The 57,671-nt window shown below is 43.3% G+C and carries 39 protein-coding genes (1 of these 39 only partly in view); 30 read left to right on the top strand and 9 right to left on the bottom strand.

Features of this window, described 5'->3' with window-relative positions; genetic code table 11:
* The 11 genes from AC59IL_RS35455 to AC59IL_RS35405 form a co-directional block, all read left to right on the top strand.
* Nucleotides 1-1,497: the 3' portion of a RagB/SusD family nutrient uptake outer membrane protein gene (locus tag AC59IL_RS35455; RefSeq protein WP_496556996.1), read on the top strand. The gene continues 273 nt to the left of window position 1, outside the view; 1,497 of the gene's 1,770 nt are visible here — the last part of the coding sequence; the start codon falls outside the window, past its left edge; it ends in the stop codon at nt 1,495-1,497.
* 30 nt (nt 1,498-1,527) lie between these two features.
* Entirely contained in the window at nt 1,528-2,013 is a 486-nt protein-coding gene (locus tag AC59IL_RS35450) for a CHRD domain-containing protein (RefSeq protein ID WP_496556995.1), read from the top strand.
* A 25-nt stretch (nt 2,014-2,038) separates the two neighbouring features.
* Nucleotides 2,039-3,448: a glycosyl hydrolase family 28 protein gene (locus tag AC59IL_RS35445; RefSeq protein ID WP_496556994.1), complete on the top strand. Its 1,410-nt coding sequence runs from the start codon at nt 2,039-2,041 to the stop codon at nt 3,446-3,448.
* Entirely contained in the window at nt 3,445-6,174 is a 2,730-nt protein-coding gene (locus AC59IL_RS35440) for an RICIN domain-containing protein (protein WP_496556993.1), read from the top strand. The genes AC59IL_RS35445 and AC59IL_RS35440 overlap by 4 nt, the downstream gene beginning before the upstream one ends.
* Before the next feature lie 33 nt (nt 6,175-6,207).
* A complete protein-coding gene (locus AC59IL_RS35435; protein ID WP_496556992.1) occupies nt 6,208-13,917 on the top strand; it encodes a LamG-like jellyroll fold domain-containing protein in 7,710 nt (2,569 codons plus the stop codon).
* 22 nt (nt 13,918-13,939) lie between these two features.
* Complete coding sequence (locus AC59IL_RS35430) at nt 13,940-15,601, top strand: alpha-L-fucosidase (RefSeq protein WP_496556991.1); 1,662 nt, start codon at nt 13,940-13,942, stop codon at nt 15,599-15,601.
* 36 nt (nt 15,602-15,637) lie between these two features.
* On the top strand, nt 15,638-17,026 hold the full coding sequence (locus tag AC59IL_RS35425) for a family 43 glycosylhydrolase (RefSeq protein ID WP_496556990.1): 1,389 nt from the start codon (nt 15,638-15,640) through the stop codon (nt 17,024-17,026).
* 91 nt (nt 17,027-17,117) lie between these two features.
* Entirely contained in the window at nt 17,118-18,665 is a 1,548-nt protein-coding gene (locus AC59IL_RS35420; protein WP_496556989.1) for a glycoside hydrolase family 43 protein, read from the top strand.
* 105 nt (nt 18,666-18,770) lie between these two features.
* Nucleotides 18,771-21,200 (top strand): glycoside hydrolase family 31 protein, encoded by a 2,430-nt coding sequence (locus tag AC59IL_RS35415; RefSeq protein ID WP_496556988.1) that lies wholly within the window; start codon nt 18,771-18,773, stop codon nt 21,198-21,200.
* 26 nt (nt 21,201-21,226) lie between these two features.
* Nucleotides 21,227-23,158, top strand: coding sequence for a glycoside hydrolase family 97 protein (locus tag AC59IL_RS35410; RefSeq protein WP_496556987.1), 1,932 nt, complete (start codon nt 21,227-21,229; stop codon nt 23,156-23,158).
* Nucleotides 23,159-23,168: 10 nt separating this feature from the next.
* Entirely contained in the window at nt 23,169-25,637 is a 2,469-nt protein-coding gene (locus AC59IL_RS35405; protein WP_496556986.1) for a glycoside hydrolase family 95 protein, read from the top strand.
* A 63-nt stretch (nt 25,638-25,700) separates the two neighbouring features.
* On the opposite strand, the gene AC59IL_RS35400 is transcribed toward AC59IL_RS35405, so the two are convergent.
* Nucleotides 25,701-27,011, bottom strand: a complete 1,311-nt coding sequence (locus tag AC59IL_RS35400) for an alpha-L-fucosidase (RefSeq protein WP_496556985.1) — start codon at nt 27,009-27,011, stop codon at nt 25,701-25,703.
* A 210-nt stretch (nt 27,012-27,221) separates the two neighbouring features.
* Here AC59IL_RS35400 and AC59IL_RS35395 point away from each other — a divergent pair, with 210 nt between their 5' ends.
* The 13 genes from AC59IL_RS35395 (at nt 27,222) to cysQ (ending at nt 46,689) form a co-directional block, all read left to right on the top strand.
* Nucleotides 27,222-31,376: a two-component regulator propeller domain-containing protein gene (locus AC59IL_RS35395; RefSeq protein WP_496556984.1), complete on the top strand. Its 4,155-nt coding sequence runs from the start codon at nt 27,222-27,224 to the stop codon at nt 31,374-31,376.
* A gap of 65 nt (nt 31,377-31,441) precedes the next feature.
* Complete coding sequence (locus AC59IL_RS35390) at nt 31,442-31,843, top strand: hypothetical protein (protein ID WP_496556983.1); 402 nt, start codon at nt 31,442-31,444, stop codon at nt 31,841-31,843.
* Between the two features lie 44 nt (nt 31,844-31,887).
* Entirely contained in the window at nt 31,888-32,382 is a 495-nt protein-coding gene (locus tag AC59IL_RS35385; protein ID WP_496556982.1) for a hypothetical protein, read from the top strand.
* Between the two features lie 207 nt (nt 32,383-32,589).
* Nucleotides 32,590-34,068: a cellulase family glycosylhydrolase gene (locus AC59IL_RS35380; RefSeq protein ID WP_496556981.1), complete on the top strand. Its 1,479-nt coding sequence runs from the start codon at nt 32,590-32,592 to the stop codon at nt 34,066-34,068.
* A 35-nt stretch (nt 34,069-34,103) separates the two neighbouring features.
* Nucleotides 34,104-37,310, top strand: coding sequence for a T9SS type A sorting domain-containing protein (locus tag AC59IL_RS35375; RefSeq protein ID WP_496556980.1), 3,207 nt, complete (start codon nt 34,104-34,106; stop codon nt 37,308-37,310).
* Nucleotides 37,311-37,383: 73 nt separating this feature from the next.
* On the top strand, nt 37,384-39,327 hold the full coding sequence (locus AC59IL_RS35370; RefSeq protein ID WP_496556979.1) for a glycoside hydrolase family 97 protein: 1,944 nt from the start codon (nt 37,384-37,386) through the stop codon (nt 39,325-39,327).
* A 162-nt stretch (nt 39,328-39,489) separates the two neighbouring features.
* On the top strand, nt 39,490-41,340 hold the full coding sequence (locus AC59IL_RS35365) for a sialate O-acetylesterase (RefSeq protein ID WP_496556978.1): 1,851 nt from the start codon (nt 39,490-39,492) through the stop codon (nt 41,338-41,340).
* 780 nt (nt 41,341-42,120) lie between these two features.
* Nucleotides 42,121-42,942: a hypothetical protein gene (locus AC59IL_RS35360; RefSeq protein ID WP_496556977.1), complete on the top strand. Its 822-nt coding sequence runs from the start codon at nt 42,121-42,123 to the stop codon at nt 42,940-42,942.
* A gap of 10 nt (nt 42,943-42,952) precedes the next feature.
* Complete coding sequence (locus AC59IL_RS35355) at nt 42,953-43,795, top strand: universal stress protein (protein WP_496556976.1); 843 nt, start codon at nt 42,953-42,955, stop codon at nt 43,793-43,795.
* A gap of 41 nt (nt 43,796-43,836) precedes the next feature.
* Nucleotides 43,837-44,427, top strand: a complete 591-nt coding sequence (locus tag AC59IL_RS35350) for a GyrI-like domain-containing protein (protein WP_496556975.1) — start codon at nt 43,837-43,839, stop codon at nt 44,425-44,427.
* Nucleotides 44,428-44,492: 65 nt separating this feature from the next.
* Nucleotides 44,493-45,677 carry a DUF8173 domain-containing protein gene (locus AC59IL_RS35345; protein ID WP_496556974.1) on the top strand — a complete coding sequence of 395 codons (1,185 nt, stop codon included), beginning with the start codon at nt 44,493-44,495 and terminating at the stop codon, nt 45,675-45,677.
* A 9-nt stretch (nt 45,678-45,686) separates the two neighbouring features.
* Entirely contained in the window at nt 45,687-45,860 is a 174-nt protein-coding gene (locus tag AC59IL_RS35340) for a universal stress protein (protein ID WP_496556973.1), read from the top strand.
* Nucleotides 45,861-45,903: 43 nt separating this feature from the next.
* Nucleotides 45,904-46,689, top strand: coding sequence for a 3'(2'),5'-bisphosphate nucleotidase CysQ (gene cysQ / locus AC59IL_RS35335; protein WP_496556972.1), 786 nt, complete (start codon nt 45,904-45,906; stop codon nt 46,687-46,689).
* 11 nt (nt 46,690-46,700) lie between these two features.
* On the opposite strand, the gene AC59IL_RS35330 is transcribed toward cysQ, so the two are convergent.
* The 4 genes from AC59IL_RS35330 to AC59IL_RS35315 form a co-directional block, all read right to left on the bottom strand.
* Nucleotides 46,701-47,720 (bottom strand): hypothetical protein, encoded by a 1,020-nt coding sequence (locus AC59IL_RS35330; RefSeq protein WP_496556971.1) that lies wholly within the window; start codon nt 47,718-47,720, stop codon nt 46,701-46,703.
* On the bottom strand, nt 47,701-48,210 hold the full coding sequence (locus AC59IL_RS35325; RefSeq protein ID WP_496556970.1) for a P-loop nucleotide/nucleoside kinase family protein: 510 nt from the start codon (nt 48,208-48,210) through the stop codon (nt 47,701-47,703). The genes AC59IL_RS35330 and AC59IL_RS35325 overlap by 20 nt, the downstream gene beginning before the upstream one ends.
* A gap of 61 nt (nt 48,211-48,271) precedes the next feature.
* Nucleotides 48,272-48,571 (bottom strand): thioredoxin family protein, encoded by a 300-nt coding sequence (locus AC59IL_RS35320; RefSeq protein WP_496556969.1) that lies wholly within the window; start codon nt 48,569-48,571, stop codon nt 48,272-48,274.
* Nucleotides 48,572-48,586: 15 nt separating this feature from the next.
* Nucleotides 48,587-48,757 (bottom strand): hypothetical protein, encoded by a 171-nt coding sequence (locus AC59IL_RS35315; protein ID WP_496556968.1) that lies wholly within the window; start codon nt 48,755-48,757, stop codon nt 48,587-48,589.
* A 330-nt stretch (nt 48,758-49,087) separates the two neighbouring features.
* Here AC59IL_RS35315 and AC59IL_RS35310 point away from each other — a divergent pair, with 330 nt between their 5' ends.
* Nucleotides 49,088-49,276 carry a phosphatidate cytidylyltransferase gene (locus AC59IL_RS35310; RefSeq protein ID WP_496556967.1) on the top strand — a complete coding sequence of 63 codons (189 nt, stop codon included), beginning with the start codon at nt 49,088-49,090 and terminating at the stop codon, nt 49,274-49,276.
* A complete protein-coding gene (locus AC59IL_RS35305) occupies nt 49,276-49,860 on the top strand; it encodes a CDP-alcohol phosphatidyltransferase family protein (protein ID WP_496556966.1) in 585 nt (194 codons plus the stop codon). Before AC59IL_RS35310 ends, AC59IL_RS35305 begins: the two co-directional genes overlap by 1 nt.
* 25 nt (nt 49,861-49,885) lie before the next feature.
* Here AC59IL_RS35305 and AC59IL_RS35300 read toward each other — a convergent pair whose 3' ends face one another.
* On the bottom strand, nt 49,886-50,320 hold the full coding sequence (locus AC59IL_RS35300) for a hypothetical protein (RefSeq protein WP_496556965.1): 435 nt from the start codon (nt 50,318-50,320) through the stop codon (nt 49,886-49,888).
* A gap of 312 nt (nt 50,321-50,632) precedes the next feature.
* Between AC59IL_RS35300 and AC59IL_RS35295 the strand changes: the two genes are divergently transcribed.
* Both AC59IL_RS35295 and AC59IL_RS35290 read left to right on the top strand, forming a co-directional pair.
* Complete coding sequence (locus AC59IL_RS35295; protein ID WP_496556964.1) at nt 50,633-51,607, top strand: ribose-phosphate diphosphokinase; 975 nt, start codon at nt 50,633-50,635, stop codon at nt 51,605-51,607.
* A gap of 10 nt (nt 51,608-51,617) precedes the next feature.
* Nucleotides 51,618-52,685: a hypothetical protein gene (locus tag AC59IL_RS35290; protein ID WP_496556963.1), complete on the top strand. Its 1,068-nt coding sequence runs from the start codon at nt 51,618-51,620 to the stop codon at nt 52,683-52,685.
* Between the two features lie 41 nt (nt 52,686-52,726).
* Here the strand turns inward: AC59IL_RS35290 and AC59IL_RS35285 are convergent, their stop codons facing one another.
* The 3 genes from AC59IL_RS35285 to AC59IL_RS35275 are packed head-to-tail and all read right to left on the bottom strand — an operon-like array spanning nt 52,727 to nt 55,430.
* Nucleotides 52,727-53,374: a phosphoribosyltransferase gene (locus tag AC59IL_RS35285; protein ID WP_496556962.1), complete on the bottom strand. Its 648-nt coding sequence runs from the start codon at nt 53,372-53,374 to the stop codon at nt 52,727-52,729.
* A gap of 41 nt (nt 53,375-53,415) precedes the next feature.
* Entirely contained in the window at nt 53,416-54,549 is a 1,134-nt protein-coding gene (locus AC59IL_RS35280) for a baeRF3 domain-containing protein (protein WP_496556961.1), read from the bottom strand.
* A gap of 23 nt (nt 54,550-54,572) precedes the next feature.
* On the bottom strand, nt 54,573-55,430 hold the full coding sequence (locus tag AC59IL_RS35275) for a universal stress protein (RefSeq protein WP_496556960.1): 858 nt from the start codon (nt 55,428-55,430) through the stop codon (nt 54,573-54,575).
* A 503-nt stretch (nt 55,431-55,933) separates the two neighbouring features.
* On the opposite strand from AC59IL_RS35275, the gene AC59IL_RS35270 reads away from it, so the two are divergent.
* Together AC59IL_RS35270 and AC59IL_RS35265 are read left to right on the top strand one after the other, a co-directional pair.
* Complete coding sequence (locus tag AC59IL_RS35270; RefSeq protein WP_496556959.1) at nt 55,934-56,695, top strand: SDR family oxidoreductase; 762 nt, start codon at nt 55,934-55,936, stop codon at nt 56,693-56,695.
* Nucleotides 56,696-56,823: 128 nt separating this feature from the next.
* Nucleotides 56,824-57,609: a polysaccharide lyase family 20 protein gene (locus AC59IL_RS35265; protein WP_496556958.1), complete on the top strand. Its 786-nt coding sequence runs from the start codon at nt 56,824-56,826 to the stop codon at nt 57,607-57,609.
* Nucleotides 57,610-57,671: the final 62 nt, after the last annotated feature.

Raw genomic sequence — 57,671 nt, 5'->3', positions numbered from 1 at the left:
ACGTATAAGATCTCAAGTGGCGGCATTAACCCGAATAATGCCGACAAAAGTCTGTGGTCGACCACCTTCGGGATGGTTCGGGCCGCGAATATCTTTTTGAAAAATAAAGACAGCATTCCTGTATCAAATGCAACGAGAGATTACTGGACGGGGCAGGTACGGTTTTTTAGGGCATGGTATCTCTTCACGCTCTTAAAACATTATGGCGGCATACCATTGATCGGCGACCAGGTATTTGCCGATAATGAAAAAATAAACGTGCCACGAAGCTCATTTGAAACCTGTATAAAATATTTAACCGATGAACTGGATGCGGCCGCTGCAACACTTCCGGCATCTTACCGTTCGGGGGATGCAAACCAGTTGAGAGTGACGAAGGGATCAGCTCTAGCAGTAAAAGCACGGATGCTTTTATACGCAGCCAGTCCGCTGTTCAATAGCGGGCCAAGAGCAGATGATCCTGAACATTTACTCACCTTTCCCGGTGCAGATCCCGAACGTTGGAAGCAGGCTTCAGATGCTGCAAAAGCGGTGATTAACCTGGGTGTTTACAGCTTATATACAGCATCTTCAACACCTCTTTATACGCTTTTTTTGCAAAACACGCCTCAACCGGAGCATATTCTCGTGTATTGGCAGCCTGCAGTTACTTCCAATAATTTTTATATTGAAGCCAGCGCCAATCCTACTTCAAGAGGAGGCATGAATGGCTGGCAGGGCGTAAAGTATTTTCCAACGCAGGAGTTGGTAGATGAATTTGAAATGATCAACGGGCTACGGATAACGGATCCTGCTTCCGGTTATCCCGGCGTTGGCAATAATATGTATAAGAACAGGGATCCCCGGCTCACTTATACAGTTAATTATAATGGTTCCATTCGCAACCTGGGCTCATTTGGCGACCAGCCGGTAAATACCTACACAGGCGTAATTCCAACAGGGAATGCAGCGGCAACCAGCGCCAGTCTTGACGGCATTTATACCCCTGCAGGAACGTTAACAGGTTATTTCAGGTACAAGATGTGTAATGGCGCTGTGGGCGAACTGTACCGCCCCTGGGTAGTGATGCGTTATGCAGAAGTGTTGTTGAATGCAGCCGAGGCAACGAATGAATACTTCGGTGCAACCACAGAAGTATATGACTGGTTAAAGATGATCCGCAGCCGTGCAGGGATCAATCCCGGTGCAAACGGATTGTATGGTTTGAAGGCAGGTATGACGAAAGAAGAAATGCGGGAAGTCATTTGGCATGAGCGCCGGGTAGAGCTGGCCTTTGAAGAGCACCGCTTCTGGGATGTACGCCGCTGGAAGATCGCTCCGCAAACGGAGAATAAGGAAACACACGGAATGGAGATCACAAGAGCCGCGAATGGAAGTTTTTCGTACCGGGTGATCGTTATAAGAAAGCATGTGTTTACCGACGCCATGTATTTCTGGCCTATACCGCAAAGTGAACTCACGAAATCCCCAGCTTTACAACAAAACCCCGGGTATTGAGTGATCCATCCATCAACTTAAAAAACATTTATGAAAATACGGGCAACTATAATTATTGTAACCTTTATGGTCATTGGCTGTACAAAGGGAGGAAAGCTGGATAGGATCAGCGGCGACCAATATACGATCACTTCAACCGCGAACAGCAAGCAATTGGTGCCGGCGATCGATACTACATCCACCGGAACATTCACCGGTTTTTATGATGCGCAATCGAACATATTCACCTTCACCATAACGTGGAATGATCTGTGGCGAACGACCAGCAAAGACACCATTACTTCGGTAAGCATTTATGGCCCTGCCAGTACAACAGCAAACGGCGCCCTGGTGCGTTTGCTTCCCTTTGTAAGCACCAACAACGCAGCGAGCGCCAATTTAGGCCTGGCAGGTATCAATGGCTTTACAATGAGTGAAAACAAAGACTTCCTGGAAGGAGCCTACTATTTTACCATCAATACAAAAAAGTATCCCAACGGTATCGTGAGAGGACAGTTGGCAGCAACAAAACAATAAACCTATTCATTTGATTCGTGTACTTATGCAAAAGTTTCTATCCCTGATCTTTTTTCTTTGTTTTTATGCTTTAAAAACAAATGCACAACAATTGATCACTTATCCTGTACCGCAGGCAGTTGTTTACTCCATGCACAACGATGACTATACGGTGAAAGTGCGCAAGCCGGGCGGCGAATGGCAGGACCTGTATGAATACAATGTAAAAGTCGATCTCGATAAACCGCAGGATGCTTCAATGGTTTACTTTGATTTTTCAGGAGCAGTGGAAGTATTTGTTCAAAAGAATAATGGCAATGTGCAGTCTGTGAAGATCCGTCCAGCTTCTTATGAAATAAAACCGGTCCTGAATGGTAATAGTATCACTTTCACTTTAACCGGGCCCAGGAAAATTTCAATAGAGTTCGATGGCGATAAATTGCACAACCTGCATGTATTTGCCAATCCCATTGAAACGTTCCCCAATCCCGGCGATACCAATATTGTGTATTTCGGCCCGGGTGTTCACCTGCCGAAAGACCTGCCCGGTGATGCGTTCAATATTCCCTCGGGTAAAACGGTTTACATAGCCGGAGGCGCTATTGTGAGAGGGAAATTACTGTGTGATAAAGTGGAAAATGTGCGCATCATTGGGCGGGGAATTTTAGACCAGCCGCAAAGAGGCGTAGAGATCAGGCACTCGAGCAATGTTACGGTAGATGGGATCATTGTAGTGGATCCAAAACACTATACCATTTTTGCCGGGGGATCGGATCATATTACCATCCGCAATTTGAAATCGTTCAGTGCCAATCCCTGGAGCGACGGGCTCGATTTTATGAGTTGCAGCGATGTTGCCATTGACGACGTGTTCATGCGCAACTCTGATGATTGTATCGCCGTGTACGGGCATCGCTGGGAGTTTTATGGCGATGCTAAAAATTATTCGGTTACCAATTCTACTCTTTGGGCCGATGTAGCACATACCATCAACATCGGCGTTCACGGGAACACAGAAAAAACAGGGGATGTAATCGAGAATTTATTGTTTAAGAACATCGAGATCCTCGAGCTCGATGAAGATGATCCGTCTGCCGAGGGATGCATGGCCATTCAGGCAGCCGACAAGAACCTGGTTCGCAACGTTCGCTTTGAAGATATCCGGGTGGATAATTTCCAGGAGGGGAAGTTGCTGCAATTAACAGTTGCGTTCTTCGATAAATACAATTCGGCGCCGGGCAGGGGCGTGGAAAATATTTATTTCAAGAACATAAGTTATAATGGCTTTAATAATTCTCCGTCTATCATCAATGGTTTAGACAAAGATCACCTTGTACAGGAGGTGACGTTCGAAAACCTTCGAATCAACGGAAAACTGATCAACAGCGTTGAAGAGGCGAATATTAAAGCAGGCGAGTTTGCAAAAAATATAACGTTCAAAAACTCAATCAAATGAAACACCTGTTATTTTTCCTGTTGCTGTTTTACAGTATTACGGCAACAGCACAATCATTTGTTCATCCCGGCGGTTTGCACACGCAAACCGATCTGGACCGGATGAGAACACAAGTGGCTGCAGGGGCGCATCCCTGGATCGATAGCTGGAACGCATTGATTGTTCACCCAAAAGCACAGAATACGTACACGGCAGCGGCGCAGGCCAACATGGGCGTCAGCCGTCAACGGGCCTCTGCCGATGCAGTAGCCGCCTATCTCAATGCATTGCATTGGTACATCTCCGGCGATACTTCTTATGCAGCATGCTCCCGGAAAATATTAAACGCATGGGCCTATGCTGTGAACCAGGTGCCGAGTGGTCAGGATATTCCCGGGTTAATGGGTATAGCGGTCTATGAATTTGCAGTGGCGGCGGAAGTACTACGTCTTTATCCTAACTGGTCATCAGCAGACCTCAATCAATTCAAAAGCATGATGACCACTTATCTGTATCCCAACTGCCATGATTTTTTAACCCGTCACAACAATACCTGTATCAGTCACTACTGGGCTAATTGGGATATCTGTAATATGACCGCTATCCTGGGCATTGGTGTTTTGTGCGACGACACAACAAAGTTCAACGAAGCGATTACTTATTTTAAATCCGGGGCAGGCAACGGTAATATTGCTAACGCAATTCCTTTTATACATCCGGGCGGTTTGGGTCAGTGGCAGGAAACAGGCCGCGATCAGGAGCATGCGCTGTTGGGCGTGGGTATGCTCGCCAGCTTTTGCCAGATAGCCTGGAACCAGGGACAGGATATGTACGGTTATGACAATAACCGCCTGTTGGCAGGAGCTGAATATACAGCCAAATACAATCTTTGGAAAGATGTTCCTTATACTACCTACAACAACTGTGATAATGTGCAGAACTATTGGGCTTCTGAGCAGAATTCTTTTGGCAGAGGAAGATTACAACGTCCCATTTGGGAAATGATCTACAACCACTACGTGGTACTCAAAGGCCTGAGCGCCCCCAATGTAAAAGCCATGGCCGAAGTGAACCGGCCGGAAGGATTTGAGCATGATGATAATCTTGGATTCGGTACGCTCTGTTATACCCTCAATGCAGCTGCATCGCCATATCCCGCATCGCCTGCGCCAACTGCACCTTCTGGATTAAAAGCAACAGGCAGTGTGCGACGGGTGTGGTTAAGATGGCTTCCTGTTGCTACAGCAAATGGCTATAATGTAGGGCGTTCAACAACAAGCGGCGGGTCATATACTACGATCGCCACTTACAAGGGGACTAACCCTTTATATAAAGATACAAGTGTAACCAATGGCATCAAATATTACTATGTCGTATCTGCCATCAATCAGGCGGGAACGAGTAGTAATTCTTTAGAAGTAAATGCAACTCCAACTGCTACAGGTGCATTGCCCGCTGGCTGGGCCTGGCAGGACATTGGAACGGTTGCTACTCCCGGCTCCGCCGGTTATGCGAATGTGAGCAATGGAACTTTTGTAGTGAGCGGTTCCGGCGCCGGAATTGGTGGCACCGCCGATGGGTTAAGTTATGTGTATAAAACGGTGACTGGTGATGCAACGATCACTGCGCGTGTTGCAGCAAATACATGGGTTGGCGGTGGTGCACAAAAAACGGGCATCATGATCCGCGAATCGCTTTCTTCCAATGCCATCGCGTTCAGTATGACTGCAGGAGACGGAGGCGTTCGTGAGGCAAGGTTTGGAAGCCGCATCGCTGCAGGTGGTTCAATGGGTTTTCAAACAGGTAATGCGTACACCCGTGCCCCTGGCTGGTTTCGCCTTCAAAGAGCAGGTAATACGATAACTGCTTATCAATCTACAGACGGAAGAACATGGTTCACAGTAGGTGCTCCTGTTACGGTATCGATGGCCGGCACTTATTACGTTGGATTGGCCGTTTCATCAAACAGCTCCGGTTTAAACACGGCCACCTATGATAGTGTAACCATAACAAGCGGCGCTATCCCAAACGGCACTTACCGCATCATCAACCGTAATAGTGGTAAGGTATTGGATGTAGCCAATAAATCAACAGCCAATGGCGCAAATGTTCATCAATGGACCTGGCTTAATGGCACCAATCAGCAATGGAATGTAATTGACATTGGCAGTGGCCAGTACAACATGGTGGGAGTGCAAAGTGGAAAATACCTGGATGTTGCCAGTGGTTCTACTGCCGATGACGCAAATGTTCAGATCTGGCAATATACCGGTGGCAACAATCAGAAGCTCACATTTACGGTCACTGACAGCAACTACTTTCGCATAACGGCAGTACACAGTGGTAAAGTGTTGGAAGTAGCCAGCGGTTCTACAGCAGATGGCGCTAATGTGCAACAATGGACATGGAATGGTGCCTACAACAAACAATGGAAGCTGGTACCGGTAAGCAATGAATCTGCTGCAAGGAAAACAGAAAGCATTGCTGAATCCCAAACGCCTTTATCAACCAAAGATTTACTGCTGTATCCCAACCCGGTCACCAATCAGTTAATGCTTCAATTGCAAAATGGTTTTGCCAGTGGAGCTACACTTAAATTATGTGATGTTTCGGGCAAAACGATCTACAAAGTGAAAATAACAGGCAATCAATACAAGCTTGCCATGAATAAATTGCCTGCTGGCGTATACCTGCTGGAGGTGAGTAATGGGATCAAAACTGTAACTGAAAAGATCATTAAAAAATGAACAGCAATACAGGTCTAACAAATTAACTGCTTTATGAAAAAACATTATTTTTTTATTCTTCTTTTGTCGATGGTCACTGCTTGCACGGCAGTGCGGTCGCAAACCTTTACACATCCCGGTATTCCTCTTTCCGGTTCGGACCTGAGTATTTTGAAAGCGCATGTGCAGGCCGGTGATTACCCGTGGAAACAGGCTTACGATATCCTGGCCGCAGATGGCAAGTCTCAATTGACCTACCAAATGCAGGGGCCTTTTGATTCGATTGCCCGGAATATCAATTATAACCTTTACCAGTGGAGAAACGATATGTCCGCTTCATTTAACCTGTCTCTGATGTGGTATTTTACAGGTAATGAGGCCTACGCTGTAAAGGCAAGGGATATTTTAGTGGCATGGGCAAATAAGCAGACTGGATTTGGGGGGCAGGAAGCAAACCTGGACCTTGGTGATTATGCCTATGCCTGGGGCGGTGCTGCTTCCATCCTTCGTGGAACATGGAATGGTTGGACATCTGCCAATACCGCAGATGTACAAAAGCTTTTTAATAACGTATACTGGAAGGCTTCTGGTTGCGCCGGTTATGCTTTAGGCCCCGCCAATAAAGGCACATTGAGTATAGCGGCAGGAGCTGCAGTCGCCGCCTTTTCCGATGATCCGGCAAAAGTGGCACATGTAATTGAGCTGATGAGGTATATTGGCTCCACCGGATTTAAAAATACCCTGCCCAGCGGTGAACATGGTGAAAGTGGAAGAGATCAGGGCCATTCTCATGGCATGTGGAGCTCCATAGCTTTTGCCGCAGAAGTGTTCTGGAAGCAAGGCCTGGACCTGTATTCCGAACTGGATAACCGGCTGCTTGCTTTGGGAGAATATTTTGCCAGAAGAAACTCAGGTGAGTCCATCGGGTTCATACCTTATGGTACTACCGATGCGTATTATTTAACCGATCCACCCGGGACCTGGGATGGCGGCAGATGGGGCCTGACCCTGTTACATGGAGCCTATATAGTTCGGAAAAAGTTAAATTCCGCTTACATATCAAAGCGACTTACAGACATACCAAGACGATTAGATCCTGTATATACCTGGTTTTACAAGTCAGAGGACAATTCTACGGCTGTTGTTCCGGCGCAAACCCAAATTGTTCCTGAGCCTGGAAAAGTGGGCACAGGCGGCTTGACCGATCTGGACGTTGGCACCGCTTCTCCGGCAGGAAGCAGTTCCTACAGCAATAATGTATGGACAGTAACCGGAGGCGGGACCGAAATTTTGACACATGCAGCCGATGGTTTTCATTTCGTTTACAAGGAAGTGACCGGAAACTTTTCTATCATCGCAAAAGTGGAGTCGGTTGGCGGCACTGCGTTCAATGCAAGGGCAGGACTAATGATCCGTTCAGATCTGACAGCTACATCAGCACAACGGGCATGGATCGCCATTAAATCAGGAAAGCGGGCACAAAGTTTTATGCATGGATGGACGGAGATGAGGGGCGGCTCTAACTGGGAGAAACCTGAAAGGACGATCCCTCAGGATTCTTATTGGGTTAAAATTGACAGGGTGGGAGATGTGATCGCGACGTACTACTCGCCAGATGGCGTAAGCTGGGCTACGGAAGTTCAGGGACGGTATGAGGGCTTTACCGGCAAAACCTATATTGGCTTAGCTGTTTGCTCCAACGCCGACGGCACTCCAATGACGGCTACCTTAAGCAATGTAAGCGTTACGGGAGGTGCGGGAGGAATGGTTACCACACCCCAAGCGCCACATTCTGTTTATGCATTCGGCGGAAATAACCAGGTGCAGGTTCGGTGGCTTTCTTCCTTTGGGGCAGAGAGCTATACACTGAAACGCTCAACCTCCGCAGGCGGACCTTTCACGACAATTGCGTCTAACCTTTCGGGCAACAGCTTTTTGGATAAAAATGTTATGAACGGGCAGACGTATTATTATACGGTTTGTGCCGTAAATGCTGCGGGCACAAGTGCTGATGCTACTGCCGATGGCAGTACAACTAAAGAGCCCTACGTAACGCAAAAATTAGATGGCCTGTACCGCATTATAGCTACAAACAGCGGTAAAGCAGTGGAGGTTAAAGATGGTTCAATGGATGATGGTGCATTGGTGGCACAAAACACGTATTCTTTTTCAAGTAACCAGCATTGGATAATAAGCCCCTTATCCGGCACGGATTATAAGATAATCAATTTGCGCAGTGGAAAAGCCGTGGATGTAGTGGGCAATGCAATAACGGATGGTGCAGCAATTGAACAACGCACCTTCTCGGATGCCGACGAAGCCCAGGTTTGGTTTATTAAAGACAGGGAAAACGGAACGTTCAATATTGTGGGAAAGCAAAGCGGGAAAGTGCTGGACGTAGCTGGCTCAAGTACATTAGACGGTGCTGCTATTGACCTAAGCAAATGGCTGGACAATCCAAACCAGATCTTTAGAATAGAACCTGTTACGGCAGCAGACATGGACTCCGCGTACTTTAAAAAGCTGGCTGAAGCAATAAAACTACGCGACACCACACAGACGAGCGACTCAATTGTGGGCGGTAAATTCCCGGTAGCAGCCAAAGCCAGGTTGAACGATAGCATCACTTATGTGCAGTCCCAATACAATCCTCAATTGTCAATTACGGAGGTCAATGGCCTTGTTATTATACTCGAAAATGCAATTGAACGGTATAAGGCGGCTATGTATTATTACACGAATACGTTTGCTGACGGTAATTACTATTTTAAACCCCTTGGCAGTGATTTATTATGGACCAGGAATGAGACGAACACTCCTTTATTTGATATATCGAATCCCAATCCCTTACTTCAAATGTGGAATGTTAAAAAGCAGGCGAACGGCAGGTACAAAATTACCTGTCTGAGCGCACCGCCTTCGTCATTTAGCAATTATATCAATGAGAGTGCAGTATTTGGCCGTAATGTCACTCCCTTCTCGGACGTTTGGAGTTCCTTGAATATTTACTCAAACGGTACCTCGTATGCTATACAAAGAGCTCAATCAGCAGGAAACGGGTACTGGTATCAAAGCGATAATAAAATACTTTTTGTAGCCGGAAGTGATAATGATCCGGTCCCTTATAGCTTTCCATTCCGTTTTGTGCCTGTTGGAACGGTTCCGATAAGTCTCACTGCTGCTGCATCCGATGGCAAAAACGTCCTGGAATGGGACCCTATCTCTGATTTTACTTACAGTGTAAAACGTTCAACCACACCAGGCGGACCTTATACCACTATCGCCACCGTAAGCACAGCCGGGTTCACCGATACTGCTGTGAATAACGGAACATCTTATTACTACATAGTCACCTCGCCAGATAGCGTCGCATCAAGTGCGGAGGTGTTGGCGTCCCGGAATGTTGGGTTGATTTATCTTAAGTTTGACGAAACCAGCGGAACACGCTGTGTTAGTAGCTGGGGAACTGCTTACGGCACTATGGCAGCTACAGCAACACGTGATACCGGGAAAGCAGGAAATGCCCTTAAACTGGATGGTACGGCCAGCGCCTATGCTACGCTGCCCGCCGGAATAATGAGTGCCGTGTCTGATTTTACCATTTCAACGTGGGTAAAAATGGATACGCTTGCAAACTTTATGAGAGTGTTTGATTTTGGCAACAGTACAACCCAATACATGTTCCTTACTGTTCAGGCAGGAACGCCAACAGTCAATGGCGTAAGATTGTCAACCGTTCGTTATGCCATTAAAAACGGGAGCCCTGCAGAATTAAACCTGAGTTATAATTATGCTTTCCCGACAAATACCTGGGTACACCTCGCAGTTACCCAATCGGGCGATACAGTGAAGCTGTATATCAACGGAGCTTTGGTTGGTACCAAACTGAACGTAACAATTAATCCTTCCCAATTGACCCCTGCGGGCGCTACTACAGGTACTGCTAAAAACTACCTGGGTAAATCTCAATTTAATGATCCCATGTTTAGAGGTTCAATTGAGGAGTTTAAGATTTACAAAAGGGCTTTACCTGCTTCGGAAATTGCAGAAAATATGATGGTAGGCCAAACGATTACGTTCAACCCCATTGCTCCCAAATTAATGGGTGATGCGGATTTTGATCTTGAGGCTGTTGCTTCCTCAGGCCTTCCGGTAACTTATACCAGTTCGGATACCACAGTTGCAGCGATAGAAGACGGAACGGTCCATATTGTAGCTGCCGGAACTACCATCATTACTGCTTCACAGGCAGGGAATGAGGTGTATGGCGCAGCATCACAGGCGAGATCACTACTGGTTGGTATTACCAATACTACGCAGCTCACTACTTTAATGGGCAGGCCATTTAGCTATACCATTACCGACAGGCCATACAGCAATTTTACGGCAACAGGTTTGCCTGCCGGCTTAAGCATAAATGCTGCTACAGGTGTAATATCAGGTACACCTACTGAATACGGCACTTTTGCTGTAGTTATAGGGGCCGCCAATGGCAGTATATCTGGTACACAAACCATTACATTGACGGTACAGAATAGTGTGGTAAGCAATGTGCTTGTTGCCACAGGAGATGCCAGGATCGTCCTGGAATGGGATCCTGTTCAGAACTTAAAGTATAAGATCAAGCGTTCTACGTCGCAATCAGGTCCGTTCAATTTAGCAGGCACTGTCGATGCTCCAAAATTCACCGACTCACTCCTCACCAATGGCACTACTTACTACTATGTGATAACGTGTGTGGATAGTGCAGTGGAATATCCCGGAACTGCCCCCATAGCCGCCACTCCAAGGTTAGGTCAGTGGGATTATTATACTTTTAATGACAGCACCGGCACAAAAGCAATTGATTCATGGGGCGCCCGCCATGGTATGCTTACCGGCGCAGCTACCCGCACAAGCGGTGTTCAGGGCGGCGGTGTTAAGTTGAACGGCAGCAATGGATATGTTTCTCTTCCATCAGGATTAATGAGCTCACTCAATGATTTTACTATTGTCGGTTGGGTAAAAATTGATGCCAGTGCAGCATGGGCAAGATTATTTGACTTCGGCACGGGCTCTTCCAACTATATGTTCTTAACTCCATTGAGCAGCAGCAACACCATTCGTTATGCTATCAAAGTAAATGGCAGCAGTGAACAACAACTCAATTACGCTACGCCGCTTTCAACAGGTGAATGGCATCATGTAGCCGTTACCTTATCGGGCGCAACAGGTACGCTTTATGTTGATGGGGTGGCCGTAAATACCAATACGGGTATGACTTTTAAGCCATCAAATCTGGGTATTACTACACAAAACTATATTGGCAAATCGCAATTCAATGACCCTTATTTGAATGGCGTTGTAGACGAATTCAGAATTTATAACAGGGCATTGAGTGCAGCTGAAATTACAACAGTATATACTCAGTATGCACCACCGCTGGCGCCAACAAATTTGGTGGTGGTTGTAAACAATAGCCAGCCAGGTTTAACCTGGACCGGCTCCATTAATGCCAGGAGCTATAATGTAAAGCGTGCAACCAGTCTGGCTGGTCCTTACACAACTATAGCCACAGTGCCTTCTGCAAGCTATGTAGATACAGCTGCGGCAGTTTGTGCTACTTACTTCTATGTGGTATCGGCCAACAGCAGTATCAGCAATTTGGAAACTGCCAATTCGTCTATGGCAACTTTATTGGCAGGCAATAAGCTAACAGGTACGGTCATTGGTACTTCGGGTTCATTTAACAACAACAGTGCTGCAACCAAAACAGCTGCGGTTGATGGGGACCTGAATACTTATTTTGATGGCCCCACGGCAAACGGCGTATGGGTAGGATACGATTTAGGCGCAGATAGCACCCAGGCCGTTTTCAAAATTCGTTATGCGCCCCGTTCAACACAACCTTCGCGTATGGTGGGTGGTGTGTTCCAGGGCTCTAATGTGGCCGATTTCAGTACGGCAAAAACACTATACACCATTAAAACGGCGCCTGCAGCAGGCGTTTATACCGAACAAATAATAACGACTCCTGTTCCTTATCGTTATGTTCGTTATCTCTCTCCAAATAATGGATACTGCAACGTCGCTGAAATTGAATTCTATGGAATGGCAGGCAGCGCACCGCAAATAACAGGCAAAGCGGGAACGCAAAACCTTTCCTATGGCGCAGCATTCAGCTATGCCATCCAGGCTTCCAATACGCCAAACAATTACAGTGCTTCGGGTCTTCCGAATGGATTAAGCCTGAATGCATGCAGCGGAGTGGTTTCCGGAACATTGAATGCAGCAGGAACATTCCCTGTTGTTCTTACAGCGTCGAACACAATTGGTTCAGCAAAAGATACCATGTTGTTGATTGTGAAAAAAGATCAAACCATTACGTTCAACGCGTTGCCGCAAAAGAAAGTCGGTGACGATGATTTCAATGCAGGGGCAAATGCTTCGTCGGGCCTCGCTGTAAAGTACAGCAGCTCAGATACAACTGTAGCAAGGATCGTTAATGGCCTTATTCGAATTGTAGGAAGAGGTGCCACTACCATCACTGCCTCACAAAGCGGAGATTCCATTTACAAAGCTGCAACGGCAGTATCGCAGCAACTCTCGGTATATCAGCTGCCAATTGTAATAACAAAGAACATTCAAATAGCTGTTGATGCCAATGGCAATGCAGTTATCATGCCACTACAAGTGGATGATGGTTCGGTGAGCTATTCGGGTGCATTAATGTTGACTTTGGATAGAACCGGTTTCAGCTGCGCAGATATTGGTTCTCCCGTTACAATAACACTTACGGCAACAGATGCCGATGGGCATTCCGGTAGCGGTACGGCACAGGTAATGGTTGTCGATGATCAAAAACCAGTACTTACTGCACCTGCTGACCTGTTCTTCTGTTACAACCAATCAGGCGCTTACACGGTCCCTTCATTAACTGCGACTGATAATTGTGGCGTTGATTCGATAAGTTATACTGTAAGCGGGGCTACCTCGAGAAATGGAAAAGGTGCAGATGCCAGTGGTGTATTCAATACCGGTCAATCAACCATTGCATGGACAGTAACCGATGGTCATGGTAATGTTAATACCGGTGCAACTATAATAACCGTGAATGCATCTGTTAGTGCAACCATTCCTGATGTGTATGCTATGAACCCTTCAATGGATGCAAAGAACACCATCTACATTGGCTATGGCCCGGCGTCGCTTGCCATTTCGGCAAATGCAGCCGGCGGTACGGCGCCTTACACCTGGTCATGGAGCAATGGTCAAACCGGTCAGTCCATTAATGTAAGTGCCGCAGGCGCTTATTCGGTAACGGCGACAGATAGTAAAGGATGTACAGCTACTGCAACCATTGTTATGAGCACACTTGATGTAAGATGCGGTAACAACAACGACAAGGTGATGATCTGCCATAACCACAATACCATTTGTGTAGCTGCTGCTGCAGTTCAGGCACATCTGGATCATGGCGATCATTTGGGTGGATGCACTGCATCGGCTGCCCGGGCCGACATGGAAAATGGAGCTGTACAAGCAGGCAGCGGGAATGTTATTGTTTATCCCAATCCTGTTACTGAAGAGTTGAATGTCCGGGTAAGCGGGGTTGAACCCGGTTCGGTTATAAAGATGTACGATCAAAACGGAAAGCTGGTAAAAACTTCGCTGGCAACCGGGCAATCAGAAGATATTCCGGTTCGCGGGCTGGCTGCAGGCCTGTATTATATACAGATAAAGACCAGGGGAGTACTCATTATAAGGAAGATGGTGAAATTGTAATGCAAATGCATAACTTTTATAAATGAAAAGAAGAACTTTAATAAAGGGAATGGCAGCATCGCTGCCTTCCCTTTGGTTATCACATGTATGGGGCAACGATCTTTTCCAAACGGAATATCCGGGCGAACCCATTGCAAAAGGCCCGTTCAACCCTACCTGGGAATCATTGCAGCAGTATAAAACACCTGATTGGTTTCGGGATGCAAAATTTGGCATGTGGGCGCACTGGGGACCGCAATGTGAACCGGAAGCAGGCGATTGGTATGCAAGAGGAATGTACCAGGAAGGTTCGCGGCAATATAAAATTCACCTGGAAAAATATGGTCATCCTTCGAAGTTTGGATTTAAAGATGTGATCAACGTATGGAAAGCGGAGACATGGGACCCCTCGGCATTAGTGAGTTTGTATAAAAATGCGGGTGCAAAATATTTTATGGCCCTGGCCAATCACCACGACAATTTTGATTTATACAACAGTAAGTACCAGGAGCATTGGAATGCAGTTAAAATTGGCCCTAAAAAGGACCTGATCGCCGGTTGGGCGAAGGCTGCAAAAAATAATGGGCTTCCATTTGGGGTAAGCGTGCATGCATCACATGCATGGCGCTGGTTTGAATCGGCGCAACGTTCCGATAAGACCGGTCAATATGCAGGTATTCCTTATGATGGAAAATTGACCAGGGCAGATGGCAAGGGAAAATGGTGGAATGGCCTGGACCCGCAGGAACTGTATGCGCAAAATCATCCATTGAGTGAAAACAGTTTGAATGACGGCTCCATTCACAGGCAGTGGGGATGGGGTAATGGCGTTTATCCACCAGACAAAGCCTATATTGAAAAATTTTACAACCGCACAATCGACCTTATCAACAAGTATGATCCCGATGTAGTTTATTTCGATGATTCGCAGCTTCCGTTCTGGCCCGTTAGCGATGCCGGTTTGCGTATTGCCGCCCACCTTTACAACAAGAGTATCAAAGACCATGGCGAACTCCGTGCAGTGATCAACGGAAAAATCCTGGATGAGAACCAGCGCAAAGCCATGGTGTGGGATATTGAACGGGGACAGGCAAATGAGATCCAGCCGCTGCCCTGGCAAACCGATACCTGTATCGGAGGTTGGCATTATGATCGTGATTTATACGAACGAAATGGTTACAAAACAGCAAAGACGGTTATTCAAACTTTGGTTGATATAGTAAGCAAGAATGGGAATTTAATGCTCAACATCCCTGTGCGGGGTGATGGCACCATTGATGAAAAAGAAAGAAAGGTCGTTGAGGATATAGGGGCATGGATGAAAGTAAACAGCGAAAGCATTTACGGTACCCGACCATGGAAAATATTTGGTGAAGGGCCTGCACAACAAGCCGCTGCCCAGCTCAATGCACAGGGTTTTAATGAAGGAAAAGGAAAAGCATTTACTCATGAAGACATTCGATTTGCTGTAAAAGGCGATGCGCTGTATGCAACTGCCATGGGCTGGCCTGAAAATGATAAACTGGTTATAAAAAGCCTGGCAAAGAACAGTCAAAACTTCCCTAAAGAAATTCAAAAAGTGGAATGGGCGCCTACAAAACAGTCTCTCGTTTTCGAAAGAAATGAAAATGGGTTGGTTGTTTATTTACCTGCAAAACCTTCCGATGAATTGAGTTATGCAAATGTGATAAAAGTCCTTTCATAAAAAAGGATTCCTGGTGTGAATTATTTTTGTTGTGTTATGATGAAAACATTTTTGACTTGTCTTTTTTTCGTTCCTGTTCTTTCAGCAAAAGCCCAGCCGGCAAATCCCTTTGGTAATGCCCTGGTTCCTGATATGATCGCTGATGCCAGCATCCAGGAAATTGACGGAACTTTTTATTGTTATGCGACAACAGATGGGTATGGTCAGGGTTTAAAAACATCCGGTCCGCCGGTTGTATGGAAGTCGAAAGATTTTGTGCACTGGAGTTTTTCGGGTTCTTATTTTCCTTCAGCAGTGGGGCAAAAATACTGGGCGCCCAGCAAGGCTATTGCTGCAAACGGCAAATACTATATCTACCCGACAGTGAATGGTTTTATGTACCCGGCCGTTGCCGGTTCTCCTGACGGGCCTTTCAGGCTCGCAAAGGGAGTTGACAGTTTTTCTTTACCTTTTACTTCAGCAACGCTGTTACGATCAAAAGATCCTAAAGGGCCTGCCGGTATCGATGCCGAGGTTTTTATTGACGGTAACGGGCAGGCGTATGTTTTCTGGCAGCGCAGGTTTGCGGCTAAACTGAACCCGGACATGGTTTCTGTAGATACTACTTCTGTCATCCAGATCGCTACAAAACGGCAGGGGTATTCTGAAGGGCCCATCTTCTTTAAACGAAAAGGGGTCTATTATTACCTGTACACGCTGGGTGGTAATGAAAAATACCAATATGCTTATGGAATGAGCAGGACATCACCGCTTGGGCCATTCGAATTTCCTGAAGAGGATATTATCACTACTACCAATTATGAACGGCAGATCTTTGGGCCCGGTCATGGCTGTGTATTTAATGTACCGGGCACCGATGATCACTATTTTGCTTACCTGGAATATGGCCGCGGAAGCACTAACCGCCAAACCTATGTAAACAAGCTGGCGTTCAATGAAAATGGGACCATTCGTCCTGTTGAGCTAACGCTGAACGGTGTAGGTCCGCTTCACCCCGTACCACCTGAAAAAAGGATCAGGGTCGTGGACTCGAAAGCATCAAGTGTTCGTTCCGGTTTGATCGTTAAACGAAACCAGGATTCTTTATTTAAGAGAACGGAAACTTTTTCTTCACAGTTTGCTTTTGATGATGCAAACGGTTCAAGGTGGATGGCAGCTGATGAAGATTCAACATCCTGGATCGTTGCAGATGTAGGAAAACCGCAGCCAATCAAACGCAGCGAAGTGTATTTTGTTCGTCCGGCCGCAGGACATGCTTATGTGCTGGAGTATTCTGTTAATGGTAAAGACTGGAAACCTTGTGGCGGACATCAGCAGGTTATTATAGAATCGCCACACAGGGATCTATTGAATATCAAAGCCCGCTATTTACGGGTGAAAATTTTAAGTGGCGTCAATGGTATTTGGGAGTGGCATATTTATTAAAAAGTAAACGGCTTATTTTTAGATGATTCGGCTTAAATTTTTATCTCTCCTGTTTTGTTGTCAATTGACAGGTATATGTTTGAAGGCGCAAATGAACGGGAACTGGGGCGACCAGGGAAATGGTACGTATGTTAATCCTGTTCTCCCGGCAGATTACAGCGACCTGGACGCCATACGGGTAGGGGAGGATTATTACGCCATATCTTCCACCATGCAATTTTCGCCGGGCATGGTAGTGCTTCATTCCAAAGACCTCGTCAACTGGGAAATTACCGGTCATGTGGTTGACGACCTTACACGCATTAGCCCGCAAATGAACTGGGACCGGATGAATTGTTATGGCAAAGGCATTTGGGCAGGTTCCATCAGGTATTATAAGAACAAATTCTGGGTGTACTTCGGAACACCTGATGATGGTTTTTTTATGAGTTCTGCTGCCAATCCTGCAGGTCCCTGGGAACCTATTCATCAATTATGGAAAGTGAACGGTTGGGACGACTGCTGTTCGTTTTGCGATGACGATGGGCAGCTCTATTTTATTGCTACCAGGTTTGCCCCTGATCCAAATAACAAAAAGAAGTATAACATTCATTTATTTAAAATGGCGCCCGATGGAAAAAGCCTCATCCTGGAGTCAGATTCCATCATACATCAATCTAATGGAAGTGAAGCAAACAAGCTTTATAAGATCGATGGATTGTACTACCACTATTTCAGTGAAGTAAAACCGGAAGGCCGGGTGATCATGATGGAACGTTCGAAAAACGTATACGGCCCCTGGGAAATCAAACAATTAAATCATGTTAACGGGAAAGTCGATAGGGAACCGAACCAGGGTGGATTGCTGCAAACACCAACCGGTAAATGGTATTTTCTCACCCATCATGGCAGTGGAGATTGGGAAGGCCGTGCCGCCAGTTTGTTGCCTGTTCACTGGATCGATGGCTGGCCGGTCATTGGCGAGCCAGGCGCCGACACCATCGGCCGCATGGTTTGGACAGGCGTAAAACCGATAGCATACAAAAAGAAATTGTTTATTCAAAGCAGTGATGAGTTCAATGCCGGAAAACTAAATGTTCAATGGGAATGGAACTATCAACCCCGTGCCTGCAAATGGTCTTTGACAGAACACAGCGGTTTTCTTCGCTTGTATGCTTTTACGCCCATTCATGCAAATAAACCCGGAAGCATTATACTTCGGGCAGGAAACACCCTCACGCAACGCAGCATGCGGACGCCTGCCAATGTAGCAACCGTAAAAATCGACATCAACCAGATGTCTGATGGCCAATTCGCGGGATTGACACATTTTTCAACTACCAGCAATAGTTTGTTTGGTATCAGACAGGAGAATGGAATACGCAGCCTGGTTTATTCGGATAATGCGAAAGATACTACAGTTGCGGCCGTTACCGGAAAGTCGATCTGGCTCCGGTCAACATGGGATGCCAGCGGAATCAGTCATTATGCTTTTAGTAACGATGGTAAGTTTTATCAATCTTTTGGAGGCGCCTGTCAATTGACCTGGGGTAGCTACCGGGGCGACCGTATCGGGATCTTTAATTTCAATACGAAGGAAGATAAGGGATACGTGGATGTTGACTGGTTTCGATACGATTATAGCAAACAAGAAAAGTAAAAAAGTCGGATTAAGCCAAAAGAAAGTCTTTTTTGTGCAATAGTAATGGCGGGCTTTTGGATTAGGTTTGACATTTTGAATAAATTAATTAAGTAAAAATTTACGATGCTTGTCATGATTAAATGGAGCACATTTTCGTTGCTGTTAACTGCTTTAGCTATTAGTAATATAACTAATGCACAATCCTTTCAAAAAACAGATCTTGGGATTAAAGCAATAATCAATTCCACGGCGATCGAAATTCAATATTATGGTCTTTCAACCGTAAGAGTACTGAAATATCCCGATGGACGCCCTTTCACTAAAGAAAGTCTTTCCGTTATAGAGAAGCCGCAAAAAGCAGCATTCAATGTTAAGCAACAGGGTGATCTGGCAAACTTACAAACGACAACACTCAATATCGCGCTTAACCTGAAAACCGGTGACATCGTTTATTCAACAGTAAATGGTGAATTGCTGGTGAAAGAAAAACCAGGTGGCGTACAATTTACACCATTCAATGATGCAGGCAATAATACCCTGACCGTTCAGCAATCATTTGTACTGGATAAAGATGAACCTGTTTATGGCCTTGGTCAGCAACAGCAGGGTAAAATGAGTCAGCGTAATGTAACGCTGAACATGGTGCAGGGGAACCTGGATGATTATATTCCTTTCTTTCAATCGGTAAAAGGCTATGGTGTTTTTTGGGATAATTATTCTCCCACGGTGTTTACTGATAATCCGGAAGGCACCTCATTTAAATCGGATGTTGGAGAAGGGGTTGATTATTATTTCATGTACGGCGCCAATGCCGATGGGGTGATTGCCCGCATGCGTGAATTGACAGGGCAGGCGCCTATGTTCCCGTTGTGGACCTATGGCTATTGGCAAAGTAAAGAAAGATATAAAAGCCAGGATGAGTTGGTGGATGTAGTAAAGCAATACCGCAAGATCGGGGTGCCTCTTGATGGTATTATCCAGGACTGGCAATATTGGGGCAGCAACTATTTGTGGAATGCCATGGATTTTTTAAATCCTGAATATCCCAACCCCAAAAAGATGGTGAGCGATGTTCACCATATGAATGCGCATATGATCATTAGTATCTGGAATTCGTTTGGGCCTCAAACAAAGCAATACAAAGACCTGGAGAAAATAGAGGCGTTGATGCATTTTACAACATGGCCGCAATCAGGGTCTGAATTATGGCCTCCAAGACGCGACTACCCTTCGGGTGTTCGGGTGTATGACCCCTACAATCCTGCTGCCCGTGATATTTACTGGAAATATTTGGCAGATATGTATAAGCTCGGCCTGGATGGCTGGTGGATGGATTCTTCAGAACCGGACCATCTCGATGTTAAACCGTCGGATTTTGATGATAAGACCTTTTTGGGGTCATTCAGAAAAGTTCGCAATGCCTTTCCTTTGATGACGGTGGGGGGCGTATCAACGCATCAACGGGCAGTTGATTCCAGCAAGCGGGTGTTTATCCTTACCCGTTCGGCATTTGCAGGTCAGCAACGTTATGGAGCCAATACCTGGTCGGGTGATGTAACTTCATCATGGACTGCGTTGCGGAACCAGATCGCTTCAGGTGTGAATTTTTCACTTACCGGTATACCTTACTGGAATGCTGATATCGGGGGATTCTTTCTTACAAGGTTTAAAAGAAAACTGGAAGACCCCGAGTATCGTGAATTATATGTTCGCTGGCTGGAGTTCGGCGCTTTTACCCCTATGATGCGTTCGCATGGTACAGACGCGCCAAGGGAAATCTATCAATTCGGACAGGCAGGCAATAAATATTACGACGCTATTGAAAAATACATCAACCTGCGCTATCATTTATTGCCTTATATCTATTCCACCTCATGGGATGTCACTGCCAATCAATCGAGCATGATGCGTGGCCTGGTAATGGATTTTCCAAAAGACAAAAATGGGTTGGATATCAACGATGAATATATGTTTGGCCGATCCCTGTTGGTAAGTCCGGTTACCAACGCGATGTACGTAAAGCCTGGTGGTAGCGAAAAAGATGCCATGCAGGTGGAAGACTTCAGCACAACCAGCTCGAAAGAAACTTATTTGCCTGCAGGGGTGGACTGGTATGATTTCTGGACTGCTGAAAAATTTTCCGGCGGTAAAAAAGTAAGCAGGCAAACGCCGCTCGATATCATTCCTCTTTATGTGAAAGCAGGTTCTATCGTTCCTGTGGGGCCTTCTGTTCAATATGCAGAAGAAAAAAAATGGGACAACCTTGAAATAAGGATTTATCCGGGCGCAAACGGAAGATTTGTTTTATACGAGGACGAGCATGATAATTACAATTATGAAAAGGGAGTCTATACTACGATCACTTTCACCTGGGATGACGCCAGAAAGACTTTAACCATCAGCGATAAAAACGGTTCGTTCCCGGGAATGCTTACCGAAAGAAAATTCAACATGGTGATCGTTGGCGTGAACAAAGGCGTTGGCGAAAATGTAACGGCCCAGGCAGACAGGGTAATCACTTATACAGGGAAAAAACTGGTTGTAAAATTTTAAGAAATAAACAAAAGGCAAACAATAGTATGAAGCGTCCCTTAGTTCTTGTGATGCTGTTCGCTGCTTTCAGCAGCATGGTATTCGGACAAAAAACGGTATTTCAATCTCCTGATCAAAAGATCGTTGTAGAACTTTTCAACCAGCAAGGCAATGATCCTGGTGAGTGGTACATCAAAGCATCTTACAATAACAACGGAAAAATTACCGAAGCTATTCCCCGTATCGATCTGGGTTTATCCCGTAGCGACCAGGATTTTTCAAAGGAATTAAAATTTTTGAAAGCAGGTAAACCAATATTAATTAATGAAGAATACACGGCGCTGCACGGCAAAAGATCTGTTTGCAAAAACTCTGCGAACGAGGTAGTGGTCTCTTTTGAAAATCCAACGAAAGCAAAACTGAATATCATTATCAGGGCCTACAATGACGGCATTGCTTTTCGGTATGAGTTTCCCGAAAAACAGGGAAGCTTTGTTGTAAAGGATGAATTAACTTCTTATACCATTCCGCGGGAAACCACGCGGTGGATGGAGAAATGGAATCCTGCCAACGAAGGCCTGTATACAGCAATGGATAATAACAAAATATTGTCAGGCGAATGGGGGTATCCGGCGCTTTTTAATACAGGTAATAAAGATTGTTGGTTCTTATTGCATGAAGCAGATGTGAACCGGGATTACTGTGGTACCAAATTGAGCAATGCGGCTGATACTTCGAAATACAAACTCACCTTTCCAAACCCCAAAGATGGAAGAGGGCTTGGAGAATCCACGCCTGCTATAACGCTTCCCTGGAAATCACCCTGGCGGGTGGTTGTTATGGGAACATTGGCCGATATAGTCGGGTCTACTTTAGTGAATGATGTTTCTACCCCATCAGTTATAAAAAATACGAGCTGGATCAAACCCGGAATAGCCTCCTGGAATTATTGGTCAGGCAATCATGGCACCAAAGACTATAAAACTGTTTGCGGGTTTGCAGATCTCGCGGCTGAGATGAACTGGCCTTACACCCTGCTCGATTGGGAGTGGGATGCCATGGGTAATGGGGGCAACCTTGAAGATGCGGCAAAGTATATCCAATCAAAAGGCATAAAACCCCTGATCTGGTATAATTCAGGCGGACCGCACACCTATGTAACCGCCACACCCCGCGACCGGATGCTGACGCATCAAAACCGGGTGGAAGAATTCACCAAACTGAAACAACTGGGATTTGCCGGCGTGAAGGTTGACTTTTTTGAAAGCGAGAAGCAGGACATGATCAAATATTACCTGGACATTTTAGAAGATGCCGCTCAATTTGAAATGATGGTTTACTTCCACGGCTGTATTGTACCGAGAGGGTGGGAGCGGACCTGGCCGAACCTGATGACGCATGAAGCCGTGCGTGGCGCCGAGTGGTACAACAACACGCCTGATTTTACCATGCCTGCACCTGAGCATAATGCCACGCTTCCATTTACCCGCAATGTAGTTGGCCCAATGGATTACACCCCGGTTACATTTACCAATTCACAATATCCGCATGTTACCTCCTATGCACATGAACTGGCATTGAGCGTACTCTTTGAATCCGGCATACAACACATGGCAGACCGGCCCGAAGGCTATTATGAGCTACCCGATGCCGCTAAAACATTTTTAAAGCAGGTGCCCAATGCATGGGATGATATAAGGTTGCTGGATGGTTACCCCGGTAAGGAGGTGATCATTACCCGCCGCAAAGGAAATGCCTGGTATATAGGCGGCATCAATGCAGAGCAAAGAGAAAAAAACAAAACAGTAAAATTTGACTTTTTACCCGACGGCATAAAATATAAACTGACTTTGATAGCCGATGGGAAGCACGATAAAGATTTTGCAACGCAATACCTGGTGGTGGATAGATCAGCTTCCGTTGATGTTAAGTTGCTACGCAGGGGTGGGTTTGCTGCATCGTTGATCCCAATGTATTAATATGATTGCTATGCGTATTGTTACTGTATCGTTCATTATATTCCTGCTTTCTTTATCCAAACAAATATGTGCACAGTCCGGTCTCAGCTTATGGTACGATAAGCCGGCCGAACAATGGGTGGAAGCCCTGTCGGTGGGCAATGGCCATATAGGCGGAATGGTTTTCGGGCGGGTTGAGGAAGAACTTATCCAACTGAATGAAAGCACGCTTTACAGCGGCGGCCCGGTTAAACAACAGATAAACCCGGAGGCCTTTCAATATCTTTCTCGCATCCGGGAAGCGTTGCTGAAGGAACAGGATTATTCAAAAGCAAATGAGCTGGCCAGGAAGATGCAGGGGTATTTTACCGAATCGTACCTGCCGCTGGGCGACCTGTTGCTGAAGCAATCGTTCAATGGGCGTACCCCGTCTGCATACCACCGCGAGCTGGATCTTCAAACCGCTATTGCCACTACCCGTTTCACGGTTGATGGAGTGGAATATACGCGCGAAGTTTTCTGTGCGGCGCCTGCCAACGTAATGGTCATCCGCATACATGCCAGCTTTCCCCGTGCTATCGATCTTTTGGTAGCATTAAACAGCCCTTTGCATTACACCATAGCCGCAAAAGCGAACAATGAGGTGATCATGAGTGGTAAGGCGCCTGCGCATGTAGATCCCAGCTATTATAATCCAAAAGACCGGCAGCACGTTATTTATGAAGATACAACAGGCTGTAACGGTATGCGCTTTCAGTGCCGCGTAAAAGCCGTTACCCAAACAGGCCGGGTCACTGCAGACACTTCAGGGCTGCACGTGCAGCATGCCACAGAACTGGTACTGATCATCTCCGCTGCCACCAGTTTCAATGGTTTTGATAAATGTCCCGATAAGGAAGGAAAAAACGAGCAGGCTATTGCCGCTGCCCTGATCAATGAGGCTGCGAAAAGGTCCTACGCTGAGTTAAAACAGGCACATGTGAAAGATCATCAGTGCTATTTTAACCGGGTTTCGTTTATAATTAAGGATACAGGCGCTGTAACTAATACAAACAGCCTGTTGCCTACCGACAAACGATTAAAAGCCTATTCAGAAGGAGCGTATGATCCTGCACTGGAGACCCTATACTACCAATACGGGCGGTACCTGCTGATCGCTTCGTCGAGGCCGGGCGGGCCGCCGGCAAATTTGCAGGGCATCTGGAACAAAGAATTGAGAGCTCCTTGGAGTTCCAACTATACGATCAATATCAATACGCAAATGAATTACTGGCCGGCGGAGAGCACCAACCTGTCTGAAATGCATCTTCCGCTGCTGCAATGGTTGAAGGGACTTTCGGTAACCGGCGCCCGGGTAGCCCGTGAGTTTTATCATTGCAACGGCTGGGTAGCACATCATAATTCAGATATCTGGGGTTGCGCCAACCCGGTGGGTGATCTTGGCGCCGGCGATCCCGTGTGGGCCAACTGGTATATGGGCGGCAACTGGCTTTGCCGGCATTTGTGGGAGCACTATGCATTTACCCTGGATAAGAAATTCCTGGCAGAAGCATACCCCATCATGAAGCAGGCGGCTTTATTCAGTCTTGACTGGCTGGTGAAGGACAGTAGTGGATATTGGGTAACGGCGCCTGCTACCTCTCCCGAAAATAAGTTCCGCGATGCAAAAGGCCGGGCCCAGGCTGTATCCGTTGCTACAACGATGGATATGTCCATCATCTGGGACCTCTTTACGAATGTAATAGAAGCTTCCGAAGCGTTGCATACAGATCAGTCATTCCGTAACCGGTTAACCGAAGTAAGAAAAGAACTGTATCCGTTGAGAACAGGAAGCAGGGGCGAATTACTGGAATGGTATAAAGAGTTTGAAGAAACCGATGCGCAGCACCGTCATGTATCCCACCTGTTTGGTTTGCATCCGGGCCGACAGATCTCGAAGAACAATACACCGGAGTTTTTTGCAGCAGCAAAGAAAACGCTGGAAACAAGGGGAGATGCCGGTACCGGCTGGAGCCGTGGATGGAAGATCAACTGGTGGGCGCGTTTGCTGGATGGCGATCACGCGTATAAACTCATTCGTCAGTTGCTGAACTATTCCGGCGCCGACGGAAAAGGCGGTGGTGGTACTTACCCTAATCTTTTTGATGCGCATCCGCCGTTCCAGATAGATGGCAACTTTGCTGGAACGGCCGGTATGACGGAAATGTTATTGCAAAGTCATTTGGGAGAAGTGCATCTTTTACCCGCACTGCCGGCTGCCTGGAAAGAGGGAGCCGTAAAAGGATTGAAAGCGCGCGGCGGATTTACCGTAGATATACAATGGACTCAGGGAAAACTACGCAAAGCAACGATCACGGCCGCCACAGATGGAGTGTGCCGCATAAGGAACAACGGAACATTCGTTGTGAATGCTGCCAGGGCAAAGCAGGAAGGGGATGATTTCGTGCTTTCAGTAACAATGAAGAAAGGGCAGCAATACATTGTTCTGCCTGGCAAATGACTCTAATTACGGCATACGTGGAGTTGGAAAGTGAAGCATGGGCCCAATAATATAAGATCGAAACTATTGCAGATTCAGCTTCACGATCACATCTGTTTTGTTTTCTTTATTGGTGATCCCGTTTAATTCAATTTCACTCCCACTTTGCATGAAGTTTACCTTTACTTTCGTTCCCAGATATATTGCAGAGGTAATTTTTTTGGAAACAGATGGCAGCATAATTTTTCCATTGGAAGGAACTTTTAAAACATGAATGTAGATCGCTTTATCTGTAAAAGTGGTTCCGCCCCATTTTGCATCCCACACGCCTCCTTTTGTGCCGTAAATGCTTTCTCCATATTGGGAAAGAAAATCACCGATCTCTTTCAAGCGTTGTACCTGTGCAGGCTCAATTTCTCCGTCTGGTTTGGGACCAACGTTTAACAATAAATTTCCATTCTGGCATACAACAGACACCAATAAACGGATGCAACTGTCAAGAGACATCATGTGGTTTGCTGCATCAGGCGTCCACCCCCAGGCCGTTTGACTGAGGTTGGTGCACAATTCCCAGGGCCTGCTTTCTCTTCCTCTCAATGTTACTTCCTGGGTATTAAAATCACCCATCCATCCACTGCGGGGATTGATCACGATTGTTGGTTGCAGTGCTCTTACCATTGAATTCAGCTTGACAGGCTCCCAGCTGAATTTTCCTTTGTAAGGTTTTTCGAAACCTCGGGTGTACCAACCTTTGCCACCATCCCACATCAAACCTCCAAAGCCAAGCCAGTTATCTTCTCCGCCGTCATACCATAAAATATCGATCTTGCCATAATTGCTTAACAACTCATGGACCTGGGTGTAGGTTTGCTTTTTCATTTCCAGGGCATTGGAATAATACAGATCAGGAAAAAAGAAACCGGGATACCGCCAGTCGAGCGGAGAATAATAAATACCTGCTTTCATTCCGGCTTCATGAGCTGCATCAACATATTCTTTGATCAGGTCTTTTTTTGCAGGACTGTTCATTGAATTGTAATTACCAAAACTGGTATTAAACAAACTAAAACCGTCGTGATGTCTCGACGTTACCACCATGTATTTGCATCCGGCCTGCCTGGCAACGTCTACCCAGTTTTTTCCGGAGAATTTTGAAACGGTGAACGAGTCTTTTAGTTTTCCATATTCACTCGTGTCCATCCTTTTATAGAACATAGCCCATTCGCCCTCGCCCAGAACGGAGTACAATCCAAAATGAATGAACAATCCAAATTTGGAATCTTTCCACCATTGCATGTCTTTTTCCGAAAGCAGCAGGGAGGAATCTACAACTACCTGTGCAAAGGAATTGTGTGTGATGATAATTAGCGACAGCATTAAAAAGGATCTTTTCATTGCCAGCGGTCGTATTTTCATAAACAGCAATCTTTCACTTGATTTATTGTTGTAAAAGTAACCTGTATTTTCTTTGAAACCGCGTGCTCAAATGTTGCAATTAAGGGTATAGAATGTTGCAGGTGACTGATTCCCATTCGTTTTTGTGCCGTAAGCAACTTTCCATGTGCGAATTATTTTCTAAATTGAGCATCACTGCTATTCATTCTTATGAAACTGCTTTTTAAGTTGATTGCGATTGCTTGTGTGTTGTGCTGTACCCGTCCATTACAAGCTCAACAACCTGATTATCATTTTCGCCATCTTGATTTTAGTCAGGGTTTGTCGCACAACCAGGTTACTGCGATCTATAAAGACAGCCGGGGATTTATGTGGTTTGGCACTATGAGCGGGCTAAATAGGTATGATGGCTATATAATTAAAACTTTCCACCATTCAATAAAAGATACTACTTCACTAAGCGACGATTATATTTCAAAAATTGTAGGCGGTCCATATAAAAAATTATGGATCCAGGTAGGGACCGGCTTTAATATTTACGACCCCGTTACAGAAAAATTCGAGCGCCGTATTGATAAATTCCTGCAGCAATTGGGGCTCCCAGGCGCCGGACTTACCGATATTGTTCAGGCAGGGGCCGGATACTGGTTTGTTTTTCCCGATAGCGGTCTCTATTATTATGAACATAATAAACCAGTAGTTTCTTTACTACGGAATAAATCGCTGCCACCCTTTGCCATAGCAGATGTAAAAAGGGACTCAGGTAATAGCCTCTGGGTTATTTATAGTAACGCCCTTATTGAAAAGATAGATGGGGCCTCAAAAAAAGTGATTGGCCACATAACAGTGTTGCAACAAAAATTGAACGGGAGCAATAATTTTTACCATCTTTTTATTGATTCGCAGCGTGAATGCTGGATCTATGCAGGAGGGGTGTTTAATGGCGCATACCGCGTCAATATGACAAATAATACGGTTGAGCATATAGCTAAAGATCAAGGAAAGACCATATTAAGCAGTAATATTATAATGAGCATGGCGGAAGACAATAAAGGGCTTTTGTGGATCGCCACCGATCATGGCGGATTGAATGTGCTGGATAAAAGGAACATGAGGGTGCGCGTAGTGCTCAATAAAGAGGGCGACGATAAAAGTTTAACGCAGAACAGCCTTACGGAAATATATAAAGACGATTTAGGCATCATGTGGGTAGGAACCTATAAGCAGGGCATTAATTACTACCAGGATGGGATCAACAAATTCCCATTATATACCCACAAGGAGTCGGATGCCTTCAGTCTCCCTTTCAATGATGTGAACCGTTTTGCAGAAGATGCCAAAGGTAATATCTGGATAGGCACCAATGGCGGCGGACTCATTTACTTCGACCGCACACGAAATACCTTTAAACAGTTCAGGCATGATCCGGCTAATGATAACAGCCTTTGCAACGACGTCATCGTGAGTCTTTGGGTTGACCATAATAAAATATTATGGATCGGTACTTATTATGGCGGACTGGATAGTTATGATGGTAACACCTTTAAACACTACCGTCACCATAACAAAGATACCAACAGCCTCGCCGATGACCGGGTGTGGGAAATTTATGAAGATAAAAATAACGATCTCTGGATTGGCGCATATGAAACCGGGCTTGATAGATTTGATGCCCTTACCAAAAAATTTATTCATTATAAACCCGGTGCACCTAATTCTGTACATACAGGATTTATCTCTTCCATAACCGAAGACAGGCAGGGCAGTTTGTGGGTAGGAACTTCCTATGGTATAGAGGTGAAATTCAAAGGCTCGCTATCCTTTAAGCTATTACTCTCAACAAGCACCGGTTTAAGCAATGATAATGTGAATACTGTTTTCCAGGATAGCCGCGGTGCAATTTGGGCGGGTACCAGAGATGGCCTTAATATTTACAATGCCGGTAATAATAGTTTTCAGGTTTTCAGAAAAGAAGACGGGTTGCCGGATAACACTATTTTAGACATTGCTGAAGACAATGCCGGGTATTTATGGATCAGTACCCCCAACGGCATCAGCAAGATTACTTATAAGCATTTGCCCGGAAAGAGCTATAGTATTAATTGCCTTAATTACGACCGGCTCGATGGCCTTCAGGAAAAACAGTTCAATCAAAATGCAGTGCTTAAAACCAGCAGCGGAGAATTGATATTTGGCGGTGCAAAAGGTTTTAATCTGTTTAATCCCGTTCAATTAAAGATAAATGCCTATGCACCTGCGGTTGTATTGACCGGCCTTCAGGTCTTTAATCAGGATATAGCAGCTGGTGAAAAGATCGGGAATCAGGTCGTGTTGCAAAAAGCGATCGCTGAAACAGATGAGATCAGGCTGAAATACGATCAGAATATTTTCTCTTTGGAATTTGCAGCACTTAGTTATATTAATACCCGCAAGAATAAATATGCTTACCGGCTGCAGGGATTTAACAACAATTGGCTTTACTCCGATGGCAGCTTGCGTAAAGTGACCTATACAAACCTGGACCCCGGAAAATACACCTTTTATGTAAAGGCATCGAATGAAGATGGTATATGGAATGAAAAGGGAATTGCGGTGAACATCATCATTTTGCCACCTTTCTGGAAAACGCAGCTGGCTTATTTTTTATATGCACTGTTTGTTATTTGTATATTGATTGTCGCCAGGCGGATGGTGATCCGGCGGGCCCGCACCCGTTTCGCCTTTGAACAGGAACGAAAAGAAGCGCAACGCATGCACGAAGTGGATATGATGAAGATCCGTTTTTTTACCAACATGAGCCATGAATTCAGAACCCCACTGTCATTGATCATTACGCCACTGGAAAGAATAATCCGCTCTGCTACAGAGCCTTCTTTGCAGCCACAATACCAGTTGATCCACCGGAATGCCCGGCGCCTGCTTAACCTGGTAAACCAGCTGCTCGATTTTCGAAAGATGGAAGTTCACGAACTGAAACTGCACCCCACCGAAGGAGATATTGTACATTTTATCAGGGAAACCTGCTACTCCTTTACTGATATCGCTGAAAAAAAACAGATCCGTTTTTCTTATAATGGGCCTTCAGAAAGCCTGGTCACCCGGTTCGACCACGACAAACTGGAACGGATCCTGTTTAACCTGCTTTCAAATGCTTTCAAGTTTACTGCTGCAAATGGAGAAGTGGCTGTTGACGCAACGATCGAAAAAAACAGCATAGATGCATTACTTCAAATTAAGATAAAAGATACCGGCATAGGAATACCTGCCAACAGACAGGAGAAAATATTTGAACGTTTTTTTCAGCACGACGTTCCCGGCACCATGATCAACCAGGGAAGCGGAATTGGCCTGGCCATTACCAAAGAATTTGTGCATCTCTTTAACGGCACTATTCATGCGGAGAGCACAGAGTTTAAAGGCTCGTGTTTTACTGTGCTGTTGCCACTCAGGGAATTGAAAGCTCTGGTTGAAACGGCCGGCGACAATGCCGCCGTTACAGGAGTGGAAGCGGACGCAAAAGTGGCAGAAGTCATTAACACGCCGGTGCAACGCGACCAACGCCGCAAAAAATTTACCATATTGCTGGTAGAGGATAGTGAAGACTTTCTTTTTTACCTGAAAGATAACCTGCTTGAATACTACAATATTATAACCGCTGTGAATGGAAAGGAAGGCTGGCAGAAAACACTTTCGGGTCACCCCGACATTATAGTAAGCGACATTATTATGCCCGGAACAACCGGCATAGAGCTTTGCCATAAAATAAAAAATGACCGGCGAACGCAACATATCCCGGTGGTTTTATTAACCGCTTTGACCGGGGATGAACAGCAATTGCGCAGTATTGAAACGGGCGCATCCGATTACCTCACCAAACCTTTCAATTTTGAGATCCTGCTGAGCAAAATAAAAAACCTGTTATTGCAACAGCAGGCCATGCGCAAAACATTTGCGATGAAAGTAGAAATAAAGAACGTTGATATAGAGGTTAAAGACGAAAGATCGTATGAAAAGTTTGTTCAAAACGCAATAACGATCATTGAAAAAAATATTTCAAATCCCGATTTTTCGGTAGAAGACCTCAGTCGTGCCTTGTACATGAGCCGCTCGGCTGTATACAGAAAATTCTTTGTTCTAACCGGTAAAACACCTATTGAATATATCCGTACGATAAGGTTGGAGAGAGCAGCCCTATTGCTGCAAAAAACGAATAAAACCGTGGCCGAAGTAGCCTATGAAACCGGCTTCAATAACCCCAAATATTTTTCCAGGTACTTCAAAACGCAGTTCGGCGTACTGCCTTCCACATATCATAACACTGCTAATGATGCTGGCAAAGATGATAATGAGGATGCCAGCCCGTGATATTTTGCTGCTTAGGCTGATAAAACATTCCTGAACCATTTTTCAATCATTGTTAATAGCCCTGTATGAATTATTATAAAAACATTTTTTCACAAACCCTTTTTAGTCTTTTCGTTTTATGTACGTTTTCACAGGAAAAAGCAAAAAAAAGAGAACGGTTGCCAATGGACCACGACTGGCGTTTTGCTTTTGGTCATCCGTATGATGTTAAGCAGGACTTTGGCGCCGGTACTGCTTATTTTTCTTATTTAGCCAAGGCTGGTTCTGGAGATGGCGCAGCCACAGCCGGTTTCGACGATCGCGCCTGGCGTAAGCTTGATCTGCCACATGATTGGGCGGTTGAACAGCAATTTAGCCCGGATGCCAGCTTTAGTCATGGGTTCAAAGCAATCGGCCGGGTGATCCCACATCGCTTGAAAAAGACAGGTTCATTGAAACTATTGAAACCATCAGGATCGAAAACCTGAAAGAGAAAGCGGTAGATAGTATTGATGTTACGAACGAAACAGGTATGGCGGTAGACGATACAAACTGGAAGGAGGCTTTCAAAGACCGGGATTATAAAAATCTGGCAAAGGCTTATGTATACCGGGGCCGCTTTATGCTTCCACCAAATTATAATTCGTCGGCCATTTCGTTATTTTATAAAAATATTGGCCGCGAGCAATCGCTATACATCAACGGAATAGAGATCGCACACAACCGTAAAGAAAACGAGATCGTGAACGGTTACCGGTTATTAACAAGCATGCTGAGGCCCGGCAAAAATGTAATTGCCATTGTGGCTACCCCCATACCAAAGCAATATGAGTGGGAAAGTGTGAACACCGATCCGGGATTGATTCAACTCGTTATACCTGCTGAAACCTGGAAGCGAAAACTCTTCAACGGCCGGGCGCAAGTGATTATTCAAACTACGAAAGAAGCCGGGGATATTCTATTGACGGCTACATCCCCGAATTTGGGGGCGTCAACTATCAGGTTGGTGCATGGGCCGGGAAAATAAAACGTTCTCCTCTCACTAAAAATATATGAGATTGAATGCGTTATAGGTTGTGAGCCGTTCCATCAAGACACAAATAATACCCATCCCTGTAACATTTCGATACCACCGCATACGAAAAACGGCAACATTCTGATACCCTGAATTGGACGCGCAGCTACCATGCTTATGGAGCTGCGCGTTTAATTTCATGCTGCAAAAATGATTGCTATGCTACCACAACGATCTCTCTTTTCATGCTGCAGGTGCAGTTGGGTCAATATGATCGGACTTCTGCTTACTGTACTGTTTTTTACAGGCTGTCAAAAAAAGGGCAGCCCGGTTGCGCCGGAACTCTCCGTTTCTCCCTCAGCCATCAATCTTCCCGCAGGAGGCGGAACAGCGGATCTGGCAATTAATGCGAATGCACAGTGGAGCGTCAGCAACGCCGCTTCCTGGCTGCAATTAAACAAAACATCAGGCAATAGCGGCAGCAGTACTGTTCAGTTAACAGCAGGTTTTAATGGAACGGGCGCTACCCGTTCTATTATATTGAACGTAAACGCTGAAAACGGGCAGGCAAGAAGGGTAACGGTTTCACAAATGTCTCAGTTATATCCTTCCTATAACACATCTCCCCAGGCGCCTGATTCAACAGGAATGAGTACCGCTGTGCAGCTGGCTGCCAAATTTAAACTAGGATGGAACATTGGGAATACCCTGGAAGCTACGGGCGGAGAAACAAGCTGGGGCAATCCTATGATCACCGAGTCGTATGTAAAATTTGTAAAGCAGTCGGGTTTTACTGCTATTCGCCTGCCGTGTGCATGGGACCTTCATGTTGACAACAAAGCCACAGCACACATAGATCAAAATTGGGTTAACAGGGTAAAAGAGGTGGTGGGTTATTGTGTTAATAACGGCATGTATGTGATGCTGAATATTCACTGGGACGGTGGTTGGCTCGAAAATAACATCAGTACACTAAAGCAGGATTCTGTGAGTGCTAAACAAAAAGCATTATGGGAGCAGATCGCTACCGCCATGCGCGACTTTGATGAACATCTGATGTTTGCCAGCGCTAATGAACCAAACGCTGATAATGCTGAAAAGGTGGGCGTGTTAACTGTCTATCACCAGACGTTCGTTGATGCTGTTCGTTCTACAGGCGGAAAGAACAGCCACCGTGTTCTTATTGTTCAGGGACCCAATACTTCGATGTCATTGACAAATGATTTGATGAATACACTTCCTACAGACCCCACGGCCAACCGCCTGATGGTGGAAGTGCATAACTATACGCCGGCGCAGTTTTGTTTCCTTAGCCAGGACGTGAGCTGGGGTAAAATGGCTTACTACTGGGGCAACGGCTATCATTCAACCATTGAGCCTGATCGTAACGCTACCTACGGAGAAGAGAACGACCACATTGCTGACTATAATAAGATGAAAACAAAATTTGTCGATAAAGGGATCCCGGTGCTGATGGGGGAGTATGGCGCTTACAGGCGTGATGGTTCCGCCAATATTCCAAAAGATCTGGCCCTGCATAACGCTTCGGTGGACTATTGGATAACCTTTACAACGAAAGAAGCTCTGGCCCGTGGAATAAAACCTTTCTGGTGGGATACCGGCGGCGCTTTGGATAGACGAAACAATACAGTAAAAGATCAGCGTACCATAGACGCTCTTTTAGCTGGGGCCAAATAGAGATACTGATTTTCTTAATAAACGATTGAACCATTATGAAAAAATTACTTACACTTTCCGAACAAAAGGTTATACTACTTTTTGTTTCGGGACTTTTTGTGTCCTTTACAGTATTTTCCCAAACTACACCCGCTTATGTCTGGAAGAATGCACCTATAGGTGGTGGCGGATTTGTGACAGGGATCATTACTCACAAAACATCCGGCGACAGGTATTGCCGCACAGATGTAGGCGGGGCTTACCGCTGGGATGCCGCGAACAATAAATGGGTGCAGTTGCTCGACTGGCTGAACGAGTCGGAAAATGGATTTATTGGCGTGGAAGCATTGGCGCTGGATCCGCAGAATGCCAACAACGTTTACATGGTTTGCGGAACCTCCTATATCAATGGTGGGCGAACGGCGATCTTAAAATCCACAGACAAAGGGAATACATTCACGTATACTGATGTTACAGCCAAATTTAAAGCGCATGGAAATGGGGATGGACGAGGTAATGGAGAGCGTTTGGCTGTTGATCCCAAAAACAGTAATGTGTTATTCTGTGGGACCAGGGCTAATGGGCTATGGAAAAGTACAGATGCCGGCGTTACCTGGAACCTTGCGTGGAGCGGTGTAACTACCACCGCCAATGGCAACGGCATATGTTTTGTCCTTTTTGATCCTGCCGGAAGCGTGGTAAACGGAGCCAGTCAAACCATTTACATAGGCGTTTCCCGCACCGGCAGCGGGAATATTTACAAAAGCACAGACGGTGGGAACACGTTTACCGATATTACCGCAACGACCGGTTTTATGCCACACCGCGCAGCATTGCAGGGAACTACTATGTATGTTACCTATTCTGATAATGCAGGTCCGCAATCTACTAATGGAGATGGGAAGTTATATAAGCTCAACACGGCTACCGGGGTATGGGCAAACGTTACTCCCGTTAGTTCGAAGGATTATTGCTACGGAGGCGTAAGTATAGACCCAACCAATGTGAACAGAGTAATAGTTTCTACCAGTGGCATCTATTGGAACAACCAGTTTGGTACAGGCTGGGGCGACTTTATTTTTCTCACTACCGATGGCGGATCGACCTGGACCCTTAAGAACGGCACCAATGCCACCTACGATGCTAACGGCATGGAATGGTCAAGGGGAGGTGCGGTTAACTGGATGGACTGTATCGAGTTTGACCAATCCAATTTGTCAAAAGTGCGGGTGATCGGCGGAGGTGGCGTATATACCTGTTCGGATATTACAGCCGCAAATCCTTCCTGGAAATATGATGTGATAGGCCTTGAAGAAACAGCCCTGCTCGACGTGATAAGCATCCCCGGAGGTCCGGTTATTTCCTCTTTCGGCGACGTAACAGGCTTTGTGCATGAGCCGCTGACTTCTTATCCGTCAAAAAGATTGTCTCCTACAGATGGGAATAACCAGAGCATTGCTTATGCCGGCGCCAACACAAGCAGAGTAGTTAGAGCTTCCAACGGCGGAAATGTCGTTTACTATTCCAACGATATGGGCGCTACATGGACGGGAACCGCTACCAATATGGGGACAGACGGAAAAGTTGCTATCAGCGCAGATGGAGGCACCATACTGCATTGCCCCGGAAATTCTTCAACAACCTACTATACGACCAACAACGGAGCCAGTTGGACAGCCTGTTCTGGTGTATCATTCGGCAGCGCTATTCCCGTCGCTGACCAGGTAAATGCCAATATTTTCTATATCTATAATCCAACCAACGGACAAATGCTCAAGAGCTCCAATAAAGGAGTAAGTTTTTCTGCGGCAGGTACACCGGGCAGCACAACAGCAAATTACCCATGGGAATCAACCCTGATCCGCACAGCGCCGGGGCTTGAAGGACATATATGGGTGCCGCTGGGCAACAATGGATTGAAATATTCAACAAACGCCGGAGCGACTTATACGACAGTTTCAAATGTAACCTATTGCAAAACGGTCGGCATAGGAAAGGCAATGTCAGGAGCCAGCTATCCTACTGTTTTCATCTGGGGAACAGTGCAGGGCGTTACCGGCCTTTTCAGATCAACAGATCAGGGCGCCACCTGGGCCAGGATCAATGATGACGCCCATGAATTTGCAGGTGCGCCATTGCTCACCGGCGACATGAACGTTGCCGGAAGGGTATTTATGGGTTGCGGCGGCGGAAGAGGTTTAATTTATTGGGATCCCACTGCCTGTACGCCTACTGCCATCACCCCGTACGTACAGCTGAATGGTGGAACCTGGCAGCAGACAGCCAATGCCACTGTAAATGCAGGTGGCAGTGTGCTGTTTGGTCCCCAGCCTGTGCAGGGAGGATCGTGGGGTTGGAGCGGTCCGAATAATTTTAATGCTACAACACGCGAAGCAGGCATTTCAAATATCCAGGTGAACCAGGCAGGGAATTATGTGGCCACCTACACCAATAGCGGAGGATGCCAAAGCACGCAAACCTTTAGCCTTACCGTAACAGGCTCTATACTGAGAGAATACTGGACAGGAATCAGCGGAACAGCTATTAGCAACCTGACCTCCAATGCCAATTATCCAAACAATCCAACGGGTAGCGGGCAGATCACCAGCCTGGAAGGCCCTACAAACTGGGCGGATAATTATGGGACCCGGATCCGCGGATATATATATCCTCCTGCAAGTGGAAGCTACACCTTTTGGGTAGCGGGAGATGATAACACGGAGCTGTACCTGAGCACCAGCGAAAACCCGGCCAATGCATCGAGGATAGCTTACGTGAGTGGATGGACGAATTCGAGAGAATGGAATAAGTACGGCACTCAGCAATCAACTGCCATTAACCTGGTAGCGGGACAGAAGTACTACATTGAAGTGCTTCACAAGGAAGGAAGTGGTGGAGATAATGTAGCGGTAGCCTGGCAGGGGCCCGGCATTACACAACAGGTGGTTGCCGGAAACTATCTTTCGCCCTTCGTTCCGGGATCTTCGGGCGCCAGAATAGCATCGCAAGTGAATATAATTAATGAGGATGCTGTTAGCCTGTATCCGAACCCAACCAATGGGGGACGGTTTACGATCCTTCTTCCGGAAATTTCGGAAAATGCGGTCGTAATAGTTTATGATAACTTGGGCAGAAAGCTTTATGAAAAGAACGCGCAAGGCGTAAATAAGATAGAGATCAATTCGCGGTTGAAGGCGGGGCTCTACATTGTCAGGATAAATTCAAAAGCAGGTAGTTTCATTAAGAAGCTCATCGTTAAATAACAAATTTCTCACCAGTTATTGGGAATGCTTCCAGCGAAGCATTCCCAATTTTTTAAATCAGATAGTTTTCAAAATGAGTTTTAAAAAAGCAATTCTTTTAATTTGGCTCTTTATTGCAACATTTCATCAGTTACCCGCACAGCAGGTTGCTCAATTACAAAGTCCCGACATGTCCATTTCGTTGCAGGTATTCTTATCAGCTTCAGGTGAAATTCAATACAGGATACAAAAGTCTGGTGTTAACGTCATTCAACCTTCGGCTTTAGGCGTGATGATGAAGGGGCATGATTTTACACAAGGCATGAAACTGGTCAGCCCTTCAAAACCAGCACGTATAACAGATAGCTACCAAACAAAGAATGCAAAAAAATGCAGCATTCTTTACCAGGCCAATCAATTGGTGATGTCTTTTGTGAATGAAGAAGGGAAAAAAATGGATCTCATTTTCCGGCTATCCAACGACGGGGCGGCTTTCCGGTATTCTTTTCCCTGGATAAATAATAATGAAACGATACTTAAAGAACATTCCTCATTTGCATTTGACAAAAATACAAGAGCCTGGCTGCAACCCATGAGTGAAGCAAAAACAGGTTGGCAGCATTGTCATCCCTCTTATGAAGAACATTATTTGCAGGACATTGCTGTTGGCACCGTATCGCCGTTAAAGTCAGGTTGGGTGTACCCTGCTTTGTTTAAAACAAACGATACATGGGTATTGATCACCGAAGCAGCATTGGATGGTACTTATTGCGGCACAAGATTGATCAATGACGCTGCCTCGGCTGTTTATTCAATCGGATTTGCCGACCCCAGAGAAGTGTTTACAGGCGGTGGCTATTTACCCCAAAACAATAAGCCCTGGCTTACCCCATGGCGTATAATAACAATGGGAAGCCTGAAAACGATTGCCGAATCAACATTGGGTACCGATCTGGCACCGGCAGCCCTGTTAACCGATGCCTCCTTTGTAAAACCGGGAAAAGCCAGTTGGAGTTGGATCAATAGCAAGGATGACAACATCACTTTCAATGAACAAAAAAAATATATTGACTATGCGGGCGACATGCACTGGCAATATTGTCTCATAGATGCAGACTGGGATACCAGGATCGGGTATGATAAAATAGCTGAACTGTCGGCGTATGCAAAACAAAAAAATGTTGGATTGTTATTGTGGTACAATTCTGCAGGTGACTGGAACACGATCACTTATCATCCCAAAGATAAATTGCTTACGAAGGAAGGAAGGGAAAAAGAATTCAGCCGGCTGCAGGCAATGGGCATAAAAGGCGTAAAGATCGATTTCTTCGGTGGCGATGGTCAGAGCATGATCCAATACTACATCGATATTTTGAATGATGCGGCAAAATATAAGCTGCTTGTAAACTTTCACGGTGCTACATTGCCAAGAGGCTGGGAAAAAACATACCCGCATCTTATGACAACCGAAGCAATTTATGGAATGGAAATGGTAACATTTGATCAGAATGCCGCCGATCAACAAGCCAACCATTGCGCAATGTTGCCCTTCACCCGAAATGCATTCGACCCAATGGATTTTACACCCATGAACCTTACCGGGCTTACTTCTTCTAATTGTATCAGAAAAACCACACCCGCCTTTGAACTGGCCCTTTCGGTTTTATTCTTATCAGGCATACAGCATTACGCACAATCACCCGAAGGAATGGTTCAGGTGCCGGATGATGTGAAAGCGTTTTTAAGAAACCTTCCTGGCAACTGGGACGATGTAAAATTTTTGGAAGGTTATCCCGGAAAATACGCTGTCATTGCCCGGCGAAGCGGTAACCGGTGGTACATCGCGGGGATTAATGGAGATAAAAATGAAAAGAAAGTTATTCTTGACGTTACCTCGTTTAAGAAAAGCAACGCAACTTTGTTCACAGATGGGACCGGGAATGAATTGTTTTCAAAAGCCGTTCTTAATGCCACAAAGCAAAAAAAATGTGATATTACGCTGAGTGCAAATGGTGGATTTGTAATGGTTCTTGAATGATTCGTACTTACTGAGTAAAAAATATTTCCTGGCAGTTTTAGAACAAACGAATAAAATACAATGAGATCCCATGTACAAATATTGCTCCCGTTTCTTACAATATTTCTTCTTCCGGTATCATCTCATGCTCAAATCACTTTGCCGAAAGTGTTTGGGGATAGTATGGTTTTGCAAAGAGGCATCAAAATTCCGGTGTGGGGAAATTCACCTCCCGGCGCTCTTGTCGTTGCAAAACTTGAAAATGTTCAGGTTATAGCCAAAGCCGATCAGCAGGGAAAATGGCAGATTAAATTTCCAATATTTAAAGCAGGAGGACCTTATGTACTGGAAGTTGTTGAATCGGGAAAACCGGATTCTAAGATCAGTCTAAAGGGAATTCTTATCGGTGATGTGTGGTTGGCTTCAGGTCAGTCGAACATGGAATGGCAGGTGCAGCAGGCTAAGGATGCAGGTAAAGAAATTGCAAACGCCAATTTCCCGAAAATCCGTTTTTTGGTTGTTGAACATAATAAACAGGTAAAACCTCAAACCGATATTTTAGCCGGAAAATGGAAAGCTTGTGATTCTGTAAATGTGAAGGAGATTTCTGCAGTTGCTTACTATTTTGCCAGTAAAATTCACCGCGACCAAAAGGTTCCGGTTGGTATTATTCAAAGCACCTGGGGTGGCACACCGGTAGAAGCATGGACAAGCAGGGATATGCTGCTTACTTCGCCAATCACTAAGGCAAGAACGCTTAGCAATGATACGCTTGCTCCCGACCGTAAAGATTTTGTACAGGACAGTTTGAACCAGATACGCTTGTGGGAGATGGTGTATAATCCGCAAAATAATGCGGATAAAATAGTTCCGGCTGCGGCATATGATGATGCCGGTTGGACAGCAATTGAAATGCCGAATGTGATAAAGGAGGTTGGGGTGGCCTATAAAGAAGGAATAGTTTGGTTAAGAAAAAAGATCACCTTGCCCGAGGCATTTGGTGTAAAAAATGTAACTATCAGCCTTGGTCATCCTGAGATGAACTATTCGCTTTACTTTAATGGTCAGGAAATTTGTAAAAATGTTTGGTATGGCAATCCAACGCATTCTTATACCATTCCTGCCAATCTTGTGAAGAGCGGAGAAAATACCATTGCTGTCAGAATAGCCATGTTATGGGGCGGGGGTGGTTTTAATGCGGCAGATGATATTTACATTGCAGACGGTTCAACTAAAATTTCTTTAAGCGGAAAATGGTTATATAAAAAAGATCTTGAAACCGCTTTTCCTAAAATACTCAATTATCAGTATTACCCCACAGTGCTCTTTAATACAATGATCAACCCGGTTATTCCTTATGGTATTAAAGGATTTATCTGGTACCAGGGTGAGGCGAATGCCGGAGCAGCTTATGATTACCGGAAATTATTTCCTATGCTGATCGCAGACTGGAGAAAACGCTGGCAGCAAGGCAATCTTCCGTTTTTATTTGTTCAGTTGGCCAATTACATGAAAGCAAAACCACTTCCATCAGAAAGTGAATGGGCCGAATTGAGGGAAGCGCAAACGATGACATTGTATATGCCTAACACGGGAATGGCATGCATCATAGATATTGGAGAAGCGAATGATATCCATCCAAAAAACAAACAGGAAGTCGGCCGCCGGCTGGCTTTAATTGCCAATAAACTGGTATACAAACAAAATGTGCCCGCATTTGGTCCGCTGTATAAAGGTTTTCTTAAAGAAGGGAACAGGATCCGCATCAATTTTACCAATACCGGTTCAGGGCTTTCAACAAAAGATGGAAAAGAAGTGACCGGTTTTGCCATTGCAGGCAATGACCATAAATTTTATTGGGCAAAAGCCAGTATTGAGGGCGATCACGTGATCGTATATGCTGATAGCGTAAAAGAACCAGAAGCAGTCCGCTATGCCTGGGCAGATAATCCTGAATGTAACCTGATCAATTCTGAAAAGCTGCCTGCCATTCCTTTCAGAACAGATAAATGGAAAGGGATTACCCAAAAATAAAATAGAAATGATCTAAGTTATAAAGCTGGCGTTGTTGGTACTGTGCATGGTAATAGTATCAAGTGCGAATGTAAATCTTAAATGTTCAGGGTTTAACATATGGCGAATCTTGTAGACAGTAACCGCCGTTTTCAAATAAAATATATAAATTTGAAAACGGCGGGTTTAATTATGTTATGACAGAGAAAAACAGGTAAGAAGTGCCGATTTTACTCGACGATTGCTCGACTAAAAAACGCGACTCTTGATTTTCAATTAATTATACGGTTCCGACGAATCTGGTCGGGACCTCGTAAAAAAGGATCGCTTAATCGCGGTCCTTTTTTAGTTTTATACAACTTTACAGTTACCACGTTCTTTTTCAGTCTTTTATAACAACGGTTATCTTCAACGGCTTTTTACCTTTATTTCTGAATAACATAGTTAACCCGGCCCATTTAATCGACTATTTGATCAACTGATTGATCGACTAAAACAAATGACCATGAAGATGATTATGTTATACCCAATTAAGCCAGGTTGTTTTCGCCCACTGAGATCCGGTCTCCTTTACAAATTTCTTTATCCATCGATCCCCTCAAATTCTCTCATTACCATTAATCCGGGCGTCTCCAAAAATAAAATATGAATCGTGAACAATCCGTAGTGCGTCGATATAAACGCACTTTTTTTACCGACAATCTTTAAGCCTTTTTAGTTTGATTATTATCACCGTGCATTATAACCATCATCATAGGTTTTGATCGTATTAATAAATAGCTTTAATAAAAAACTTTTGGTATGAAAAAAGTTTTAGTTGCTATTGATGCCGATCAATTAAATATGAATGTATTGGATTTTGCCTGTTTTATTGCAAAACTCACTCATTCAAAACTTATTGGGGTGTTGCTTGATAATGAGAAAGCATCAGAAATAATGGCCATAGAAACATTACGTGGAATTCGGCATGGAACGTCGATCGAAGCAAAAGAAAGAATAAAACTATTTGATAAAAATATCCATCTTTTTAAAGAAGCCTGCGATGCCAGAGGCGCAAACTGTTCGGTTAATCTTTCTATGGGCGTTCCGATTGGTGATATTATAAAAGAAAGTCGTTTTGCAGAAATGCTTATTGTAGACCCTGAAATGTCGATAAAAGAAAAAAAGGAGGAAGCTCCTACCGGTTTTATAAAAGAAATTCTCGCAAAAAGTGAATGTCCCGTAGTATTAGCTCCATTTAGTTTTTATGGTATTGATGAAATTTTGTTTGCCTATGATGGCAGTGCATCATCTGTTTTTGCCATAAAGCAATTCACTTACCTTTTTCCTGAACTTACCGACAAAAGGGTTACTGTTCTTCAAATAAATGAAAAGGAAGAAGAGCCGATTATTGACAAGGATAAAATAGGGGAGTTGCTTCAAATGCATTATTCAGGTATCGGCTTCCATATGCTGCATGGTAAGGCAAGTGATGAATTGTTTGGATACCTGCTGGAGAAGAAAAATATTTTTGTGGTAATGGGGGCTTTTGGCCGCAGCATGCTTTCTGCTTTTTTCAAACCCAGCACTGCTGAGTTGGTTGTGAAAACCATTAACCTTCCTTTATTTATTGCTCACCATTAATAATATCATTATGAAAAAGATAATTGCTGCAATTGACGGACTGAAATATTCTGACAGCACGACAAATTATGCTATTCATTTGGCTAACCAAACAAATGCGCATCTGGTGGGTATCTTTCTCGATGATTTCACCTATCATAGTTATAAGATATATGAGTTAATAGGTGAGGAAGGAGGAGTAAATGAAGAAAAACGGATAAGGTTAGATGAAAAAGATGGAAAAACGCGTGAAGAATCTGTAAACAACTTTAATAAAGCGTGCCGGGAGGCCGGTTTAAATTATTCTGTACATCACGATAGAAGTATAGCCTTACAGGAATTGCTTCATGAAAGTGTTTTTGCAGATCTGCTGGTAGTTGAAAGTAAAGAAACACTCACTCATTATGAAGAAAAAATACCAACACATTTCCTTCGTGATCTTTTAAGTGAAGTTCAATGCCCGGTGTTGGTAGTGCCTAAGAAATACAAGCCCATAGATAAGATTGTATTGTTATATGATGGAGAGCCAACATCTGTATATGCTATCAGAACATTCAGTTATGTTTTGGAGGACCTTAAACATCTGGATACTGAAGTTATTTCTGTGAAAAGATTAAAAGAAACTTTGCATCTTCCTGATAATCGATTAATGAAAGAGTTTATGAAACGACACTTTCCGAAAGCAGTGTTCACCGTTTTAAAAGGTGATCCTGAAATGGAAATTGTTAAACATCTAAAACAGCAGGATGAGAATTTGTTAGTTGTGCTGGGTGCTTACAGGAGGGGCTTTGCTTCGCGCTGGTTCAGGCCCAGTATGGCAGATATATTGTTGGAGGAATTAGACGCTCCGCTTTTCATTGCGCATAATAAATAAGCCGGCAGTTCATATAGTGTTAATGAAATTGAATTTTGTATATGAAACTAATACTTTCTCTTATTTCAGTATTGGGCATTTGTAGCTTTATTCCATTTCCATCGGGCACTGGTCTTGTTTTTTCTGCCTATAATACTATACAAATGAGGGTGCAGGATACAACGGAGAAACCATCCTTCATCATGGAGAAAATAAACCTGGCTCCCATGCTTGTATTAACGATTGCCGATACGGCAACCAGGGCAGCCGATATTGGCCGGATACTGTCTAAATGCTACGGAGAGTTATTTTCGTTTATAAGTCAGCAAAAATTACTTCCCAGTAAAATAATGGGGTTTTATTACTCGTCGCATGAACCTTTTGTTCTGGAGGCGGGCATTGAGGTAAATAAATTACCCGACCAGGTGTACGGACGAATAAAGGCAAAAAGATTGGCAGGCGGTGATGCGCTGGTAGTGCATTACCAGGGTTCTTATGACCACATTGCTGTTGCCTACAATGCCATTGATAACTGGCTTACAAAAAATATTAAGAAGGCGGTGGCGGCGCCATTTGAAGTTTATCTGAACGATCCGACTACTGTAAAAGATCCAAATCTGCTTCGCACAGATGTTTATCAACGAATTAAATAAAGGAAGTATGCAATAGAATTCTGGAAGTAAAAAAAGTAGAATGAAAAAATTAAAACATGTTAATCATGAAACTTTTGATTATAACCGGTCTGTTGCTGGGTGTTGTGTATTCAGCCAGCGCTACCCGTATTGAATGGGGTAGAAATGTTGTTATTAATAAACCGGTGCATGAAGACCTGTATATTTCGGGTGGTGATATTTTAATTAATGCCCCTGTTTATGGCGATTTAATTATAGCAGGTGGTACAATTACCATCAATGATAGTGTTTTCAATGATATACTTGTAGCAGGTGGCACTGTTTCTTTCAATGGTTATGTTGGTGATGACATACGTTGTGCAGGCGGTAAACTGAATATATTAAAGAATGTTGCAGGCGATGTGGTTGCAACTGGCGGTAACATTGTTATTAATAAGGGCGCTACTATTGGAAACCTGATATCTGCAGGCGGTGAGATAACTATCGACGGCAATGTAGATGGTATGGTAAAAACAGCCTCAGGTAAGCTGCTTTTAACTGGTAACGTTATGAAAGATATTGATTGCAGGGGAGGCATTATCACTATAAATGGTACTATACAGGGCAAATCTGTTATTGCAGCAAATGATAAAATTATAATTGGTAATGCTGCGGTTTTTAACAATGGTGTTCATTATTGGTCACACCGGAAAGATGTTGACTTTAAACAGTCTGTTAAAGGCGGCCTGGCCGTATATGATCCATCACTGCGAATGAATTATAATCAATGGTACTACCTCGGTTTTTCATCTTTTTTAGGTTTGTTATGGTATACTGGAACTGTGCTTTTAATGATTATGATTGTTCAGTATCTGTTCAGCAGTACTATGAAAAAAGCCGGGGAAACTGCATATGACAAAGCCCTGAAATCACTTGGATATGGTCTTTTATTCTGGATTGGTGTTCCTATTGCTGCCGTTGTAGCATGTATTACGATTATAGGTGTTCCCGTAGGAATCATTTTATTATTCAGTTATGTTGTATTTGCGCTGTTGGGCACGGTTATTACTTCTGTGGTAGCTGCTAACTGGCTTAATAACCGTTCCAATACAAACTGGCATTACTGGCGAATAGTGGTTGTTGCACTGGGCATTTTTATCTTTTTTAAAATATTGTCATTTACACCCTTTCTCGGATGGTTCATATTGGGTGTGTTGGTTTCTATTGCATTTGGTTCCATAATACAAAATGTTAACTGGCGCAGAAGAACAGTAGTACATGTTAAAGGATAAATAACGGCTGTGATAGAGGGATCGCCCAAACATGCAATTTTACAGGAGCCTGAAAAATTTGGCGCCGATTTAATTATGGTCGGCTCACACGGGGTGGGAGCGATAGGGCGTTTTTTGCCTGGTTCTGTATCCCGGTCGATAGCATTACATGCAAAATGCTCCGTAGAAATTGCACGTAAGTAAATAAATTGCAATAAATCGCGATTAATGTAAATCAATTTGGTTCGTGAGTACTTCAGATATACCCCAATTACTGGAAATAGCAAAATATGCAGTTCTGGAAGCCGGCAAAGTAGTTATGGATGTATATAATTCAGAAGAATTTGCAATAGAAATAAAGCCAGGTGATTCTCCATTAACAAAAGCAGATACGATTTCCCATGCAGTTATTACCAATCATCTTGAAAAAACAAACCTGCCTGTTCTGTCTGAAGAAGGAATGAATATTGATTTCCTCCAACGGAAAGGTTGGGAATATTATTGGCTGATAGATCCGCTTGACGGCACCAAAGAATTTATACATAAAAACGGGGAGTTTACTATCAATATAGCATTGATAGTTAAAAATAAACCGGTAGCAGGAGTGATTTATGCGCCCTGCATCGACTGTTTATATACAGGTATTGAGGATACCGGATTATATAAATATGAAAAAGGCAATCAGATAGAATTTGCACCATTGGCAGAAAGGCCCCGGTTTCATGATCTGCTGAATAAGAAAAAAATAACCGTTGTTGCATCCCGGTCACACATATCGGTTGAAACAAAAGAATTCATCAGCCAATTTTCAAATGTTACTCTTACATCCATGGGGAGTTCACTTAAATTTATGTTGCTGCTGGAAGAACAGGCAGATATATATCCAAGATTAGGACCAACAATGGAATGGGACACAGCCGCAGCCCATGCTATTTTGAACGCTTCAAACAGGGGCGTTTATCATATAAATTTAAAGTCGGAACTGAGTTATAATAAGCCACAGCTAACTAATCCATTCTTTGTTGCATTTTAACCCGGAACCATTTAATAATTGAGATATGGTAATTCAGCTTCCAGTAAATTAAGATAATGATTCATTAATCTGAGATATTTTTCAGTTTGTGTTAAACAATCAATTTTTGTAGCTTCATTACCGGCACTGCGAGCCCTGAGACTATTTACTTTTGCCCTTACATTTGCACGATAGCTTTTATAATAAATAAAAAGCTGCTGATCGGCCCTGGTTTTTATAGAAGGGAAAAAATCGTTATAATATTTTACAAACAGATCCGACAGGTCATACCAGCCTGAAGCATCCAGATCCATGCATAAAAAAGCTATCTCATTCAGAACATCGATCTGCCTGAAATCATCATTGAATTCTATACAATCGAAAGGCTGAGGGTCGGGCAGCAGGAAAATATTCCTTGTATGCAGGTCGCCGTGACAATCCCTGAAAAAGCCATCATTAAGCCTTTTGGCCAGCAATGACATATTCTTTTTCATAAAATGATCAGAAGTGTTTATGGCATGATCGATTATAATACAATGCTCAGGCAAAAAATCTTTCTCTGCTTGCAGGTCTTTGAATTTTATTTGAATATCAAGTAAATCTTTATCGTAGATGATACTTGTTTTTTTATGGAAGGCGGCAATTTTTTCTGCCAACCGCCGGATGTCGGCTGTGGTTACTTTATTTTTCGATAGAAGGGCGTCCATTTGCAGATCCCTGTCTATTTTTCGCATTCTTACCGCATAGTCTATTATTTTCCCTTCATCGATGCCAATAGAGTAGTGGTCTGAAAGTTCTCTTACAGGCTGCACATCAAGATATATGTTTGTAGTGAGTCTTTTATTAAGTGCCATTTCCTGTTCACAAAAATATTTTCGTTTTTCCAAAGTAGAAAAGTCAAGAAAGGAATAATACACTGGTTTTTTTATTTTGTATACATAGTGGTCACCTAATATAACCCAGGAAATATGCGTTTCAACAAGCTCCGGCGTTCCTGCAGGTTCCGGCAATTGTTTTTCCAAAATTAACTTATCAATTTGCTCTTTTGTCATTTTTTAAATTCAGGTAATCAATTGCTGTATGCAACATGTCGGTTAAATTATCATTGGTTGATTGTAATATTAAATGTTTTTCCAGTAAAGGTTCCCATTGGGCTTTTATAATATGATACACCTCAAAATCGGCCTCACTATCTGTTCTTTTTTGTTGCAATCTTTCCCGGATAAGCGATTCAGCCGCACGCACTTCAATAAAAATAATTCCGCCTGCCTCCCTGGCTTCCTTTATAAATTTTTTCCTGATCGAATGTTTGTAAAAAGTGCCATCCAGCACTATATCTTTTTTTTGTTGCACAGCCAGTTGCATTTGTTTATGCATTTCATTATATACTGATAGTTTCTCTTTTATTGAATATGTTCTTGTGCTGATCATTTTTTTTCTAATGATGTCGCTATTTATATAATCTGTATCAATAGCTGTTGCAAGCCGTGTGGCGAAGTAACTTTTTCCTGAACCCGGTAATCCAATAACAATTATCACCATAGTATAATTGTTTAGAAAAATGTTTGTTTTAAATAAAACATAAACTGGCCCGATTCCCTGTTCACTCCATTTCCAATAATAAATGTTCGAGGATTTCGTGCGCTGGTGTTATTCCGTTTTTATGCCAGATCATATTCCCTTCTTTAAAAACTGCCACTGTTGGCAACGTATAAACAGCGTATCGTTGCGCTATTTCGGAATTTTTGTCAATATCTATTCTTAATGTAATGGCTCTTTCGCCTGCTATTTCTTTTACTTCCTGCATTACAGGAGTCATTAGTTTACAAGGCTCACACCAGTCTGCATAAAATTCAACTACAACCGGCACCGTGCCATTTATATATGATTCAAAATTATTCATGCTTTTATACTTTTATTATTCAGTTTCCGGAAATTCAGGGGGAGGTGTGGGTTCATTGGGTTCCTTTTCCGGCTCAGGTTCTTCTTCCGGCGGAACCGGCTCTTCCGGCACACTGCCTGGTACTATTTCAGGATTTGCCGGCAACGGAATTTCCGACGGTTGTTCAGGTTTCTGTTTTTTAGCCATAAAGAGAACTTTTTTCAAAGAACGGTCATTTGGCAATTAAATTAAATGAGGTTCATCAATACACTCATTGATGTGCATCATAATAAAGCAGGCTTCAAAAAGAATAATCTTGCAATAACAATATGAAATTCAATCAGAAGCAAACACAATGAATAATTTAACACAACGGATGCTTACCGTGTGGTGTTAACAGCAGTTATTTTTATAGCGTAAGGATAATTGGAAAATTGCATTGATAAATATTCATGTTGCATTCAGTATTTTTGTTTTTGAACTTTATTTGAAAGCAACAAATCCATTTGGCAACCTGGCCTTTACAATATCAACTGGTTGGTCATTGCTTTAATTATAATAGTTACAGGTACTTATGGCGATTTGATCAAATCGCTTATGAAACGAAGCCTTAATGTGAAAGATTCAGGAACTATTTTACCGGGGTATGGTGGTATGCTCGACCGGTTTGACTCCCTGCTCGGTTCTGCTCCTTTTGTTTTTAGTTATTTATTGCTATTTCTCTAATGAGTAAGCATAGTTATTATATTGTAAATGGAATTACGCTCTATCGCGTGATGGCAGCCCCGATACTTGTTTTTCTGATTTTCAGCAAACAACCTGATTTATTTAAATGGCTGCTTGGAATAAGTTTTTTAACTGATGCGCTGGATGGCTGGCTTGCCCGCAAATACAAAGTAACCAGCATACTGGGTGCAAAGCTTGATTCAATTGCAGATGATCTTACTATTATTGCGGCCGTAACAGGTGTGATTGTATTAAAGCCTGAATTTCTTAAACAGCAATTGCCTTATGTTATTCTGTTGCTGGCGTTGTTCATTTTACAGATTATCCTTGCTTTCATCCGGTATGGTAAATTAAATAGCTTTCATACCTATGCGGCTAAACTTGCTTCTCTGCTACAGGGGGCTTTCCTCATTCTGTTTTTCTTTCTTTCAAATCCTATAAATATGCTGTTTTATATAGCTGCTTTTATTACGGCTATGGATCTTGTAGAAGAGATAATTCTGGTACTGCTTTTGCCAAAATGGGAAGCCAATGTAAAAGGATTGTACTGGGTTATGAAAAGGAAACGGATAACCCGGTCGTAAATTTTTGGTTGAACAAGGGGGTATGTCAACCAAATCGTAATAAATGATATCCCCTTTCATATGTAAACAGGCTCCTGATAAAACCTGTAATATTAAGTCTGGTTCTTACTTTTCTTTTGCTGTAACAGTATTTAGCTTTAAAAATTCGGAATCTTATCAGGGCTTCATCAGCACTCACATTTTTTTCGGGAATGATAGTAGCCTTGCCATAAACAGTAATGTAAAATGAATAGCTTTTATTGTAGAATTGAAGTTCTGCCGGGAAGTTGTTGTCAAAATCTGTTATGTCATCGTATGGCTTTTTAACGGCAAACCAAACATTTCCGCTTTCATCAAAACCTGTAATTTTTATAATGCAGGTAGGAAATCTCAGCAATGATTGACTGGAATTATAAAAAATGGCAGTTTTCAGTTTTTCAATTCTGTCATCAATAAAATATAAATAATTGCCGGATAACATAGTGCTATTGATTTCATCAATTCAAAGTTATTTTAACTGCATACCTGTTTTCAATGACGGATGTCACCTGGTGGAATGATAAAATTCAAAAGTAGTTTGAAAGATAACAGGTTGAAAAGTTAATATGGGGTAGAGTATAGAAAGATGCGCACCCAAAGACGTTGGTAGCTTATGGTCTTTTAGAACCTGAACACTATGACGCATGTCATGCTGTCTGGTGCAGCAATTGTTGATAATAATAAACAAATAGTTGAGAGATTTGTAAAAGAATAAAAGGCAAAAACGTGTGAAAATAGCTTTTAAACATTCAATATGAAACTATTTGCATTACACAGCAGTAGCTATTTTGGCGAACTGGTAGCCAATGAATTAGGTATTGAATTGAGTGAACATGAAGAAAGGGAATTTGAAGACGGAGAACACAAAAGCCGTCCCCTGGAAAGTGTACGGAATCAGGATGTTTTTGTGATTCAATCATTATATGGCGATGAGCGGCAAAGTGTGAATGATAAACTTTGCCGGCTGTTATTTTTTTTGTCTGCATTAAAGGATGCTTCGGCCCGGCACGTTACGGCTGTAGTGCCTTATTTGTGCTATGCCCGGAAAGACAGGAAAACAAAGCCTCGCGACCCGGTTACCACACGTTACCTGGCGACGCTTTTTGAAGCAGCTGGTGCAGATTGTATAGTAACTATTGATGTACATAATATTCAGGCATATCAAAATTCGTTTCGTTGTACTACTGAGCACCTGGAAGCGAAAAAAATATTTATTGAATTTCTGCTGCCCGAATTGTTAAAAGATGATAGTATTGCTATTATGTCGCCGGATATTGGGGGGATTAAACGTGCCGAAAAATTTCAACAATCAATAGGTGAAAAATTAAATAAAGAGCTGGCGGTGGTATTTATGGAAAAATACCGCAGCAGCGGAGAAGTGTGGGGTGAAAAAGTAGCGGGAAATGTATCAGGTAAAACGGTTGTAATTATCGACGACCTGATAAGCACAGGGGGAACACTGGCCCGGGCAGCTGCATCATGTAAACGGGCAGGCGCCAAAAGAGTGTTGGCTGTTGCTACACATGGCATTTTTACCGGTGATCCCGATGAAACGTTACAGGAAGAAAGTTTACAACAAATTATAGTTACGAACACCATTCCGCCTTTCAGGCTACAACATACCCACGTAAAAGAAAAAGTAAAGGTGTTGAATGCGGCGCCCCTTTTTGCCGAAGCCATTAAACGAATAAGTGAAGGCGGATCGATTACTGAGTTGTTACAGGATTAAAAAATTACCGATGGCGAAAATTATTACAAAACGGCCACTTGATAAAACAACGTTTTCTATTGAAGAAAAGGTCGCTTTTTTAAAACACCCCGGCGTTTATCCATTTCAGGTAAGCCATATAGAAATAAAAGAAACCCATATGTCGTGGGTGTTTTTGGCTGATGATTTTGTATACAAACTTAAAAAGCCTGTTAAATACCGGTTTCTTGATTTTAGGATACTCGAATCAAGATTCAGGAATTGTCGTGAAGAAGTTCGTTTGAACAAAAGGCTGGCAAAAGATATTTACCTTGGCATAATACCTCTTACAGTTGATGATAGTGGTAACATGGCTTTACAGGGACAGGGAACAATTATAGACTGGCTGGTGCATATGAAAAGAATACCGGAGGAAAACATGCTGGATTATGTAATTAAACAACATGCTGTTAATGAAATATTGGTGCAAAAGGCCGCTATCCTGTTAACGGAATTTTATAAAAGTTCACCATGTATTGTTACAGCCCCTTGCCTGTACAGTGAAAAACTTAAGGGGGAAGTGCATACTACTTACAGGGAACTGGTTAATCCCGCATACAAATTGCCCATTGATTTGATTGAGCTGCTTACAGCCGGTTTGCTAAACTTTCTTAAAGATCATGCCTCCATGTTCGAAAAACGGATCGCAGATGGAAAGATCATAGAAGCTCATGGTGATCTGCGGCCAGAGCATATTTGCATTGCCCCAGAACCTGCTATCATTGACTGCCTGGAATTTAACCGGGATCTGAGGATATTGGACACAGCAGAAGAACTATCTTTTTTTGCCATGGAGTGTGAAATGATGGGAAATTCAGCGGTGGGGAAATTGTTTTTTGACATTTATACATCTCTGACATCCGATCATATACCGGAAGACCTCATTTGCTTTTATAAGCTGAAAAAAGCCTGTCTGCGGGCGTTTTTGGTGGTGAGGCATATAACAGAGTCTGTATATAAAGATGATCCCACATGGCCAATAAAGGCCAATACTTATCTGCAACTGGCCGAACAATATCATAAGCAACTTATGGATATCCAAAAAGGGTTTGAACAATGAAACGGGAATTAAATAACATTGTTCATTTTATTTCCTTCGTATTAGTGTTTCATAGCCCTTCGTTCTTTTTCCCATCTTTCTAAAAATTCCAGGGCTTCATTATCTGTAAGATTATAAAACGAATCGTAGGCCTGCGACACAGCGTAGAAATGATCAGGTGTTTCCAGAATGATCACTTCATCAGCTTCCTGCTGCAATTCTTTTTCCTTGCTTTCAGTTGCAACCGGTGCTGCCACCACAATTTTTGCTGCCTCTTTCTTTTTACACATTTTAATAGCAGCAAAAATAGTAGCTCCGGTAGCAATACCATCATCGGTGATAATGACGATTTTGTTTTTTATATCCGGTAGGGGCTGGCCTTTGCGGAGTGTTTGTTTTCTTCTCTCAATCTCACGGTATTGTTGTTCTTCTATTTCATCCATCATTTCCTGCGATAATTCTGATGTGGCAGAAGGGGTGTAATAAACTGAGCCATCTTCGGCGATTGCGCCGAAAGCATACTCCGGGTTATACGGGTGGCCGAGTTTGCGCACAATTAAAAACGATAATCCGGCATTCAGGTTTTTGGCTACATAATAAGCAGTTTCGGCACCTCCCCGTGGAATACCTAATACAATCACCTCTTTGTTTTTGTATTTTTTCAGCGCTTTAGCCAGTTGTAAAGCGGCTTCTTTTCGGTTTAAAAACATGTGCAGGTTTTTAAATTAAGTAATGTTCAGCCTGCTATTTATTAATAGCGTGTAATCAATGCCATTCGTTCATATTCTTTCAACATATCATTTTCTACTATTACTACTTCACCGTTTTTTTCCAGTACCAGTGCTATAATGGAACTCACTGCATCGGGAAGCACATGGTGTGTTTTTTTAGGAGGATGCAGGAATAATTGATAACCATCTTTATTTTTAATAAAACCTGTAACAGAAAGATCTTTTTCTACCAATAGCTTGAAACCTCTTCCTTCAGTAACAGCTTTCCATACATTTTGAATACCGGATATTCCCAGTCCTTTTCCTATTTTCTCTTTAAATTCGCTGATCAGTTTTTCTTTTTCGTTATCAAGAAACAGCTTCATCGCCTTCCAGGTTAATTTACCCAACTCATTTTCGGTTGATAAGAAGTAATTGCCGGGGATATAACCGGCTATGTAATTCTCATGCCGTGTAATTTTCCTGAAATAAGATAAGTTTTTGAGGTCGCCTGTCACAATCAATGACACTTCGTTAGCAAGATAACTGTTCAATAATTCATCTGCCTGCCGGAAGAAACTTTCAAACCTGATCTCCTCCATTACTGTTTTATCTTTTTCAAACTCTTTTACAAAAGCATGGCCAACATAAGAACTTCCACGCGTTGGCCGGTTGTATTCATATTCCGTTGTGTTTTTTTGGGGAAAGTGATCGTTTATTATTTCTGTAACGGTATTTAACCGGGCATTGAAGAGTTTTATCTCCTTCTCACTTAAAAGCAAAACATAATAAGGCGCGTTGTAATAGGCCTGGTTTAACCAGTCCCTGATTTCAAATGCATCTCCAATACTTACTTTCTCCTTTACCGGAAAATAATAGTGTATAAGTTTTTTTACATCTGGCGATACAAATAACCCGATTCCGTCTGCATTGTGATTAAAATCTATCCTGGCATACAATTCATCAATACTTTGTATTAAGGGATTAATATTTGTGTCTGTATATTTCTTTTGTAAATATTCCTTTACTTTTTGAATGGCTTTTTCCAGTTGTAATGGATCGCTTCTTCTGTCTGGAGAAAGTCTGTGCGTAGGAGTAATCACAGAAATACAAATATTCCCTTTTCCTTTTTTTAACAGAGGAAGTTCATCTGCTGTAAATATTTCTTTTTTCATACCATACATAATTTTATAATGATTTACCAGGCTTCAATGTCACTATCGGTATGCTTATGCTGTTCTGGTATAATCAGCAATGGAATTTGGCTTTCAAAAATCATAGAGCGGGTTGTACTTTTATAAAACCATCTTTCGGGTAGGGTATGTTTGTGAGGCAATAATGCCAGCATGTTTATTTTGTACCCGGCAATAAAATCATTTAATGCCTGAGGTATATCTTTTCCTTCAATGCATTCATATACCGGATCAAGTGTTCGTACCATCCTTTTTATTTTAAAGGGAGGATTCAATACTTCATAAGCTTCCTGAAACTGGTTTTGGGTTATTCGTACCAGGTATAGCTTTGCATGAAATCTTTCTCCTATTTCACGTAATATATCCAGCAGATGCGGATCACTGTCGGGTGCTACATCACTTTCGTTAGCCAATGCTATTGCCGATATATTGATAAATGAAGTTTCTTCCGGTACTACCAGCAAAGGAACGGGTAGCTTTTTTACCAATGCGGTAATAGTGCTGCCAAAAAAACGGCGAATGGCGGCCCCACTCTTTTTCATGCCGGCAATAATGATGTCGACATTGTTCTCTTTAACAGCCTGTAGAATACATTTGGCTGCAATACCTGGTTTGGAAATGGTTTCAACAGATATTTTATTTCCTTCTGCAAGCACCTGTATTTCATCTTCCAGTTGCCGCTGAACCCTGATGCCCATTTCTTCCAAAGTGAGCACCGGGATTTCTGATACCGGAACAGGCACCTGTTCATAAGCGCTGAACAATATTAACCGGGCATTAAATGCTTTGGCTAACTCTGCTGCATATAAGGTGGCATTATGTGCAGCATCTGAAAAATCGGTGGCAACCAGAATGGTTTTCATAAAATGCTTTCTTCAAAGCTACCAGCTATTACAGGGGGCTTTCTATGATGGGCATCAATACCATGTATGATTTAACTCATTAGGCTATCATTTGTGTAACTGTTTTGTTATTGGTGATGAAACGCATTAGCATCTGGCGTTTTTGGTTGATGGAAAAATAATATTTAATTATTCAATGTACCTTTACAATTGTATTCCGTTAATCAATGAAAATGTTTCAATTGTGATTTTTAATAAGGTAATTTTCAATGAAACGAATCTTATTGGTTGAAGATAATGAGGGTATACGCGAAAATACAGCAGAACTGCTTGAATTAGAGCGTTATACTGTTTTTATGGCCTACGCTTGAAAATTTAGTTAAATATATACAGCAGAAGAAAAGCTGATAGCTTTTGGGTGTTACAAGATTCGCAATATCATTACCCTGCCTGACCGGTATCATTTTTCATCTCTTTACTTACTGGTAAATTTATAGTCATTATAAACCTATAAGCGAGTGATTATGGAAAAAATATTCGACGGCAAAGTTGCTATTGTTACCGGTGGCAGTTTTGGTATAGGACGCGCTACAGCGGTTGCTTTTGCTCTTCGCGGAGCCAAAGTAGTTATTGCAGACCAGATAGAAGATAAAGAGCATGAAACCATAAAATTGATTAAAGCTGTGGGAGGGGATGGAATTTTTATTCAATGTGATGTATCGCAAAACAACAATGTAAAAGCGATGGTAGATAAAACGATCGAAACATTTGGCAGGCTGGATTTTGCTTTTAACAATGCAGGTATTGAAGGGGCGATCGCCACCACACAGGAATGCACTGAAGAGAACTGGGACAAAACCATTGGCGTTAACCTGAAAGGAATATGGCTGTGTATGAAGCATGAAATTCCTCATTTGCTTCAACAAGGAAAGGGGGCAATTGTAAATTGCGCATCGGTAGCCGGACTTATCGGTTTTCCGGGGCTTCCGGCTTACGTGGTGAGTAAACACGGCGTAGTGGGATTAACTAAAACGGCTGCATTGGAAAACGCTAAGCTGGGAATACGCATTAACGCTGTTTGTCCCGGTGTAATTCATACTGATATGATCGACCGTATAACTGGTATGGATAAGGAGGTGGAGAAACAATATATCAGTATGGAACCGGTAGGCCGTATGGGGAATCCGCAAGAGGTTGCCGAGGCGGTGATATGGTTATGTTCTGATGCTGCTTCATTTGTTACAGGACATTCAATGCCTGTGGATGGTGGATGGATTGCGGGATAATAAACAATGAACCGCTCTAACCGGGACCTGGTTATAAAAAATTTATTGGAAATTCAACAGTTTACGTATATATTAAACATTGGAAACGGCGAATAATATTACAATATCAAAACTATTAAAGGTTATTTATGACAAAAAAAATGCTAAAGAAATGGCAATGGATATCGATTTTAACAACCTTTATTGTAATAGCTATTCTATTCGTTACCTTTCATCACCGACATGTGGATGTATATGATAATTTTGAAACTCCAAAACTAAGCGCCATATGGAGCACTAACAGGATGACGGACTCTTCTTTGACTATTCAGTCAACCATTATTCGTAATGGAAAAAGCGCTGCTAAAATTACTTTACACAATGGAGACATCGTAGAAGCTAAGACTGACAAAGACAAGGCTTCAGAGAGAGATGAATTGATGGAGGCGATGTCATTATTTTCGATTGAGGGTAAAACGTACCAATACAAATTCAGTCTATTTCTACCTGATAGCTTCCCAATCCTGCCTACTCGACTTGTTATTGCCCAATGGAAAGAATTCTGCCCGTCATGTTCGTGTTCAGAATATAGTCCAATACTAGCTTTGAGATACGTTTCAGGTAAGTTCTTCATCACACTTCAGGTCGATTCTACTCGCAAAAAAAAATTATATGAATTAACTCAGGAAATTAGAAACCATTGGAATGACTTCACATTTCAAATAAAATTTTCAAAAGAAAGAGATGGAATGATCAAAGCCTCCCTAAATAATGAAGAAATTATTGATTACACCGGTATCACAAGTTACCAGAACAATTGCAGAATTTTATCTGATAAAAACAAATACTATTTCAAAATGGGGTTATATCGTGACAGAGTACTACAACCTATGAGTATATACATTGACAATTACAGCAAAAAGCAACTTAACTGATAAACTACGTACAACATGCCGAATATATTCTCATATTGGTACAACTAACCAGGTTTTCGAAA

Source organism: Niastella sp. sgz303648, assembly GCF_059587045.1.
This window is presented reverse-complemented; position numbering and strand designations above follow the sequence as displayed.

What these genes read in the sequence shown, in the direction of transcription:
- AC59IL_RS35450 (WP_496556995.1), top strand. Translation starts at nt 1,528, where the DNA reads ATGAAAATACGGGCAACTATAATTATTGTAACCTTTATGGTCATTGGC.
- AC59IL_RS35445 (WP_496556994.1), top strand. Translation starts at nt 2,039, where the DNA reads ATGCAAAAGTTTCTATCCCTGATCTTTTTTCTTTGTTTTTATGCTTTA.
- AC59IL_RS35440 (WP_496556993.1), top strand. Translation starts at nt 3,445, where the DNA reads ATGAAACACCTGTTATTTTTCCTGTTGCTGTTTTACAGTATTACGGCA.
- AC59IL_RS35435 (WP_496556992.1), top strand. Translation starts at nt 6,208, where the DNA reads ATGAAAAAACATTATTTTTTTATTCTTCTTTTGTCGATGGTCACTGCT.
- AC59IL_RS35430 (WP_496556991.1), top strand. Translation starts at nt 13,940, where the DNA reads ATGAAAAGAAGAACTTTAATAAAGGGAATGGCAGCATCGCTGCCTTCC.
- AC59IL_RS35425 (WP_496556990.1), top strand. Translation starts at nt 15,638, where the DNA reads ATGATGAAAACATTTTTGACTTGTCTTTTTTTCGTTCCTGTTCTTTCA.
- AC59IL_RS35420 (WP_496556989.1), top strand. Translation starts at nt 17,118, where the DNA reads ATGAACGGGAACTGGGGCGACCAGGGAAATGGTACGTATGTTAATCCT.
- AC59IL_RS35415 (WP_496556988.1), top strand. Translation starts at nt 18,771, where the DNA reads ATGCTTGTCATGATTAAATGGAGCACATTTTCGTTGCTGTTAACTGCT.
- AC59IL_RS35410 (WP_496556987.1), top strand. Translation starts at nt 21,227, where the DNA reads ATGAAGCGTCCCTTAGTTCTTGTGATGCTGTTCGCTGCTTTCAGCAGC.
- AC59IL_RS35405 (WP_496556986.1), top strand. Translation starts at nt 23,169, where the DNA reads ATGCGTATTGTTACTGTATCGTTCATTATATTCCTGCTTTCTTTATCC.
- AC59IL_RS35400 (WP_496556985.1), bottom strand. Translation starts at nt 27,011, where the DNA reads ATGAAAAGATCCTTTTTAATGCTGTCGCTAATTATCATCACACACAAT.
- AC59IL_RS35395 (WP_496556984.1), top strand. Translation starts at nt 27,222, where the DNA reads ATGAAACTGCTTTTTAAGTTGATTGCGATTGCTTGTGTGTTGTGCTGT.
- AC59IL_RS35390 (WP_496556983.1), top strand. Translation starts at nt 31,442, where the DNA reads ATGAATTATTATAAAAACATTTTTTCACAAACCCTTTTTAGTCTTTTC.
- AC59IL_RS35385 (WP_496556982.1), top strand. Translation starts at nt 31,888, where the DNA reads ATGGCGGTAGACGATACAAACTGGAAGGAGGCTTTCAAAGACCGGGAT.
- AC59IL_RS35380 (WP_496556981.1), top strand. Translation starts at nt 32,590, where the DNA reads ATGCTACCACAACGATCTCTCTTTTCATGCTGCAGGTGCAGTTGGGTC.
- AC59IL_RS35375 (WP_496556980.1), top strand. Translation starts at nt 34,104, where the DNA reads ATGAAAAAATTACTTACACTTTCCGAACAAAAGGTTATACTACTTTTT.
- AC59IL_RS35370 (WP_496556979.1), top strand. Translation starts at nt 37,384, where the DNA reads ATGAGTTTTAAAAAAGCAATTCTTTTAATTTGGCTCTTTATTGCAACA.
- AC59IL_RS35365 (WP_496556978.1), top strand. Translation starts at nt 39,490, where the DNA reads ATGGTTTTGCAAAGAGGCATCAAAATTCCGGTGTGGGGAAATTCACCT.
- AC59IL_RS35360 (WP_496556977.1), top strand. Translation starts at nt 42,121, where the DNA reads ATGAAAAAAGTTTTAGTTGCTATTGATGCCGATCAATTAAATATGAAT.
- AC59IL_RS35355 (WP_496556976.1), top strand. Translation starts at nt 42,953, where the DNA reads ATGAAAAAGATAATTGCTGCAATTGACGGACTGAAATATTCTGACAGC.
- AC59IL_RS35350 (WP_496556975.1), top strand. Translation starts at nt 43,837, where the DNA reads ATGAAACTAATACTTTCTCTTATTTCAGTATTGGGCATTTGTAGCTTT.
- AC59IL_RS35345 (WP_496556974.1), top strand. Translation starts at nt 44,493, where the DNA reads ATGAAACTTTTGATTATAACCGGTCTGTTGCTGGGTGTTGTGTATTCA.
- AC59IL_RS35330 (WP_496556971.1), bottom strand. Translation starts at nt 47,720, where the DNA reads ATGACAAAAGAGCAAATTGATAAGTTAATTTTGGAAAAACAATTGCCG.
- AC59IL_RS35325 (WP_496556970.1), bottom strand. Translation starts at nt 48,210, where the DNA reads ATGGTGATAATTGTTATTGGATTACCGGGTTCAGGAAAAAGTTACTTC.
- AC59IL_RS35320 (WP_496556969.1), bottom strand. Translation starts at nt 48,571, where the DNA reads ATGAATAATTTTGAATCATATATAAATGGCACGGTGCCGGTTGTAGTT.
- AC59IL_RS35315 (WP_496556968.1), bottom strand. Translation starts at nt 48,757, where the DNA reads ATGGCTAAAAAACAGAAACCTGAACAACCGTCGGAAATTCCGTTGCCG.
- AC59IL_RS35305 (WP_496556966.1), top strand. Translation starts at nt 49,276, where the DNA reads ATGAGTAAGCATAGTTATTATATTGTAAATGGAATTACGCTCTATCGC.
- AC59IL_RS35300 (WP_496556965.1), bottom strand. Translation starts at nt 50,320, where the DNA reads ATGTTATCCGGCAATTATTTATATTTTATTGATGACAGAATTGAAAAA.
- AC59IL_RS35295 (WP_496556964.1), top strand. Translation starts at nt 50,633, where the DNA reads ATGAAACTATTTGCATTACACAGCAGTAGCTATTTTGGCGAACTGGTA.
- AC59IL_RS35290 (WP_496556963.1), top strand. Translation starts at nt 51,618, where the DNA reads ATGGCGAAAATTATTACAAAACGGCCACTTGATAAAACAACGTTTTCT.
- AC59IL_RS35285 (WP_496556962.1), bottom strand. Translation starts at nt 53,374, where the DNA reads ATGTTTTTAAACCGAAAAGAAGCCGCTTTACAACTGGCTAAAGCGCTG.
- AC59IL_RS35280 (WP_496556961.1), bottom strand. Translation starts at nt 54,549, where the DNA reads ATGAAAAAAGAAATATTTACAGCAGATGAACTTCCTCTGTTAAAAAAA.
- AC59IL_RS35275 (WP_496556960.1), bottom strand. Translation starts at nt 55,430, where the DNA reads ATGAAAACCATTCTGGTTGCCACCGATTTTTCAGATGCTGCACATAAT.
- AC59IL_RS35270 (WP_496556959.1), top strand. Translation starts at nt 55,934, where the DNA reads ATGGAAAAAATATTCGACGGCAAAGTTGCTATTGTTACCGGTGGCAGT.
- AC59IL_RS35265 (WP_496556958.1), top strand. Translation starts at nt 56,824, where the DNA reads ATGACAAAAAAAATGCTAAAGAAATGGCAATGGATATCGATTTTAACA.